The following is a 57,671-nucleotide window of genomic DNA, read 5'->3' on the forward strand; positions in this document are numbered from 1 at the left end:
TGGCGGCCACCGCGCCGTAGCGTTTTTGCGCAGCATCGAATTTTTGCTCGGCGTTGCTGCTGCCGAAACAATCGGTGAAGTTCTCTTCGCAGGTCAGATAAGTGCCCCACGGCGTCTTGCCGTTGGCGCAGTTCTGGAAGGTGCCGAGGACTTGCTTGCCGTGCGGGTCGGCGCTGGTTTTCAACAATTCGTGACCGGCCGCCGGGCCGCTAAAACGCAGGGGCGAGTTACCGTGGATGCGCCGGTTGTAGCGCGAGCCCTGGACGAATTGCCACTGGCCGTTCTTGCGCTGCACTTCGATCACCGTCACGCCTTCGCAGGCCAAGGCCTTGCGCACTTCTTCGGCCGATTGCGGCATGCCGCCGTGGGCGTAGAGGTAGCGGTAGTTGGTGTATTCGTTGTTGATCGCCATCAGTGCCCGGTCTTTTTCACCAGGAAACTCGAACAGGCTCATGCCGTCGTTGTTGTCGCCGAACTGCAGTTCCTGATGCTCGGCGCTGCCGTTGCCGCTCGGGTCGAACGCCGGGCCGTTCTTCTGCAACGGCTGGCCCCAGCTGATCAACACCGAGGATTTGTAGCCCGGCGGCAAGGTAATGGCGTCGGTCGTGGCGGCGGCGATGCTGTCGAAACCCAGCAGTTTGCTTGAACCAGCGCTGACACTCGCGGCCAGCACGCTGCGGCTCAGCAGGTTGCCACCGAGGAACATCGCCGCACCGCAGAGGGCGCCGGCGCTGATGAAACCGCGACGGCTGAGGCCGACCATTTTTTCCAGGTCGGTGGATTGGTGTTCTTCTAATAGGCTCACATCAGGCTCCCTGCGGGTTTTTGCAGTCACCTTAATGAGCGTTAGTGAAGGTTTTGTTTCAGAGCGGTGTACCAAGCAGGACGTTGGACGGCGCGAATTGCACCAGCACCGTTTGGTCGACGCCAAGGCCAGAGGTCCTCAAATGCAGCGGCTCGGCCAGGGCGCACAGCGTCTGGCCGTTGGGCAGGCTGATACGCACTTCGCTGGGGCCGTCTTCGGCGTCGAGGATTTCCTCGATTGTGCCCGTCAGGCAATTGTTGCCAGGTGTTGCAGCTTGATCGACGGCGAGCAATTCCAGCCATCCGGCCTTGATCAGGGCGACGACTTCGGTGCCGGTTTGAAGCTCCAGGCGAAGAGTGCTGTCGTGGGTGATCTGCGCATCGATGCTCAAGCCTTCGGCCAGTTCCAGACGAATGTTGTCGTTACGGCCCTGGGATTCGATTGCTGCGACTTTGCCGTGCAATTGATTGCGCGCGCTGGTGCGCAGCATCAGGCGACCGAGCAGTTCGAGGTCGCTGGCATCTTCGGCGGCTTCCAGCACCTGTGCCTGCAACACTTGCAGCTTCTGATACAGGCGCAACACCCGTTGACCCTCTTCGGACAACTTGGCGCCACCGCCGCCCTTACCGCCAACGCTGCGCTCCACCAGCGGCTTTTGCGCGAGGTTGTTCAGTTCATCGATAGCGTCCCATGCCGCCTTGTAACTCAGGCCCGCGCTTTTCGCGGCGCGGGTGATCGAGCCTTGTTCGGCGATGTGTTGCAGCAGGGCAATGCGCTGCGGACGGCGGACGATGTGCTGGGACAATAAAGTAGGCAGGGACATGGCGAGTGCTTTGGGCGGTGGCAATGGGGACGACGTTGGCGGCTTGGGGCTCGGGAGTCAAGTCAGTCGCCAAACCGCCCAGTTGAACTCAGTCCCTGTGGGAGCGGGCTTGCTCGCGAAAGCGATCTGTCAGTCACATCGATGCTGGATGTGCCGCCGTCTTCGCGAGCAAGCCCGCTCCCACAGGGTCAAGCGGTGTCGCCGGGTTTTGGTGTGCGGGCCAGGCAGTAGACGTCTACTCGGGCGGCACCGGCGTCCATCAACAACCGCGCGAGGGTTTGCGCGGTCGCACCCGTGGTCAGCACGTCGTCGATCAGGGCCAGATGACGGCCCGTGACACACGCACCGGGTGCGAGGGCGAAGGCATTACGCAGGTTTCGCCTGCGGGCTTCGGCCTTCAGTTCCTGTTGCGCACTGGTGTCCTGAATCCTCAGCAACAGTGTTTCGTCGCAAGGAATGTCCAAGTATTCACTGAGCCAACGCGCAAGCATCGCCGCTTGATTGAAACCTCGCTGACGCAGGCGTTTGGTCGCCAGCGGCACCGGGATCAGCAGGTCGGGTCGCTCCAGATCTTCATCGAAGCGATGTTGCAGGAACTGCGCGAGAAGTTCGCCGAGCAGGTGGCCAAACGGCCACTTCGCGTTGTGCTTGAAACGGGTGATCAGCGCGTCCACCGGAAAGCTGTAGGTCCAAGGCGCCGCGACTCGCTCAAAGGCCGGTGGTTGTTGCAGACATTGGCCGCACGTGAGGCCGGACGCAGGCAGCGGCAGGGCGCAGGTCTGGCAGTGATCGCCGAGCCAGGGCAGCTCGGTTTCGCAGGCTGTACAGATTGGCGTTATGTCATCGGCGGGCTCTGAACAGAGCAAACAGAGTTGTTTGTTTTTTAACCAGATGTAAACCGGTCCTTCGTATCGTGGTTGACAGCGCATCGCTCTTCCTTAAATATGCCGAACATCCGTGTCGCGCCTGTGGGTATTCCATTCCCCGGTCGCTTGCCAAGCATAAATCAAGGAAACGCCCATGAGCGCCAGCACCTCTGCAACCCTGCGTCATGACTGGTCTTTGGCCGAAGTCAAAGCACTCTTCGTTCAGCCATTCAACGACCTGTTGTTCCAGGCGCAGACCGTGCACCGCGCGCATTTCGACGCCAACCGGGTCCAGGTTTCCACGCTGCTGTCGATCAAAACCGGCGCTTGCCCGGAAGATTGCAAATATTGTCCGCAGTCCGGTCACTACAACACCGGCCTGGAAAAAGAAAAACTGATGGAAGTGCAGAAGGTCCTCGAAGAGGCCGCTCGCGCCAAGGCCATCGGTTCGACCCGTTTCTGCATGGGCGCGGCGTGGAAACATCCGTCGGCCAAAGACATGCCGTACGTGCTGGAGATGGTCAAGGGCGTTAAAGCCATGGGCCTGGAAACCTGCATGACCCTCGGTCGCCTCGACCAGGACCAGACCGTTGCGCTGGCCGACGCAGGCCTCGATTACTACAACCACAACCTTGATACGTCGCCGGAGTTCTACGGCAGCATCATCACAACCCGCACCTACGGCGAGCGTCTGCAAACCCTGGCCTACGTGCGTGAATCGGGGATGAAGATCTGCTCCGGCGGCATCCTCGGCATGGGCGAGTCCCTCGACGACCGCGCCAACCTGCTGATCCAGCTGGCCAACCTGCCGGAGCATCCGGAGTCGGTGCCGATCAACATGCTGGTGAAAGTCGCTGGTACGCCGCTGGAAAACGCCGATGACATCGACCCGTTCGACTTCATCCGCATGCTCGCCGTCGCGCGCATCCTGATGCCGCAATCCCACGTACGCCTGTCCGCCGGCCGCGAAGCGATGAACGAACAAATGCAGGCCTTGGCGTTCTTTGCCGGCGCCAACTCGATTTTCTACGGCGACAAATTGCTGACCACCGCCAACCCACAGGCCGACAAGGACATGCAACTGTTCTCACGCTTGGGCATCCTGCCGGAAGCTCGTGAAGAGCATGCGGACGAAGTGCACCAGGCCGCTATCGAGCAGGCGTTGGTTGAGCAGAAGAGCAGCGAGCAGTTCTATAACGCTGCTGTCTGACCCGACACAAATCCAATGTGGGAGCGGGCTTGCTCGCGAATGCGGAGTTTCAGTCACCACCCATGTTGGATGTGACGGCCCCTTCGCGAGCAAGCCCGCTCCCACATTGGGATTGGGTGCATACCCATATTGATCTTCGAGGCCTGCATGTCTTTCGATCTCGCCGCACGCCTTGCTGCCCGTCGTGCTGACAATCTCTATCGCCAGCGTCCGCTGCTGGAAAGCCCCCAAGGCCCGGAAGTGGTGGTCGATGGCCAGCCGTTGCTCGCGTTTTGCAACAACGACTACCTGGGCCTGGCCAATCACCCGCAAGTGATCGAAGCCTGGCGCGCTGGTGCAGCGCGTTGGGGCGTCGGCGGCGGGGCTTCGCATTTGGTCATCGGCCACAGCACCCCGCATCACGAGTTGGAAGAGGCGCTGGCCGATCTCACCGGTCGCCCACGCGCGTTGCTGTTTACCACCGGTTACATGGCCAACCTTGGCGCAGTCACCGCGTTGGTCGGGCAGGGCGATACGGTGCTGGAGGACCGGCTCAATCACGCGTCGCTGCTGGATGCCGGGTTGTTGTCCGGTGCGCGCTTCAATCGTTATCTGCACAACGACGCGACCAGTCTGGCCAAGCGTCTGGAAAAGGCCACCGGCAATACGCTGGTGGTCACCGACGGCGTGTTCAGCATGGACGGCGATATCGCCGACCTGCCGGCGCTGGCGCGAGAAGCCAAGGCCAAAGGCGCGTGGCTGATGGTCGACGATGCGCACGGTTTTGGTCCGCTGGGCGCCAATGGTGGCGGGATCGTCGAACATTTTGGTTTGAGCCAGGAGGACGTGCCGGTGTTGGTCGGCACCCTCGGCAAAGCGTTCGGTACGGCCGGGGCGTTTGTGGCGGGTAGCGAAGAGCTGATCGAGAGCCTGATCCAGTTTGCGCGTCCCTACATCTACACCACCAGCCAGCCACCGGCGCTGGCCTGCGCGACGCTGAAAAGTCTCGAATTACTGCGCAGCGAGCATTGGCGACGCGAGCACCTTAATGTGCTGATCCGTCAATTTCGTCGCGGTGCCGAGCAGATCGGCCTGGAACTCATGGACAGCTTCACACCGATCCAGCCGATCATGATCGGCGATGCCGGCCGCGCGGTGCGACTCTCGCAGATGCTGCGCGAGCGTGGCTTGATGGTCACTGCGATCCGTCCACCCACCGTGCCGGCCGGCAGTGCTCGCCTGCGGGTGACCCTGACCGCTGCCCACAGCGAAGCGCAGGTGCAGCTATTGTTAAATGGACTTGCCGATTGTTTTGCACAACTGGGACCGGAGCCAAGCCATGCGTAATCGACTGATTCTGCTGCCCGGTTGGGGCCTCGGGATTTCGCCGCTGGAGCCATTGGCCGCAGCCTTGCAGGGTCTGGATGAACACCTGCGGGTCGAGATCGAGCCGTTGCCGGAACTGGAGTCGGGCGAGCTGCAAGAGTGGCTCGATGAGCTGGATTCGACCGTGCCTCAGGATACCTGGCTCGGTGGCTGGTCATTGGGCGGCATGCTCGCGTCCGAGTTGGCGGCGCGGCGCGGTGATCGCTGCTGCGGCTTGCTGACCCTGGCGAGCAATCCTTCGTTTGTCGCCCATGAGCAATGGCCGAGCGCGATGCCCGGTGAGACCTTCGATGCGTTTCTGGCAGGTTGCAACGCCGATCCACGCATGACCTTGAAACGCTTTTCTCTGCTCTGCGCCCAGGGTGCCGAAGACCCACGCGGACTTTCGCGATTGTTGCTCGGTGGCGCGCCGCACGCGTCGGCGCAAGTCTTGATGAGCGGCCTGGAAGTCCTCGCGCAACTGGATACCCGGCAAGCGCTGCAGGCGTTTCGGGGTCCGCAACTGCATCTGTTCGCCGGCCTCGACGGGCTGGTCCCGGCCGAAGCGGCGGGAGACTTGCTGGCGTTGTTGCCGGATGTCGAAATCGGCCTGATCGAACAGGCCAGCCACGCGTTTCTTCTGGAAGACCCCCACGGTGTGGCGGGGGCGATCCAGGCCTTTTTGCATGAGTCCGGTGATGACTGATTTATCCCTTCCCAACCTACCCGCAGGCTTGCCCGACAAGCGTCAGGTGGCAGCGTCCTTTTCCCGCGCGGCGGCCAGCTACGACAGCGTGGCTGAATTGCAACGGGATGTTGGCAGCGAGTTGTTGCGTCGGTTGCCCGATGAGTTTGTACCCGGTCGCTGGCTGGACTTGGGCTGCGGCACCGGTTATTTCAGCCGTGCACTGGGTGAGCGTTTTCCGGCGAGTCACGGTATTGCGCTGGATATCGCCGAAGGCATGCTCAATCACGCCCGACCATTGGGTGGCGCCACACACTTTATCGCTGGCGATGCCGAGCGGTTGCCGTTGCAGGATTCAACCTGTGACCTGATCTTTTCCAGCCTCGCGGTGCAGTGGTGTTCGAACTTCGCCTCGGTGCTCAGTGAAGCGAATCGGGCATTAAAACCGGGCGGTATTTTTGCGTTTGCTAGTCTGTGTGTCGGCACGCTGTACGAATTGCGTGACAGCTGGCGTCAGGTGGATGGCATGGTGCACGTCAACCGCTTCCGCGAGTTCGAGACTTATCAACAGCTGTGCGCGGCCAGTGGATTGCAGGTCATCAGCCTGCAAACCTGCCCACATGTGCTGCATTACCCGGATGTGCGCAGCCTGACCCATGAGCTCAAGGCGTTGGGCGCGCATAACCTGAACCCTGGTCGGCCGGGCGGTTTGACCGGCAGGGCGCGGATCCTCGGCCTGGTCGAGGCGTATGAACAGTTTCGTCAGGCACAGGGACTGCCGGCGACTTATCAAGTGGTTTATGCCGTGTTGGAGAAACCCTTATGAGCGCAGCCTATTTCATCACCGGTACTGACACTGATGTCGGCAAAACCACCGTTGCTGCAGGTTTGCTGCATGCCGCGCGGTCGGCAGGGTTAAGCACCGCGGCGGGCAAACCCGTGGCTTCCGGCTGTGAGGTGACCCCTAAAGGATTGCGCAACGCCGACGCCTTGGCGTTGTTGGCGGAATGTTCGGTGCCGCTGACGTATGCACAGGTCAATCCAGTGGCGTTCGAACCAGCGATCGCCCCGCATTTGGCGGCGCGGGAGGCGGGCATCGCTTTGACGGTGCAGTCCTTGTTAACGCCGATGCGCGAGATCCTGGATATGAATGCGGACTTCACGCTGATCGAAGGGGCGGGCGGTTGGCGCGTGCCGTTGGCGGATCAGGATAATTTGTCGGACCTGGCGATCGCACTGGATCTGCCGGTGATTCTGGTGGTCGGTGTGCGCTTGGGTTGTATCAATCATGCGCTGTTGACGGCTGAAGCTATTGCTAACGATGGTCTGCAGTTGGCTGGATGGGTGGCCAACATCATCGAGCCGAAGACCTCGCGTCTGGAGGAGAACCTTGCCACGCTGGCCGAGCGGATACCCGCGCCGTGCCTGGGCCGGGTGCCGAAACTCAAGTCGGTGACGGCGGAGGCGGTGGCCGAGCATCTGCAGCTGGATCTGCTCGATTAATGTTTTTGCCTATGACGCGGCACTGTGCCATTAGTGTTTTTGTCGGGTGTTTTGCTGGCGTGTCTGCTTCAATGGCCGCTGTTGTTCCTTTATCAGGACGAGTTCTCCCATGGAAATCTCAGGAAGCACCGCTTTTTATGCCGGTCTGAGCACTATTCAGACAGGGCAGAACCGTGTCGATCAGGCCGCCGGCCAGATTGCCAACACCACCATTGAGCGTTCGCAGACCAGCCAGTCTTCCGAATCTCAGGTTGATCGCCTGCGTTCGGTGGACCGCAGCCAGGAATCTGACCTGGCCAGCAACATGGTCGAGATGTCCCAAGGCAAGTTTCAGGTCGAGCTGGGCGCGAAAGTCGCCAAGGCTTCCGATGAAATGCTCGGGACGTTGATTGATACCTACGCTTGATCGATAGCTGAACTCGCTACTCCAACGCCGCGAATCTTCGCGGCGTTTTTCTGCGTAAGTCCTTCTCCCTCAACTAATCTTTCCTGCATGGCCTGTTGCCTTTTCGACGGCGGCGCGCGGCTGCGTGGCCGTTGTGCACACGCGATGATGACGAACGGCAAAAGATCGGCGCTTGACAAGATTTGGTCGTAAACGTATGTTTCAAACAACTGTTTGACCGCCACAACAAATCAACGCGGTCGTTCATTCCCGGTTACATCAGCAGAGGTTTATCGCTATGCCTGACTACAAGGCCCCCTTGCGTGATATTCGCTTCGTTCGTGACGAACTGCTCGGCTACGAAGCGCACTATCAGAGCCTTCCGGCTTGTGCAGACGCAACTCCGGACATGGTTGACGCCATTCTCGAAGAAGGCGCCAAGTTTTGTGAGCAGGTACTGGCTCCGCTGAACCGCGTGGGTGACACCGAAGGCTGCACCTGGAGCGAGTCCGGCGTTAAAACCCCCACTGGTTTCAAAGAAGCCTACAAACAATTCGTCGAAGGCGGCTGGCCAAGCCTGGCTCACGACGTAGAGCACGGTGGCCAAGGCCTGCCGGAGTCTCTGGGTCTGGCCGTCAGCGAAATGGTTGGCGAAGCCAACTGGTCGTGGGGCATGTACCCAGGCCTGTCCCATGGCGCGATGAACACCATTTCCGAGCACGGTACGCCTGAGCAGCAAGAGGCTTACCTGACCAAACTGGTTTCCGGCGAATGGACCGGCACCATGTGCCTGACCGAACCGCACTGCGGCACCGACCTGGGCATGTTGCGCACCAAGGCCGAACCTCAGGCCGACGGTTCCTACAAAGTCTCCGGCACCAAGATCTTCATCTCGGCCGGTGAACACGACATGGCCGACAACATCGTCCACATCGTACTGGCTCGCCTGCCGGACGCACCGGCTGGCACCAAAGGCATCTCGCTGTTTATCGTTCCCAAGTTCATGCCGAACGCTGACGGTTCGATCGGCACTCGTAACGCTGTGACCTGCGGTTCCCTGGAACACAAGATGGGCATCCACGGCAACGCCACTTGCGTGATGAACTTCGACGGGGCCACCGGTTTCCTGATCGGCCCGGCGAACAAAGGCCTGAACTGCATGTTCACCTTTATGAACACCGCTCGCCTGGGCACCGCGCTGCAAGGCCTGGCCCACGCCGAAATCGGCTTCCAGGGCGGCCTGAAATACGCTCGTGATCGTCTGCAAATGCGCTCGCTGACTGGCCCGAAAGCGCCGGAAAAAGCCGCTGACCCGATCATCGTGCATCCAGACGTACGTCGCATGCTGTTGACCATGAAGGCGTTCGCCGAAGGCAACCGCGCGATGGTTTACTTCACTGCCAAGCAGGTCGACATCGTCAAATACGGCGTGGACGAAGAAGAGAAGAAGAAAGCCGACGCACTGCTGGCCTTCATGACTCCAATCGCCAAAGCCTTCATGACTGAAGTCGGCTTCGAATCCGCTAACCACGGCGTACAAATCTACGGCGGCCACGGCTTCATCGCCGAGTGGGGCATGGAGCAGAACGTTCGCGACAGCCGCATTTCGATGCTGTACGAAGGCACTACCGGTATCCAGGCACTCGACCTGCTGGGCCGTAAAGTGTTGATGACCCAAGGCGAGGCCCTGAAAGGCTTCACCAAGATCGTCCACAAGTTCTGCCAGACCAACGAAGGCAACGAAGCGGTCAAAGAGTTTGTCGAGCCATTGGCTGCGCTTAACAAAGAGTGGGGCGAACTGACCATGAAGGTCGGCATGGCTGCCATGAAAGATCGCGAAGAAGTCGGCGCGGCCTCCGTGGACTACCTGATGTACTCCGGTTACGCCTGCCTGGCCTACTTCTGGGCTGACATGGCGCGCCTGGCTGCCGAGAAACTGGCTGCCGGCACCACCGAAACGGCGTTCTACACCGCCAAGCTGCAGACTGCGCGCTTCTACTTCCAGCGCATCCTGCCGCGTACCCGCACTCACGTAGTGACCATGCTGTCGGGCGCCAACAACCTGATGGACATGAAAGAAGAAGACTTCGCACTGGGCTACTAAGCCTTAGCGCTGTCCTTCAAAGGCCGCTGTTCCTTCGGGAGCAGCGGCTTTTTTTTTGCCTGGAATTCGAGCCCCCATTGTTGGGACCCAATCCCCGGTTTTGATGCCCCGGAATAATCGTATTGGCCGGGTAAAGCCAGACAGGCCGGGCCTTCAGCGTACTGGCAGATTAATTGCAAAACCCCTGGAAACAATAAATCGAATCAACCATGTCGTCAGGGTGAAACACATGAACATCGTCCGAATAGTTGGTTTGGCCTGCCTGTTCGTGCTGCCCGTCCAGAGCATTCTGGCTGCGACAGCGCCCGAGATTGATGTTCCCGCCCCTGAGATCCCCACCCTGCAATCACTGCGCGGCATGACGCCTCCCGATCCATCGGGAACCGAAGGCGGACGCAAGGTCGACTTGATGACTGACTATGTCCTCAACCGCTCGGCGGCGATCCTGCTAGGCAAAGCATTGTTCTGGGACATGGAGATCGGCAGCGATGGTTCGACCGCTTGTGCGTCCTGCCACTTTCACGCGGGGGTCGATCACCGGATCACCAACCAGATCAACCCCGGCCAGGCGCACACCAATGCCAACGTGGCTTCGATCTTCAACAAACCGTTCGTAGCGTCCGATATCCCGGCTGACGTGGCTTCCTATTTGACCAAATCCGGAGGCAAGGGCGGCCCGAACTACACGCTGAAGAAAACCGACTTCCCAACCCACGTGCTGGCCGATCCGCTGGACCGCAATTCGCCGATCCTTTATTCCACCGACGACGTGATCGGCTCCCAGGGCGTATTCGACGCCAACTTCGTCAAGCCGCATCAACCGCGTTTCGACAAGTGCACGCAACAACCGGACGGCATTTTCCAGGTCGGCGGCATCAACGTGCGTCGCAGTACCGGGCGCAACGCGCCGACGGTGATCAACGCCGCGTTCAACGTGCGAAATTTCTGGGATGGCCGTGCGAACAACGTGTTCAACGGCTTCTCGCCGTTCGGCAATCGCGACCCGGATGCCGGGATTTTCGTCACCGGCGATCGCGGAGGCGTGGCGACCAAAGTGCGGCTGGCACTCAAGGATGCGTCTGCGGCGTCGCAAGCCGTGGGCCCTCCCGGCAGTCCGGTGGAAATGTCCTGTGGCGGGCGCACCTTTGCGGATATTGGCCGACGCATGCTCGACACCTTGATGCTCAAGCAACAGCGGATTTCCTCAACCGATTCGGTGCTGGCCTCGGTTTCCGGCGCGCGTCGGCCGACTTACCGTGAGCTGATCAAGGCTGCATTCCAGCCACGGCTGTGGAATGCCACGCAACAGGTTTTGCTGGGCGATGCGCCGTACACCCAGATGGAGGCCAACTTCCCGCTGTTCTTCGGGCTGGCGATTCAGATGTATGAATCGACGCTGATCTCGGACCAAGCCCCGCTGGATGCCTACTTGCAGGGTAATCAGCAGGCAATGAATGCCCAGCAGGTCCAAGGCATGAACCTGTTCCTCGGCAAGGGCAAATGCATCGCTTGTCACGGCGGCGCGGAGCTGACCAACGCCGGCAGCCGCTTGCTGTTCCATCCGCGTGAGCGCATCGAACGCATGTTGATGGCTGACAACCTCACCACGCTCTACGACAACGGCTTCTACAACACCGGTGTGCGTCCGACCTCGGAAGACCTGGCGCTCGGCGGTTCCGACGCGTGGGGCAATCCGTTGTCCTTCACCCGTGAGTACAACACCCTGTTGCAGGGCGGCAACGTGCCTGACCCGCTGGATGTCGATGTCTGCACCTTCGAAACACCGTTGAGTGCCGCATTGCCCTGCGACGCAACGCTCAAGCCCAATGTCGGTTTCCGCGATGCGGTCGATGGCGCCTTCAAGACGCCGACGCTGCGCAACATCGCGCTGACCGGGCCGTATTTCCACAACGGCAGCCGCGCGACGCTGAAACAGGTAATGGAGTTCTACAACCGCGGTGGCGACCGGCGCGGTGAGGATGCGAGCAACACCAGCGGCTTCGAACATCCGTCGGCGAATCAGCACAACGCCTCGAACCTTGATCCGGACATGACCTCGCTGAACCTGACCCCCGATGAGGTGGATGCGCTGGTGAAATTCATGGAAGTCGGGCTGACCGATCCACGTGTTGCCTGGGAGCAGGCACCGTTTGATCACCCGTCGCTGGTCATCCCGCAAGGCCATGTGGGTGACGAAAACGCGGTGACGGCACGGCCCGTCAGTCCGAAGATTTCGACCCGGCAGGCGCTCGATGCCCCGATTGCGCTCAAACCGATCGGAGCAGAAGGTCGCAGTGTCAGCGAGGGGCCGTTGCAGGCGTTCTATAACGATCTTTGAGTGGTCGCACTGATGCTGCTGTAAGAATGCAATTCTGTGGCGAGGGGGCTCGCCCCCGTTCGGCTGCGAAGCAGTCGCAAACCTACAAACACTGCGTAACTGAAAAAATGCGGGGGCTCTTCGCGCCACAACGGGAGCAAGCCCCCTCGCCACAGGTTTCGCTCCCATTAAAAAACCTCGGTTACTCCCTCAGAAACTCAGCATTTCTGCCGTTAAAGAGACGTTCACGTGACCTGCGTCACATTTCGTGTGCTTAATCGTGCGCTTTGCAGGCACAATGCCATCAATTGCTATGCCGGGTCGGAGCTTTACCCTTGCCGCGTTCTTCCGCTGTACGTTTCAGTCACTTTTTGCCCTCATTACTGCTATTGCTCGCTGGGCTTTCGGCTGCGTACATCAAGGATCTCAACGTCTTCTTCACCTCGCTGTTCAACGTGCTGCCAACCCTGGTGCTGTTGCTCGGCGGCGCGTACTGCGCGGTGTATCGACGCCAGCGCGAACTGTTTCTGATGGTCACCGTGTACATCGCCTACTTCCTGCTTGACACCCAGACCGACTATTACCGCGACAACGGCAAGGTTCGCGAAGACGCGGCGGTAGTTTTTCATCTCTGCTGTCTGCTGCTGCCGTTGTTGTTCGGCCTGTTCGCGGCGTGGCAGGAGCGCACCCATCTGTTCCAGGACATGGTCGCGCGCTTTGCCGTGTTGCTGGCGTTCGGCAGCGTGGCGCTGGGCGTTGAGCAAAGTTACCCACAGGCGCTGCTGATGTGGCTGTCGGAGATCCGCTGGCCTGCATTGCACGGCGCGTGGATGAGCCTGATCCAGTTGTCCTACCCGGTGTTTATCGCCTCGTTTGTACTGCTGGCCTGGCAATACTGGCGCAACCCGAGGCCCTTGCACGCCGCGCAACTGGTGGGTCTGCTGGGACTGTTCTGGATGTTGCCGAAGACCTTCATCCTGCCGTTTACCCTGAACATCATGTGCAGCCAGGTGATGCTGATGATTGCCGCGGCCGTTGCCCATGAAGCCTATCAAATGGCCTTCCGCGACGAACTCACTGGTCTGCCGGGCCGCCGCGCATTGAACGAACGCATGCAGCGACTGGGGCGCAATTACGTGCTGGCCATGAGCGACGTCGATCACTTCAAGAAATTCAACGACACCCACGGCCACGACGTCGGCGATCAGGTGCTGCGACTGGTCGCCAGCAAACTGTCGAAAATCAGCGGTGGTGGTAGGGCGTATCGCTATGGTGGCGAGGAATTCGCCCTGGTATTCGCGGGCAAGACGCTTGAAGAGTGCATGCCGCACCTGGAAGTCATCCGCGAATCGATTGCCTCCTACAACATTCAACTGCGCAACCCGGATCGTCCGCAAGACGATCAGCAAGGTCGCCAGCGACGTGCCGGTTCCGCTGCCTCCAGCGTGTCGGTCACGGTCAGCATCGGCGTCGCCGAGCGCCTGGAACAGCGCACGCCGGAACAAGTGCTCAAGTCCGCCGACGAGGCGCTCTATAGCGCCAAGGGCGCCGGGCGTAACTGCGTGGTTGCGTTCGGTCAAAACCGTCGTGGCGCAGTGCGCATGGACGGCGCTGCGGGTTGAGTGATGATGGCGCATTCAGCGTCTGGACTGTGATTGTGAGGCGTGGGACACGGCAGTAGGTTTGAGCAATCTGCTGCCGGAGAAACGACCATGCCTGAGTACAAAGCTCCCCTGCGCGACATGCGCTTCCTGATCGACCACGTCTTCGACTTTCACGGCAACTACGCCGCGCTGGGCGCCACCGATGCCAGCCCGGACATGGTCAGTGCGATCCTCGAAGAAGGCGCGAAATTCTGTGAGAACGTTCTCTCACCGCTGAATCGCAGCGGCGACGAAGAGGGCTGCCATTTCGACAATGGCGTGGTGACAACGCCTACAGGCTTCAAGCAAGCCTTCGCACAATACGTGGAGGGCGGCTGGCATGGCCTGGCGGCTGATCCGGTGTATGGCGGCCAGGGTCTGCCTCTTTCGCTGGGACTGGTCATCAGCGAGATGATCGCTTCCAGCAACACCTCCTGGGGCATGTACCCCGGTTTGACCCACGGTGCGATGTCGGCGATTCACGCCCACGGCACCGAAGCGCAAAAACAGACCTACCTGAGCAAGCTCACCGCCGGCCAATGGACAGGCACCATGTGCCTGACCGAAGCCCATTGCGGCACTGACCTGGGCATCATCAAGACCCGCGCCGTGCCCCAGGCTGACGGCAGCTACGCGATCTCCGGCAGCAAGATTTTCATCTCCGCCGGCGAACACGACATGAGCGACAACATCATTCATTTGGTGCTGGCCAAACTGCCGGATGCACCGGCCGGGACCAAGGGCATTTCGCTGTTTATCGTGCCTAAATTCCTGCCCGATGCCGAAGGTGAGGCGGGCGAGCGCAATGGCGTTTCCTGCGGCTCCATCGAACACAAAATGGGCATCAAGGCCTCGGCCACCTGCGTGCTCAATTTTGATGACGCCAAGGGCTTCCTGATCGGTGAAGCCAACAAAGGCCTGAACTGTATGTTCACCATGATGAACCATGCGCGCCTGGGTACCGGCATGCAGGGTTTGTGTCTGGGCGAGGCGAGCTTCCAGGGCGCGATCAAATACGCTAACGATCGTTTGCAAATGCGTTCGCTGACCGGACCTAAAGCCCCGGAAAAAGTCGCCGACCCGATCATCGTACATCCGGATGTACGGCGGATGTTGCTGACCATGAAAGCCTTCAACGAAGGCAATCGGGCGCTGACCTATTTCACCGCGCAGTTGTTGGATGTCGCGCATTTGAGTGCAGATGCAACGGCGCGTCAGGACGCCGAGGACTTGCTGGCGTTTCTGACACCGATCTGCAAAGCGTTCATGACCGACACCGGGCTGGAAGTGACCAACCACGGCATGCAGGTGTTTGGCGGCCACGGTTTCATCCGCGAGTGGGGCATGGAGCAGTTGGTACGTGACTGCCGGATTGCGCCGATCTACGAGGGCACCAACGGCATTCAGGCGCTGGATCTGCTGGGGCGCAAAGTGCTTGGCAGCCAAGGCAAACTGTTGCGTGGCTTTACTAAAATCGTTCACAAGTTCTGCGCTGCCAACGCCGAGCATCCGCAACTCGGCAGCTTCGTCGCTCAGCTCAATGGTTTGAATCAGCAGTGGGGCGAGGTGACCACCAAGATCGGCATGGCCGCGATGAAAAATCCGGACGAAGTCGGCGCGGCGTCGGTGGATTACCTGATGTACAGCGGTTACATCATCCTCGGCTATTTGTGGCTGCGCATGGCGTTGGTGGCTCAGGCGCAACTCGACGACGGCAGCGGCGATGCCGATTATTGCCAGGGAAAATTGGCGACCTGCGAGTTTTATTTCAAGCGATTGCTGCCACGCACCGCCGCTCATCGTGCGGCGATCGAGGCGGGGAGTGATTGCTTGATGAAGTTGCCGGCGGGGTTGTTTGCGCTTTAATCGTATTTAAGAGCTTCGCGGGCAAGCCTCGCTCCTACAGGTTGGCGGTGTTTTCGAAAACGCCTTGGACCTGTAGGAGCGAGCGGTGCGACGATTCGACTTGCCCGCGAATGCGTTTTACCAGATACACGCCAATGACTAAACATTACAAATCAGTCATGAGCTGACCCTATGTGTCGTAAAAGTTGTTGGGTTACACTCGAACCCAACGAAAACACCATTCCCACGAATCACCCGTTTAGATCCTGCGAGGTTTGCCATGGCTGACTACAAAGCGCCCCTGCGCGATATGCGCTTCGTCCTCAATGAAGTTTTCGAGGTCGCCAAACTCTGGGCCGAGTTGCCGGCGCTGGCGGATACCGTCGATGCCGAAACCGTCGAAGCCATTCTTGAAGAGGCCGGCAAGGTCACCAGCAAAAGCATCGCGCCCCTGAGCCGTGCAGCTGACGAAGAAGGTTGCCATTGGGCGGACGGTGCCGTCACCACGCCGGCAGGTTTCCCACAGGCTTATCAGACTTATGCTGAAGGTGGTTGGGTCGGCGTCGGTGGCGATCCGGCCTACGGCGGCATGGGCATGCCCAAGGCTGTTTCGGCCCAGGTCGAAGAAATGGTCAACTCCGCGAGCCTGTCGTTTGGCCTGTACCCGATGCTGACCGCCGGCGCTTGCCTCTCGATCAATGCCCACGCCAGCGACGAACTGAAAGCCGCGTACCTGCCGAACATGTACGCCGGCGTTTGGGCCGGCTCCATGTGCCTGACCGAGCCTCACGCCGGCACAGACCTGGGGATCATCCGCACCAAGGCCGAACCTCAGGCCGACGGTTCCTACAAAGTCAGCGGCACCAAGATCTTCATCACCGGCGGTGAACACGACCTGACCGAGAACATTATCCATCTGGTGCTGGCTAAGCTGCCGGACGCCCCAGCGGGGCCGAAAGGCATTTCGCTGTTCCTGGTGCCGAAGTTCATGGTCAATGCCGATGGCAGCCTGGGCGCGCGCAACCCGGCGAACTGCGGTTCGATCGAACACAAAATGGGCATCCAGGCGTCCGCGACCTGCGTGATGAACTTCGACGAAGCCGTGGGTTACCTGGTCGGCGAGCCGAACAAAGGCCTGGCGGCGATGTTCACCATGATGAACTACGAGCGTCTGGGCGTCGGTATCCAGGGCCTGGCCACTGGCGAGCGCTCGTACCAGAACGCCGTCGAATACGCGCGCGATCGTCTGCAAAGCCGTTCGCCGACCGGCGCGCAGAACAAAGACAAAGTCGCTGACCCGATCATCGTCCATCCGGACGTGCGTCGCATGTTGCTGACCATGAAAGCCTCAAACGAGGGCGGCCGTGCCTTCTCGACATACGTGGCGATGCAACTCGACACCGCCAAGTTCAGCGAAGACGCGACCACCCGCAAGCGTGCGGAAGATCTGGTGGCGCTGCTGACGCCAGTGGCCAAGGCATTCCTGACTGACCTGGGGCTGGAAACCACCGTCCACGGTCAGCAAGTGTTCGGCGGCCACGGTTACATCCGTGAGTGGGGCCAGGAGCAACTGGTGCGCGACGTGCGCATCACCCAGATCTACGAAGGCACCAACGGCATTCAGGCGCTGGACCTTGTAGGACGCAAGATCGTTGGCAGCGGCGGGGCGTTCTACAACCTGTTCGCCGACGAAATTCGTCACTTCACGGCAACGGCCAGTGCTGACCTGGCGGAATTCACCAAGCCGTTGAATGACGCGGTGACCACCCTCGATGAGCTGACTTCGTGGCTGCTGGACCGGGCGAAAAACAACCCGAATGAAATCGGCGCGGCTTCGGTCGAATATCTGCAAGTATTTGGATACGTTTCCTACGCCTACATGTGGGCATTGATGGCCAAAGCAGCCTTTGGCAAAGAAGCGCAGGACGATTTCTACGCAAGCAAACTCGGTACGGCGCGGTTCTATTTCGCCCGTCTGCTGCCGCGTATTCACTCGTTGAGCGCATCGGTGAAGGCCGGTAGTGAGTCGCTGTTCCTGCTGGACGCATCGCAGTTCTGACCCGTCAACGTTATGTAAGCATTCTCTTACATGACGTACTGCTGTTTTCCCATATGCGCGGATTGGATCCAGAGCTAATCTACTTCACATGGACGTCGCGCAGGAAGCGCAAAGCAACAACACGGACACGTAGGATTCTGCCAGGATGGCGGAGTGAAATGGATGTCAGGGAAACAGTCTGCAAAGCCCCGCTTCGGCGGGGTTTTCTTTTGCCTGCAGAAAAGTGATCAAGGCATTGTTACCGGGCCTTTCAAACGCTCATCGGGTCCATTCAGCACTTCTTCCAGCAATGTCTGCAACAAGGCCAGCGAGGCCTGTTGTCGCTGCACATCTCGACACACCAAGCCTACTTTGAGCGGCACGCGCGGCTCGGTCAGCGGTTTCCACAGCAGTTCATAGTTACCATGCGCCTGTTGCGAGCGCCCCGGCAGGACCGTAGCCAATCGGGTATGAGGCAGACTGTCGAGAATCCCTGCCATGTTATTCAGTTCGGCCTGCACCTGCGGGCGTCGGCCCAGGCCGGCCAGTTGCGCTTGCCAGATTTGCCGCAGCTGAAACTCTTCGCCCAACAGCAACATCGGCAACTCCGCCGCCTGACTCATGGAGACTTTCTTGAATTCGCGCAGCGGATGATCCGCCGGGATGACAAGAGTCAGTTCATCTTCGTACAACATCACGCCATGCAGCCCCGGCTGACGAGGTGGCAGGTAGCTGATGCCGATGTCCAGAGAACCGTTGAGCAAGCGTCGCTCGATTTCCATACCGGTGAGCTCATAGATCTGCACCACCAAATGCGGCTGCGCCTTGCGCACTCGTTCGAGCATCTGCGGCACCAGGCTGGTGTGAACCGTCTGCAAAACCCCGATAGCCAACGTGCGCAGCGCCTGGCCCTTGAAGTTACCCAGCGCTTCGCGTGCCCGTTGCAGACCGTCAAGCAGAGGTAATGCGTGGTTGTACAGCGTGTGCGCCGCCAACGTTGGCAGCAGGCGTTTGCTGCTGCGTTCGAACAGGCTCACATCAAGGTTCTGTTCGAGGTGCCGGATCTGTTGTGACAACGCGGGTTGGGAGATCGAAAGTCGCTCGGCGGCCCGGCCCACATGGCCTTCTTCGTAGACCGCGACGAAATAACGCAGTTGCTTGAAATCCATAAGTAACACTTATCGAAAATGCTGTGAAATCGAAATGGCTCAGTGCCGTGCCTGAGCCTAGTCTAACCGCATTCACAAGGCTTACAGGGCCGGAAAGCGCGATGAATACCGATTACCGTGTTGGTGTTTACATAGGAAAGACAAAAAATCTCAAACGAGGCTTTTTGTGATGAATCTGTTCAGTTTGCGGCGTAATCCACCCAGTCTTGATGACTTGGTGATGGATGCTTCATTGCCGGCGTGCAGTGACAATCTTTCCAGTGAGTGCCTGATGCCCAGCGTCGAGCGGCCCCAGCAGATTTTTGTCCGAGGCCAGGGCTCGTGGTTGTGGGACAGCGATGACCGCGCTTATCTGGATTTTTCACAGGGTGGCGGGGCCAATAGCCTCGGGCACAGCCCGTCGGTGCTGGTTAACGCGATCTCGGATCAGGCCCGGGCACTGATCAATCCTGGTTTCGGCCTGCATAACCGTGGCTTGCTAAACCTCGCTGAACGCCTCTGTGCCAGCACCGGCAGCGACCAGGCGTACCTGCTCAATAGTGGCAGCGAAGCCTGCGACACGGCGATCAAACTGGCTCGCAAATGGGGCCAACTGCATCGCGGCGGGGCTTCGCGGATCATCGTGGCCAACAAGGGTTGTCATGGTCGTAGTCTCGGGACGATTTCGGCGTCGGACAGTTCGACGCTGATCAACCGATTCGAACCGCAGTTGCCGGGCTTCAGTCACGTCCCGTTCAACGACCTTCCCGCCTTGCATGCAGCCGTGGACGCGCAAACCGTCGCCATCATGCTCGAGCCGATCCAGAGCGAAGCCGGGGTGATCCCGGCCGACGAGCACTACCTCAAGGGCGTCGAGCGCTTGTGTCGTGAACTGGGCATCCTGCTGATCCTCGACGAAGTCCAAACCGGGATCGGTCGCTGCGGCAGCTTGCTCGCGGAACAATCCTACGGCGTGCGCGCCGATATCGTCGTCCTCGGCAAAGGCCTGGGTGGTGGCGTGCCGCTGGCCGCGTTGCTGGCCCGGGGTAAAGCCTGCTGCTTCGACATCGGCGAAATGACCGGCACCCATCACGGCAATGCACTGATGACCGCTGCTGGCCTGGCCGTTCTCGATAGCGTGCAGGACAAAGGCTTTCTTGAGCATGTGCAGCAAACCGGTCAGTACCTTGGCGAAGGCCTCGGGCGACTGGCCCATCGTTACGATCACGGTGAACTGCGCGGACAAGGGCTGCTCTGGGGGCTGACCTTGTCCGACGATTCAGCAGAAGCGGTAGTCAAAGCCGCATTCCACGAAGGCTTGCTGCTCAACGCCCCGCAACCCGACTGCCTGCGCTTTACCCCGGCCCTCACCGTCAGCAAAGCCAACATCGACGAAATGCTCCTGCGCCTGGCCCGAGCGTTTTCCCGAGTACGCACCGCGCAACTGCAATGCCGCAAAGGGATTGCCGTCTGATCAGAACCGTCCTACATGAATCCCCGAACCGTCTCGCGGTAATAACGCATCGCCCCATGCCTGATTCTTTTGGCGTGGGGCGTTTTTTTGTCTCTGCGTTTTGCCAGAGGGCATTTGGTGCTTGAGAGATGGCTGGATCGATGGCTTTTTAGGAAGGGACGGGTAAAAAACGCAATAGCACGAACTACGCGGGACTTACCGATGTGCAAGTTCAGCGTTTGCTGGATACGAAAGAATTCGTGGAGATAGCTCATGAGTAAAAAATACAAAAGTGAAGTTTTTGAATCAATACACGAATCAGCCAGTGCCTTATTCGCCATTGGCGCAATCAGCAAAGCGACAATGCGCGAATTCGATGAGTCCTGCCTGGCAAAAGTGCCCGACGCAATCCCAGCGGAACAGATCAAGGCGCTTCGCGAAAGCAATAACGTCAGCCAGCCGGTATTTGCGCGTTATCTGAACACCAGTGCCTCGACGGTCAAGCAATGGGAAGCGGGGGATAAGCACCCGAGCGGTATGGCGCTGAAGTTGTTGAGCATCGTTCAGAAATACGGTCTTGAGATACTAGCCTGAAGATCTGCACTGAACCCTGACGAACGGCACAGGTCGATTGGTTGTATGGCTCGTGCGAGCCATCATCAATCAGGAGCTGACCCATGGACTTTATTCGAATCATCATTGCCATTCTGTTGCCGCCCCTGGGTGTGTTTCTGCAAGTCGGTTTCGCCGGGGCGTTCTGGCTGAATATTCTGCTGACGTTGTGCGGTTACATTCCGGGGATCGTGCATGCGGTGTATATCATTGCCAAGCGCTGAGGTTCGCGGCGCCAGGTAGATCGCTTTCGCGGGCAAGCCTCGCTCCTACAAGGGAATTGCGTCCACCGCAGATCCAATGTGGGAGCGGGCTTGCTCGCGAATGAGGCGCCGCAACTTCTGTTCTGATTGCAGTCTTCAGTCCGCCAATTCCATCACCCGCCGATAAAACAACCACTCCTGCTCCAGCGCATGCGCCTGGTTACTCGCCTTGCGAAACCCATGACGCTCGTCCGCGTAATAATGGGCCTCAACCAGAATGCCGTTGTCCTCCAGCGCCGTGACCATGTCGCGGGTTTGCTGCGGCACCACCACTGCGTCCAGCTCGCCTTGAAAGAAGATCACCGGCACCGAGATGTTGCTCGCGTGCAATAGCGGCGTGCGTGCGGCGTAACGCTCGGCATCCTGCTCCGGATCGCCGATCAACCAGTCCAGATAGTCGCCTTCAAATTTGTGCGTGGCTCTGGCCAGTGCAACCGGATCACTGACGCCATACAGGCTGGCCCCGGCGCGGAAGACCTTGTGAAAGGCCAGTGCGCAAAGCGTTGTGTAGCCACCAGCGCTGCCACCGCGAATGAAGGCTTTGTCACCGTCGATCAGGCCACGTTCGGCGAGGTAAGTGACCACCGCGCAAGCATCTTCCACATCTACGTCGCCCCAGCTCAAGTGCAGCGCCTGGCGATAATCCCGACCGTAGCCGCTGCTGCCGCGATAGTTGAGGTCGGCCACGGCAAAGCCCCGTTGCGCCCAATACTGGATGCGCGGGTCGAGCATCGGGTAGCAGGCCGAGGTCGGGCCGCCGTGGATGAACACCACCAGCGGCGGTTTCGCCGCACCGGTCATCGCCGGGTAGAAGAAGCCGTGGGCTTCGCCCGAACCACTGGGGTAGCGAAGAGTTTGCGGGCGACTGATTTGTTCGGCGGGCAGCGGTGCGATACCGCCGGCCAGAATCTTGACTTGCCGCGTATTGCGGTCGATGGCAATTACTGCCGAGGAACTGACCGGCGAGCCTGCGATGCAGTAAATAAACTGTTCATCCAGCGCGAGACTCCGGAAACGGCTGTAGTCCCCGGTGAAATCCTCAGGTGTGCCGCCGCAAAGACCCAGTCGGCCAAACCCACCTTCAGTCCAGCTCGCCAGATAACGATCGTCACCAAGCGGCAACCACGTGCTGCCACCGAGTTGCCATGGCGCGGGACCGTGATCGGCCGCAGCGCTGGCCAGTGGGCTCAGTCCCTCGGCGGATTCCACCCACGGCTGCCAAAAGCCGCCGCGATCCGTCAGGCAATACAAGCGACCACGCTCATCGAAACGAGGTTGTTGCAGCGATTCTTGAACCCCATCACCCGCCACGCAGCGAGGCTTGCCGAAACTCCCCGAGACTTGGCGCTCGGCAACCATCAAACGGGTCGCGGTCCAAGGCTGATCTGGCCGGCTCCACTCGATCCAGGCCAGGCGTCGAGCGTCCGGACTGAGCGTTGGCGCCGCGTAAAAATCCGCACCTTCCGCCAGCAAATGCCGGGTGCCGTCCACCAGGTCAATGGCCACCAACCGATGCTGATCCTGGTTTTCTTCAACCGCCAATACCTGACCATTAGCAAACTGCAGATCACCGTAACGGCAGTCACTCGACGTCAGCACTTCAGGCGTCTCACCCTTCAGCGATTTTCGATACAGCTGCTGGTCCGCCTCGTTGACGAAAACAATCCCGTCATCCGTCAGACAAAACGCTCCGCCGCCATATTCGTACACGCGGCTGCGCGCACTGAACCCCGGCGGCGTCAGGCATGTGGCCTGACCATCGCGCCAGTGCCAGATCCGGCAAGCGGCGTCCTCGGGACGGTATTCGTTCCAGAACAGGCCATGACGACCGGCCAGCAGCTCGGCAAAGTCGATGCCGGCCGCGACGGCCTTGATGGCGCTGAAGGGTTCAGCTTTTGGCGATGAGGCGTGAGTTTCGTTCATTGCGAAAGGCCAATTGTTCGATGGTTTGGGTCGCGTGCTCGGCTTCTTCGCGGGCCTTTAGAATCACGCCGTGATGTTCCGATTTGCTGCACACAGGGTCGGCATTGCTGGCGTCGCCGGTGAGCATGAACGCCTGGCAGCGACAGCCACCGAAGTCCTTCTCTTTTTCATCGCAGGAGCGGCACGGCTCGGGCATCCAGTCGTAACCGCGAAAGCGGTTGAAGCCAAACGAGTCGTACCAGATGTGCTGCATGCTGTGGTCGCGCACATTGGGAAACTGTACCGGCATCTGTCGGGCACCGTGACAGGGCAGGGCGGTTCCGTCCGGCGTGACTGTCAGAAAAATACTGCCCCAGCCATTCATGCAGGCTTTCGGGCGTTCTTCGTAGTAGTCCGGTGTCACAAAAATCAACTTGCACGGATGCCCTTCGGCTTCCAGTTTGGCGCGGTATTCATTGGTCACACGTTCGGCGTTGACCAGTTGTTCCTTGGTCGGCAACAGGCCGACACGATTGAGCTGCGCCCAACCGTAAAACTGGCATGTCGCGAGTTCGACAAAGTCCGCTTCAAGGGCGATACACAGCTCGATAATCCGGTCGATCTTGTCGATATTGTGCCGATGGGTCACGAAGTTCAGCACCATCGGATAACCGTGGGCCTTCACTGCGCGGGCCATTTCCAGCTTCTGGGCGAAGGCTTTTTTCGAGCCGGCCAGCAGGTTATTCACCTGTTCGTCGCTGGCTTGGAAACTGATCTGGATATGGTCCAGGCCAGCCTTCTTGAAGTCGCTGATTTTTTGTTCGGTGAGGCCGATGCCGGAGGTGATCAGGTTGGTGTAGAAACCCAGCTTGCGCGCCTCTGCAATCAGCTCGGCGAGGTCCTGGCGCACCAGCGGTTCGCCGCCGGAGAAGCCCAACTGCGCCGCGCCCATCTCCCGCGCTTCGCGGAACACCTTGATCCACTGCTCGGTGCTGAGTTCTTTGCCTTGCTCGGCGAAATCCAGCGGATTGGAGCAGTACGGGCATTGCAGCGGGCAGCGATAGGTCAGCTCGGCCAGCAGCCACAGCGGCAGGCCGATTTCCGGTTTTGGCGGTAACTTGTCCGACACAGAATCAGGCAAGTTCGATCCAGTGCTGAGCACGGGCGACCTCCATGAATTGCTCGATGTCTTCAGCGAGCTCCGGCACGCTGGGGAACTGCGCATCGAGTGCGGCGATGATTGCCGTGACATCTCGCTCGCCATCGATCAAACCGCCGATCAGCGCGGCGCTTTCATTGAGTTTAATCATGCCTTCCGGGTACAGCAGCACGTGTCCTTTTTGCGCCGGTTCGTACTGGAAGCGGTAGCCGGTACGCCAGGTTGGGGTCTTGCTGCGATCGAAACTCATAAGGTGATTCCTTTATGCCAGACCCGTTGCTCGGTCACGCTGTGATACGGCGGGCGATTCAGCTCGTAGGCCATGGTCATGGCATCGAGCATGCTCCAAAGAATATCCAGTTTGAACTGGAGAATTTCCAGCATGCGCTCTTGGCCTTCCCGCGTCGTGTAGTGCTGCAAGGTGATCGCCAGTCCGTGCTCGACATCGCGACGGGCCTGACCCAGACGCGTGCGGAAATACTCGTAACCGGTTGGGTCGATCCACGGGTAATGCTGCGGCCAACTGTCGAGGCGCGATTGGTGGATCTGCGGTGCGAACAGTTCGGTCAGCGAGCTGCTGGCGGCTTCCTGCCAACTGGCCCGACGGGCGAAATTGACGTAGGCGTCCACGGCGAAACGCACGCCGGGCAGCACTAGTTCCTGGGAGCGCAACTGATCCGGATCGAGGCCAACGGCTTGGCCCAGACGCAACCAGGCTTCGATGCCGCCGTCTTCGCCAGGGGCGCCGTCATGGTCCAGCAAACGCTGAATCCACTCGCGACGGATCTCGCGGTCCGGGCAGTTGGCGAGGATCGCGGCGTCTTTCAGGGGGATGTTCACCTGATAGTAGAAGCGGTTGGCGACCCAGCCCTGGATTTGCTCGCGAGTCGCCCGGCCTTCGTACATCGCCACGTGGTACGGGTGGTAGATGTGGTAATAGGCGCCTTTGGCGCGCAGAGCGGCTTCGAACTCGGTGGAGGACATTGCGGTGTCAGTCATTTCGGTTCTCCGGGTACGACCGGTTAATTCGTTGGTGTCTGATCTGAAGCCTTCGCGGGCAAGCCTCGCTCCTACATGGGAATGCGTTCCAAGTGTAGGAGCGAGGCTTGCCCGCGAAGAGGCCATTAGCTACAACACAATACCCATGCCGTCATACGCTACCTCAACATTGCGCCGAACCAGCTCCGCCCGCTCCGGCGAATTCTCATCGAGAATCGGGTTGGTGTTGTTGATGTGGATAAGTACTTTGCGCTGCTCGGGCAGTTGTTCCAGCACTTCCAGCATGCCGCCGGGGCCGTTCTGCGCCAGATGGCCCATCTCCCGACCGGTGCGGGTGCCGACGCCACGGCGCTGCATTTCATCGTCATCCCACATCGTGCCGTCCACCAGAAGGCAATCGCTGCTGGCCATGATCTCCAGCAACGGTGCGTCGACTTTGCCCAAGCCCGGTGCGTAAAACAGTTTACCGCCGGTGCTCAGATCTTCGACGATCAGGCCGATGTTGTCGCCCGGGTGCGGGTCGAAGCGGTGTGGCGAATAGGGAGGGGCGGCGCTGCGCAATGGCAGCGGAGTGAAACGCAGGTTCGGGCAGGCCGGGATGCTGAAACTCTGGTCGAGTTCGATGCGGTTCCAGTTCAGCCCACCGTTCCAGTGAGTCAGCATGGTGAACAGCGGAAAACCGGTGCTCAGGTCTTCGTGGACCATGTCGGTGCACCAGACTTGATGCGGGCAACCTTCACGCAGGCTGAGCAGACCGGTGGTGTGGTCGATCTGGCTGTCCATCAGGATGATCGCGCTGATGCCGGTGTCGCGCAGGGCGCGGCCCGGTTGCATCGGGGTGAAGCTCTGGAGTTGGGCGCGGATGTCCGGCGAAGCGTTGCACAGCACCCAGTTCACGCCATCATCGGAAATCGCGATGGAAGATTGGGTACGCGCCTTGGCATTCAGGCTGCCGTCGCGAAAGCCTGCGCAGTTCACGCAGTTGCAATTCCACTGCGGGAAACCACCGCCGGCGGCGGAACCTAGAATCTGGACAAACATGGCCGCTCCATCATTTTGAACGCTGAAAATAAAAACGCCCCGGCAGACCGAGGCGCTGTACGACAAGACAAACTTAGCGGCTTGCGAAGTACATGGTGACTTCAAAGCCGATACGCAGGTCGGTGTAAGCAGGTTTGGACCAGGACATAAGAGTGCTCCTTTCAGGTGGATGGGACAGTTGAGACCTATACATATAGTCCACCTCCAGCCGGAGATGTTCAGATAGTTAGGTGGCTATGTTACTCAAAATTACAGAGCCGTTGCCCGTGAAACTTTGAGAAAGCTAATTGCAGCCTCGGTAATGATCATTTCGCCCCTTGCCAAGGCGCACCCGGACAAGCCTCGCTGGCCAGGCCGCGCCAGCCACCTTCGGCGTTGTTCAGCCGTTGCGCGGCGGCGAGCAGTACCTGGCGGTCGATCTTTAAAATTGCTTCAGGAAGTTGCGTCAGGTAATCCGACGAGTGGCCGGCGAGTTTGGCCTGCCAGAGCAGTTCGGCGGCCTGGACGTTGGGCAGGGCGTGGTTGTCGAATTGATCAGCGAGGGCTTGTCGCTGTGCCAGGTACGTCGCGTCGTCGAGGCCTTGAATCAGATCGCCCAGTTCGTTGAGGAAGTGCTGGATGTGTTCCAGCAGATCCGCGGCGGCAACGCTCGGGGATTGCACGCCAAACAGCAACCCGGTCTGGCCGTTTATCTGGCGTAGTCCGCTGAACACCGCATAACCCAGTTGCAGCTCGACCCGCAGGCGCTGGTAGAACGGTGTCTGGATTAAATGGGCGAGCAGGCGCCACTCAGCCTCGTCGGAGATTTCCTGAGTGGCGGTCGGACAGAACAGCAGCAGCGCGTGTTCGCTAGAGCCGGTGTCGACGGTGTTCCACACATGCTGTGAGTTGATTGAGGGCGGCGGTGTCAGTTGATTGTCCGCAACACCGGGGATACGACTCAGCGCTACACCCATGGCCGCTTGGGTCTGGGCGGACAGGCCGATTGCCAGGCCATCCCAACCGGCATTCGACCAGAGCTGTGGCAGGTCGGCTGAAACGGCGGAGTTTTCTAGACAACGCTCAGGCAGCACTTTGAGTAGCTGCCGAATCGGTATCAATGCAGGGCTTTTCGGTTCTGTTTGTGGGAAATCAGCATCAATCTTTGTCAGAGCGGTCAGCGCGTGTTCGAGGACAGTCGGCATTGGCTCTTGCAGACCGGTCATCTTCAGCAGCCATTCATTGCCCGCTGCGCTGAAGGAAAAGTCCACACCGGCCTGACGAGCATCTTCGCGCAATGGCTGGAGATGGTTTTCCAGGCTCGATTGCAGCCGGCTATCCGGCGCCGAATCCAGGCGCCAGCGCAGATAAATCGCGCCTTCATCGGTGTTGCCCGGCAGCGCGGTGCTGAATTGCATTGACGAGCGTTCACGACGACCGCGCGATCGATCCTGGGCAAACGTGCGCAGGCCACGGTGGGCGCTGGTCTGGCCACGAATCAATCCGGCATTGGCGGCGGGCGCCTCGGAACGCAAAAACGGGTTGGGTGCCGGCAATTGCCATTCGCCGCTGAAGTTATCCACAGCGCCGATTTGTTTCAGGATGTCCTTGAGGGCAGCGACACCTTGTTCGGATAGCTCGGTTCCGAGTTGTTCGGTGTCTCGCTGAGCCAATTGCAAAGCGCCGCTGACTTGCTGTTGGCGTTGCAACAGGGCTGCGTACTCTTCGCGTAAACCGCTCCAGTTTTGTTGGGCGGCAAAGAACTCCAGCCAATCCATCAGTTGCTCACGGATGGCGGCAGGCGTTGCGTTGGCGAGCAACTTGAATTCGATGTGCAACAAGGTTTGCCCGGCGAACTGATACAGCGGCGCGGCTTTCAGGCTGCCTGCCAGTCCGCGTTTTTGCAGCTTATCCAACAAGCCACCGGGTTTCGCGGCGTTCAACCAATGGCACAAGAACGCCAACGCTTCAGGAGACGACTCTGGGAGCGCTTCGAACGTGAACAGCAGATCCAGGCGCGATTCGCTGACCTGTTGATAACTATTGTCGGAAGAATCCATTAACGCTGTGGGAATTGCCTGAGGGGCTTTTTCAGCTATGGCAATAGCGGCGGAGAACGCCTCTGCCATCGTCCTGAGTTCATCAATGGTTTGCGGGCCCGCCAGGCTCAAGGTCATCTGCCCGGTCTGATAAAACCGCTGATAGAAGTCTTTCAACGCCTGCTGAAACTCAGGTTGCGGCACCGGCAGACTGTCGCGATTGCCGGCATGAAACGCCCGCAACGGGTGCGCCGCCGCTAACCCATTGAACAGCGCCAGTTGCTGTTGCGCTGCCGCATCCTGGGACCAGGCCACAAATTCGGCCTGCAAAACCTCCCGTTCCCGCAATTGATCGTCCAGATTCATACGCGGGTGAGCGAGCATGTCTGACAGACGCTCCAACCCACCGGCCAATGTCTGCGGCGGCAACTCAAAAAAGAAATCCGTGGTGCGCTCGCTGGTGCGTGCATTCACTTGCCCGCCGTGCCCCTGGACGTAAGCCATCAGCCCTTGGCCGGAAGGAAAACGCTCGGTGCCGAGAAATAGCAGATGCTCGATAAAATGCGCGAGGCCGGGCCACGCCAGAGGCACGTCATGACTGCCGGCAGCCACCCGCAACGCCGCAGCACTGCGCTTCAAATCGGGGGCATGGCGCAGCGTCACCCGCAGGCCGTTGGCCAGGGTTTCAGTGTGGGGGCGGGGATGATTCAGCGCAGGCATGAGCACTTCCAGTACAGAGAAGCGCTAATGCTAGCGGATAACAGGGACTCAGCGCTTGTTCAGCGCGCCGTAAAGCTCAGGCCTGCGGTCAATCAGGTAGCGATTGGCTGCGCGGGAATCGACCATCAACTGCCGATCCAGCTCGCCGACAATCAACGCTTCATCCAGACCAGCCTGGGCGATGCGGCTGCCATCGGGTGCGGCGATGCTGCTTTGGCCGCAATACTGGATCTCGCCTTCATGGCCGCAGTAGTTGGCGTAGGCCACATAGCACTGGTTTTCGAAGGCTCGGGCACGGACGGTGACGTCGGCGACGAAATCGAAGGGAATCATGTTCGCCGTCGGCACCAGGATCAGTTCGGCACCGGCCATGGCCAGGCGCCGAGCATTTTCCGGGAACTCCATGTCGTAGCAGATCAGGAAACCCAGCTTCCAGCCATTGAGCTCAACCAGCGGGAAATCATCCCCGCCAGCGCTGAACATCGAATGATCGAGATCACCGAACAGGTGCGTCTTGCGGTAGTTACACAGGCGTTCGCCATTCGCATCGATCAACTGCACCGAGTTGTAGATCTGGCCGTCTTCGGTGCGCTCGGGGTAGCCATACAGAATGGCGATCCCGGCAGTCTTGGCAATGCGCGCAATCTGCTGCGCCGATTCACCGTTATGCACCTCGGCGAGGACGCTGACCGCGTCGACGCCGATGTTGTAGCCGGTCAGGAACATCTCCGGCACCACCAGCAAATCGGCGCCTTTGGCTTCCAGCGCCAGTTGATGCAGGCGTTGCAGATTGCCGGCGACGTCCAGGGGCAGCGGTGGACATTGGTAAAGGGCTACGCGCATTTCGGATTCCTCTTACTCGGGCAGGGCGATCGGACCGATCTCGTTGAACACATCTCCTGGACCCGGGTTCTCGGCGTGAGTTTCACCGCCGAAGTGTTTCATGATGCCCCACACCGCGTTGAGCGAGGTCTGCACCGCGCCTTCAACCCACGCTGGCGTCCACGAAACGTCGTCGCCGGCGATGAAAATCCCGCGTTGCTCGGCCGGCATGTCGTCCTGCATAAAGTGCGCGTACATGCGCTGGTTATAGCGGTAATGGCCGGGCAGGGCGCCTTTGAAGGCACCGAGGAAGTGCGGGTCGGCTTCCCAGGACACGGTGATCGGGTCGCCGATGATCCGCGCGGCGATATCGACTTTCGGGTAGATCTTCTTCAACGAATCCAGCGCCAGCTTCACGCGTTTTTCCACCGGGTGCGGCAGCATTTTCAACGCGTCGCTCATCCACGAATACGACAGGCAAATCACGCCCGGCTTGTCGTCGCCGTTGTCGAACAGGTAAGTGCCGCGAGTCAGGCGATCGGTGAGGGTCATGCTCATCAGGTCGCGGCCGGTTTCCGGATCCTTGTCTTTCCAGAATGGGCGGTCGACCATCACGAAAGTTTTCGACGACTGCATGTAGCGGGTACGGTCGAGGGCCATCCACATCTTTTGCGAGAACAGGGTTTCGTCGCATTCGATCTGGGTGGTCAGCAGCCAACTCTGGCAGGTGGTCAGTACGGCGGCGTATTCGCGGGTGTCACCGTTGTTGTCGGTAACCGCAAAACGGCCGTCAGCGGCGTGGGCGATTTTTTTGACCCCGGAGCGCGGCGCGCCTCGGTGCAAAGACTTGAGACTGGTGCCTTCGGGCCAGTGCACGCAGCGTTCTGGCACATGGCGCCAGATGCCTTGCGGGACTTGTTCGACTCCACCGACGACCAAGTGCTGGTGATCGTCGCAGTTGGTCATCACTACCCGGAAAATTTCCAGCATCGAGTTCGGGAAGTCCGAATCCCAGCCGCCGGTGCCGAAGCCGACCTGACCGAACACTTCGCGGTGATGGAACGAGAGTTTGGCGAAGGCTTTGGAGGTCGCGACGAAGTCGTAGAAGGTGCGGTCGTCCCACAGCGGAACCAGGGTGTTCCACAATTCCTTGAGGCGCGGCACGTCACGGTCACGGATCGCTTGCTGGATATCGGCGAATTGCGAACCGGCTTCCAGTGCATCCGCCCAGGCGTCAGCCACTTCCTGGAACAGTGCAGGAAGATCCGCCAGTTTCTGTGCGTAATGGGTTTTGCCTTCGATGTCGATCACCGTGCTGCCCGACGCGGGCGTCAGCGGGTTCGGAAAAGGCTTGGTCTGCAGGCCGAGTTTGTCGACGTAGTGGTAGAACGCGGTAGACGACACCGGGAAGCGCATCCCGCCCAATTCGGCGACGATGCCATCGGTCCCGTTGAACGCCTGGGAGCGCAGGCGACCGCCCATCTTCGAGGCTTCGTAGACGACGGGTTTGAGGCCCAGCTTCATCAACTCGTAGGCCGCCACCAAACCGGCGATGCCTGCGCCGACGATCGCCACTTCGGCACCGTGATTATGCTCAGGAATGCTGCCCAGGCCGGCCGGGTGCTCGATCCAGTCGTCGAAAGCGAAAGGAAAGTCCGGGCCGAAAATGGTGACTGGTTTCTTACCGTCTGCAGGATGGCGATTGTTCTTGTTCATGGCTGACCTTGCTGGCGACCCGACGCAGGATGCGCGTCTGAGTATAGGAAAAGATGGCAGCCATTCTAGAGAGCGTAGAACACGTTAATAAGACGCAATGTGTCGTCGTTTTGCTATTTGATTGATCAATATGACGATCTGTTGCTACACACTGACCATTGTGGGAGCGGGCTTGCTCGCGAAGAGGGAGTATCAGTCACCGTTGCTGCTAGCTGACCCACCGCATTCGCGAGCAAGCCCGCTCCCACATGAGCAGTGTCTAAACCGGCTGCCCCCGATCAATCTTGCTACTCAGGATGATCGAAGTGGTGGTCTTCTCCACTCCGTCCACGCTGCCAATCTGATCCAGCAACTGATCCAGCTGCTCCGGTGACTCAGTACGCAACCACGCCACATAATCAAATTCGCCACTCACCGCACACAACTGCTGAACCTGAGCCATCGCACTCAATCGGCGCAACACTTCCTTGCCCGAGCGTGGCTGCACCGTTATCCCGACATACGCCTGCAAGCCGCCATCGACCAAACGCTGTCCGAGGCGCACGCCGTAACCGGTGATCACCTTGGCTTTTTCCAGCCGCGACAATCGCGAAGTTACTGTGGTGCGCGCGATACCCAGTTGCCGGGCGAGCATGGCTACGCTTTCCCGGGCGTTGATTTGCAAAGCCGCGATCAATTGGCGGTCGATTTCGTCGAGCACGGGTGGACGAGTGTCAGGCAAGGGGCTTCTCCAGCGGCATGCATCAATGGGCAGCATGTTACAGACACATCCCACACAGCGCTCGTGGCGGTTATTTAAGCCTGGTTTTGTACCGTTCAGAACATTTTGCCTGCGACAAATTGCCATAAGTAACTAGGTAGTACATCATTTCTCCCTTGTCACAAATGGGGAAAACTTCCGACATGAATAATTCTGGGGCTGCCGCCGGCAGCAAATGGTTGCTGTTGGGGCTGGGTGTCCTGATCGCGTTGATCGGGCTCGGCCTGGCAGGTGGCGGTGCTTACCTGGTGACGTTGGGCGGGAGCTGGTACTTCCTGCTGATGGGCCTGGCGATGCTGATTTGCGGGCTGATGATTGCCCGGCGCAAGCCGCAAGGTGCCTGGCTGTATGGCCTGGCGTTGATCCTGACGGCGATCTGGGCGGTGTGGGACAGCGGTTTCGAGTATTGGCCGCTGGTTTCGCGGGTACTGACGTTCGCCGTGATCGGCCTGGTTATCGCGCTGATTTATCCGACGCTGGTGCGCGCTTCCGGCGCCACGGCAGGGCGTGGCGCTTACGGCTTGGCCGGTATTCTGGGTGTCGGTGTAGTCGCCACGCTGGCCTACATGTTTGTGCCGACCCATGTGGTCAAGGCCAGCAGTGAACCTGCGGTAACACCGGTCGCGCCGGGCACCGAGCAGAAGGACTGGGCTCACTGGGGCAATACCACCGCCGGTAATCGCTTCGCCGCGCTGGACCAGATCAACAAAGGCAACATCGACAAGTTGCAGGTGGCCTGGACCTTCCACACCGGCGATATCCCGCAAAGCACCGGCGCTGGCGCTGAAGACCAGAACACCCCGTTGCAAATCGGTGACACGGTCTACACCTGCACCGCCTACGGAAAAGTCTTCGCCCTGGACGCCGACACTGGCACCCAGCGCTGGAAGTTCGATCCCCAAGGCACCGCGCCGAACTGGCAACGCTGCCGTGGCCTGGGGTACTCCGAAACCCCTGTGTCTGCGGATAACCAGCCAACCGCCTGTGCGAAACGTCTGTTTCTGCCGACCGGCGATGCGCGCCTGATCGCCATCAATGCCGACACCGGCAAGCCCTGCGAAGACTTCGGTGACAAAGGCACCGTCGACCTGAAAACCGACATGGGCGAAGTCAAACCCGGTTACTACCAGCAAACCTCGACCCCGCTGGTCGCCGGCAATGTGGTGATCGTCGGCGGTCGCGTGGCCGATAACTACTCCACCGGCGAACCGCCAGGCGTGGTGCGTGCCTACGACGTGCGCAGCGGCGAGCTGGTATGGGCGTGGGATCCGGGCAACCCGAACACGACCAAACGCCCTCCGGCTGGCGAAACCTACACCCGTGGTACGCCGAACGTGTGGTCGGCCATGTCCTACGACGCCAAACTCGGTCTGGTCTACCTGCCCACCGGCAACGCCACCCCGGACTTCTTCGGCGGCCAACGCACGTCCTTCGATGACAAGTGGAACTCGTCCATCGTCGCCATTGACGTGAAGACCGGTCAGGTGCGCTGGCACTTCCAGACCACTCACCACGATCTCTGGGACTTCGACCTGCCGGCGCAACCGCTGCTCTACGATGTGCCGGACGACAAGGGCGGCACCCAGCCAGCCTTGGCGCAAGTCACCAAACAGGGCGAGATCTTCCTGCTCAACCGCGAAACCGGTGTGCCGATAGCGCGGGTCGAAGAACGCCCGGTACCTCAAGGCAACGTACCCGGCGAACGCTACTCGCCGACCCAGCCGTTCTCGGTGGACATGCCGTCAATCGGCAACCAGACCCTGACCGAATCCGACATGTGGGGCGCCACGCCGTTCGACCAGTTGATGTGCCGCATCCAGTTCAAAGGCATGCGCCACGAAGGCGTCTACACGCCGCCGGGCCTTGATCGCGCGCTGCAATTCCCGGGCTCCCTGGGCGGCATGAACTGGGGCAGCGTCTCGGTCGATCCGAACACCAACTACATGTTCGTCAACGACATGCGCCTGGGCCTGGCCAACTACATGATCCCGCGCAACAAGATCGCCGCCGGGGCCAGCGGCATCGAAATGGGCGTCGTGCCGCAAGAGGGCACACCGTTCGGCGCCATGCGCGAACGCTTCCTCTCGGCCGCCGGCATCCCATGCCAGAAACCACCGTTTGGCACCATGTCCGCCATCGACCTCAAGACCCACAAACTGATGTGGCAGGTTCCGGTCGGCACCGTGCAAGACACCGGGCCGCTGGGGATTCGCATGCACTTGCAGATCCCGATCGGCATGCCGACCCTGGGCGCTTCGCTGGCAACTCAGTCGGGGCTGCTGTTCTTCGCCGGGACTCAGGATTTCTATCTGCGTGCTTTCGATACGGGCAACGGTAATGAGATCTGGAAGTCGCGTTTGCCGGTGGGCAGTCAGTCGGGGCCGATGACGTACGTCTCGCCGAAGACTGGTAAGCAATACATTTTGCTGACCGTGGGTGGCGCGCGGCAGTCGTCGGATCGGGGGGACTATGTGATTGCGTATGCGTTGCCCTGAGTAAGGGGGAATTGCAGGTAAGAAAAAGCCGCGTTTATACGCGGCTTTTTTACGTGTCCAGGTTTATGCGCATGCTTTGTGCCATTCACCTTCAAACTCGAGATTCAGTTTGTAGAGTTCGTGGTCCAGTTTGTTGATGGTATTGATAGCCGACATCAGATCCGCTTCGCCAGTTTTAGCCTCAAGATAAAGTCCCCGCAAATACCGATCGTTCACCATCGGGATTTTGTCGGTTTTTTCCCAGATGGCTACGGCCTGACTCGTCAGACCAACGATTTCAGCGAGGCTTTCTTGAGATAGCCCAAGTTCCTTTCTCAAAAATCTAAACTCAGCGCCTGTCAGCACCGAAGGTTTCCCGGCTATAGCCTTGCCTATTACATCATGTAGGCCTTTCACATCTGTGATGGCAACAGACTCGCCATAAGCGGTCTCTTTCACCACGAAGCCGTTGCTAAGCCATACGTTCGGCAGGCCGCTTTCTACGTAGTGGTACATATAATTCATCCCTTCTTTTGTATCGCGGTCACTATGACGAGAAATGTCCCGTCGTGATCAATGTCGATCGCGCCGACAATCTGGAGAGGTGACCCAGCTCTGAACCAGGAAATGGTAAATCTCCAGTCACCTCCAGGCTGCTGAAACGGCCCCTCGGTAATATGCCCTTTACCTAGACAGTCCATTACATCCGGCATGGTTACGCCCCGCTCAATCATCCGCGCCTTGGCGTGGGGAGAATAGAAGATGCGTGCCGATACCTGCGAAAGCTCGCGGATGATTTCAAGAGCTTTATTTTTAGGTAGTGGAAAGGGGAGAAGAGGGCTCATTAGTTTTCTATAGTATTTATAGGTTGAGCCATCCTAAAGTTCAAGGTTGGTTTGTCAATTTCACGTGTGTGTCAGCGGATGACATCATTTCATTGGCAAATCAATGTGGACACTTTTTGGACATTTCAGCTGCTTTTTAAGAAAAAAGTGCTTGGAATAACCAGTACGCCAGACACGAAAAAGCCGCGTAAATACGCGGCTTTTTTGTTTGGTGGGCCCAGTAGGACTCGAACCTACGACCAAGGGATTATGAGTCCCCTGCTCTAACCAACTGAGCTATAGGCCCTCAGTAGGCCGCGGATTATAGCGACGGTTTCTCGGCTGTGCTATCCGAAAAATCCGATACGGCTATACGAAGAAACGTCGCGGCGAATTCCTCGGGCGGTAATGGCAGGCTGACGATGTAGCCCTGGATCTGTTCGCAGCCTTCGGTGGCGAGGAATTCTTGCTGTGCCTGGGTTTCGACGCCCTCGGCGATGATGGTGAATTGCATGCTGCGGCCGAGGGCGATGATGGCTCGCACAATGGCCGCGTCGTGGGGATCGTCCGGCAGTCCGCGGACGAAAGACTGGTCGATTTTGAGGATGTCCAGCGGCAGGCGTTTGAGGTAGCTCAGGGATGAATAGCCGGTGCCGAAGTCGTCGATCGCCAATTGCACGCCCAGGCGTTTGAGTTGGTGCAGCACGGCCAGCGCTTCTTCAGCCTGGCTCATGATGAAGTTTTCGGTAATTTCCAGTTGCAGAAAACCGGGTTTGAGACGGTTGTCCTTGAGCAATTGTTCGATGCGACCAAGCAGGTTCGGTTGGCGCAGTTGCGCTCCGGCAAGGTTCACTGACAGCGGGCCGAGGCTTGTGTAGAGCTGATTCCATTCGAACATCTGCCGGCACGCGGTCTCGAGCACCCAGTCGCCGATCTGCAGGATCATGCCGTTTTCTTCGGCCAGGGGAATGAAATGTTCCGGCGGGACATCGCCGAAAGTCGGGTGACGCCAGCGAATGAGTGCTTCGGCGCCGACCAGCCGATGATCGTCGAGGCTGATTTTCGGTTGATAGAAAAGGTGCAGCTCATTGCGCTCGATGGCGCGGCGCAGTTCGTGTTCCAGCGCCACGCGTTCGCTGGCTTGGGCGGTGAGGTCGCGGGTGTAGCTCTCGACCCGGTTGCGGCCCTTGGCCTTGGAGCGGTACATCGCCGCATCGGCGTTTTTGACCAGGGTTGCAACGTCGCAGCCGTCCTTGGGGTACAGGCTGGAACCGATGCTGGCGCTGATGAAAAACTCGTGCTCGCCAGCCTGGAATGGCGCCGAAAAGCAATTGAGCAGTTTGGTGGCGATGTGATCGGCATCGGTGGCTTGCTGCAGGCCAGGTAGCAGGATGATGAACTCGTCGCCACCGAGGCGCGCCACGGTGTCGATGTCCCGCAGTTGCTCTTTCAGGCGTACGGCGATGCCCTTGAGCAGCAGATCGCCGACCGGGTGACCAAGACTGTCATTAATGTGCTTGAAGCGGTCCAGGTCGAGAAACAGCACTGCACCCTGGCCACCGTTTTCCTGCTGGTTGTTAAGCGCAGTCAGCAGTCGGCTTTCGAACAGTGTGCGGTTCGGCAGACCGGTGAGCGGATCGTGGTGGGCCTGATAGTCGAGCTTGGCCTGGGCGTGCTTGAGGCTGGAGATATCGGCGAACACGGCGACAAAGTGGGTGATGAACTTGTCGCGGTTGCGCACGGCGCTGATGGTCAGCCAGCTCGGATAGAGCTCACCGTTTTTGCGCCGGTTGGAGATCTCGCCTTGCCAGTGTCCTTCATCGGTCAATTGATGCCACATCGCCGCATAGAACGCGCTGTCATGCAGGCCCGAGGCGAGCAAGCGAGGAGTGTGGCCCAGAGCTTCGCTCTCGCTGTAACCGGTGATTTCGGTAAACGCGCGGTTGACCGCGCTGATGTGCTGTTGGGTGTCGGTGATCAACACGCCTTCTGCGGTGCTCTCGAACACGGTGGCGGCCTGTTGCAGTTTTTCCTGCATCAAGTGCCGCTCGGTGATGTCCCGGGCGATGGTCAGCATGCAATCTTCATCGCCAATCGGCAGCGGACGGCTCGACACCTCGCAGAGGCGGATTTGCCCGTCATTGCGGCGAATATGGCAGGTGAAGTCCCGTACGAAGCCGTCCCGGTGCAGCAAATCGAGCATCTGTTTGCGTTCGTTCAGATTGACCCAGATGCCCAGGTCCAGCGCCGAACGATCCACTGACATCGCGCTGTTGAAGCCCGTAATGCGGCTGAAGCCCTCGTTGACCTCCAGTAGCAGGCCATCACTCTGCCGGGACAGCAGCAAGCCGTCAGGCGAGGCGTGGAAGGCTTTGGCGAACTTCTCCTCGGAAGTTTGCAGCTGTTGTTGGGTTTCCTTGAGCTGACTGATGTCGCGCACCACCACGACCAGAGCGGGCGTGGTGTCGAGATCGAACGGCTCGGCGGAAATCAGGCCGGTAAACACCTGGCCGTTGTTGCGGCGAAAGGGCATTTCCAGATTGCGGATACTGCCGGCCTGCAACCGCTGCAGCAAACCTGGGCCGACCCCTGGAATTCCCCAGATATTCAAATCGGTGGCGGTCTGGCCGATGACGTCCACGGCTTTGAGCCCGATCTGTTCTTCAAACGCTTCGTTGACCTCCAGCAGGCAGCCATCGGAAAGCCGCGCAATCACCAGGATGTCCGGGCATTGCTGGAACACCGAGGCGAATTTCTGTTCCGACAGGCGCAATGCCTCTTCGGTGCGCTTGGCATCGCTGATGTCGATCATCAGCCCGCGCAGCACCGGCTCATGGCCGTGCTCGATCAGGCTGACGATATCGCGTACCCACAGACAGCGACCGTCGGCGGTGATGACTCGGTAATCGACGCTGTGATCGCGACCGGCCAGCACTTCGTGATCGCAAAAGGTCTGGGCGCGGGTCAGGTCGGCGGGGTGGATGATGTTGCGCCAGAATCCCGGGATCAGCCAATGGGACAGGGGATAGCCGAGCAGGTCTTCGGCGTGGGGCGACACGTAGCTGTAGGTGAAATCGCTGATTCGCGCTTCCCAGGCAATGGCGGACAGACTCTCCACCAGCCCGCGATAGTGGTATTCGCTGCTACGCAGTTCCTGCTCCAGATCGATCCGTCGAGCAATTTCCGAACTCAGTCGGCGGTTAATCCGGATGACCATTGCCAGAACGATCATCAGCAACAGCAGGCCCGGCAAGCCGTAAACCAGCAAGTCGGACCAGAAAGTCCGATGATCGAGGACGTTACCCACCCAATGCTCTTGGATGGTGCTGATTTCACTCGAACTCATGTCCGCCAGGACTTTGTCGATGATGCCGACGAGCATTTTGTTTTTCTGCGGCACTGCCATCGCCAATTGATAGCGATAGGGCGTCTCGCCGCTGACATAGAGCCCGTCGAGCTTGAGCTGACGCAGGCTCCAGACGCTGGAGGCCAGATCGCCGACCACGGCATCCACTTCATCGGTGGCCAACGCCTGCAACGCCGAGCTGACGTTGGGCATCGCCACCAGATTCAGGTCCGGGTGATGGGTGCGCAACAGTTCATGGGGCGCATAGTTTTCCACCACGGCGATTTTCAGGCCGTACAGGTCCTCGATTTTGCGCGGCTGGGCACCGCCGACATGGGCGAGGATGACAATCGGAAAATCCAGGTAGGGGCGGGTGAATGACAGGTAGGTCTGGCGTTCTGGCGTCGACATGATGCCCGGCAGCAAATCCAGCTTGCCCTGTTTGACCTGTTCCAGGACCACCGTCCAGCTCACCGGCTCGATGGGCGTGAGCTTGATATCCAGGCGTTGGCGGATCACGTTTATATAATCCGCAGCCAGGCCCTGATAACGGTTCTGCTCGTCGCGGAACTCGAAGGGTGGCCAAGACGCATCGACGCCCAGACGCGAGTCCGGGTGAGCCGCCAGCCAGCTACGTTCTTCGTCGGTGAGAGTCAGCGCGCCAGCCGTTGCGGTCCAGGTCATCAGCGACAGCAAAAAAAGCACGGTCGACAATCTGGGCATAACGGTCTCGTTATGGCTCGGGGGGAATGTTTCGAGTGTAGACGGGCAATTCGGCGGGGGGGTATTGCGGGGGATTTTATCTGCAAAAAGCAAAACCCCCGGCCTGGGCCGGGGGTTCTGTGATCACTCGTCGAGGAAGGAGCGCAAATGCTCGCTTCTCGTCGGGTGGCGCAGCTTGCGCAGCGCCTTGGCTTCGATCTGACGAATCCGTTCACGGGTCACGTCGAACTGCTTACCAACCTCCTCGAGGGTGTGGTCGGTATTCATGTCGATACCGAAGCGCATGCGCAGAACCTTGGCTTCACGGGCAGTGAGGCCGGACAGAACTTCGCGAGTCGCTTCTTTAAGGCTCTCAACGGTAGCAACATCGATTGGCGACTGCATGGTCGAGTCTTCGATGAAGTCACCCAAATGGGAGTCTTCGTCATCACCGATCGGGGTTTCCATGGAGATCGGCTCTTTAGCGATCTTCAATACCTTGCGGATCTTGTCCTCAGGCATTTCCATGCGTTCGCCCAGCTCTTCCGGGGTCGGTTCGCGACCCATTTCCTGCAACATCTGCCGGGAAATACGGTTGAGCTTGTTGATCGTCTCGATCATGTGCACCGGAATACGGATGGTGCGGGCCTGGTCGGCGATCGAGCGAGTGATCGCCTGACGGATCCACCAGGTGGCATAAGTCGAGAATTTGTAACCGCGGCGGTATTCGAACTTGTCTACCGCTTTCATCAAACCGATGTTGCCTTCCTGGATCAGATCGAGGAATTGCAGGCCACGGTTGGTGTACTTCTTGGCGATGGAGATCACCAGACGCAAGTTCGCTTCAACCATCTCTTTCTTCGCGCGGCGGGCCTTGGCCTCACCGATCGACATGCGACGGTTGATGTCCTTGATCTCGGCAATCGTCAAACCGGTTTCGGTTTGCAGCGCGATCAGCTTTTGCTGGCAACGAATGATGTCCGGTTGCAGGCGACCAATGGCTTCGGCGTATTTGCCTTTGCCTCTAGCCAAGCCGTCGGACCAGCTTTCGTCGACTTCGTTGCCCGGGAACTGGCGCAGGAAATCGGCACGCGGCATGCGCGCATCACGAACACAGAGCTGCATGATCGCGCGCTCTTGCTGACGCAGACGATCCAGGGCACTGCGAACACGCTCGACCAGGCCTTCGAATTGCTTCGGCACCAGTTTGATCGGCATGAACAGCTCAGCCAGCAGCACCAGTTCGGCAATTGCCGCCTTGTTGCCACGACCGTGCTTCTTCAGCGCCTTGCGGGTGATTTCCATCTGATCGGAGACAGCGCCAAAACGCTGTGCTGCGATGACCGGATCCGGACCGCTTTCGGCTTCTTCTTCGTCGTCGGTGCTGGCTTCAGCTTCTTCGTCGTCGGTGTCGTCATCCGCTTTCACGGCTTTCGGATCGACAGGCGGCGGCACTTCGGCTGCAGGCGGCGCAATGCCGTCGTCCGGGTCGATATAACCGCTCAGGACGTCGGACAGGCGGCCACCTTCGGTGGTGACGCGAGTGTATTCGGACAGAATGTGGTCAACCGTGCCAGGGAAGTGCGCAATTGCGCCCATCACTTCACGGATGCCCTCTTCAATACGCTTGGCGATTTCAATTTCGCCTTCACGAGTGAGGAGCTCTACCGTACCCATTTCACGCATGTACATGCGCACTGGGTCGGTGGTGCGACCAATGTCGGTCTCGACCGCTGCCAACGCTGCTGCTGCCTCTTCGGCCGCGGCTTCGTCAGTATCGGCGTCGGCCAGCATAAGGGAATCCTTATCTGGCGCAACCTCGAATACGTTGATCCCCATGTCGTTGATCATGCGGATGATGTCTTCCACCTGTTCCGGATCTGAAATATCCTCCGGCAGGTGGTCGTTGACCTCCGCGTAAGTCAGGTAACCCTGCTCACGACCAAGTGTGATCAACTCTTTGATACGAGACTGCTGTTGCGCTTTTCCGGACATAACACCCTATCCACTGAAGGTCTTGGCGGGCAAAAAACAAGCCGAGGATTATACCTGAGCTATGACCTCACGCGCCAGTTGAGGTCGGGGTTGATACAGCCATATTGCGTTTTAATAGGTCGCGCATCTGATTTGCGATCTGATTTGCTTCCTCCGCGGTCAGTCCTGGCTGCCTTGCTTTTCTGATTAGTTCTTCCAGGCTATCCGTGTGTTGAGAGGCGGATAACCTAGTAATGGTGTCTAAAAACTGTTGTTCAAGGTTGTCACCGTCAATCAGCCATTCCTTTTCCGCTAATGCCTTGAGCAAACGCCCCTGTTCGGTCCCGTGCCAACGGGCCATTAGCTGAATTGAGTTTAGCTTAGGATTTTTTTGCACTGCTCCGATCAGGGCCACCAGCAACTGAGCGTAAGTGTTGCTCTCATTGGCGAAGTGGTCGGCGGTTTCTACCTTGCCGGCCAAGTCCGGGTGATGAATGAGCGTGCGCAATGCGATCAGTGTTGGTGCTTCGACGGCAATCGGCGTGCGCGGGGCACTCGGTTGATCACGATCACCGCCACGCTTGCCATTCTTGTCCCAGGGTTTCTTGTCCCACTTCTTGCCGCCGGCGCCGGGTTTCTTTGGCGTCCATTCCTGCTGCGGCGCGTACATGTCTTGCGCTTGAGGCTGACTGTAGTCGCTGTAGTCCGGCATGGCGTCGTAATCCATGCCCGGATCGTAGGTCGGCGGCGCGTCCTGAGGAGCGCTGTGCACCAGCTGGCTGACGGCTTCGCCAGTCAGGCCGGTGATTTCGGTCAAACGTTGACGCATCAGGATGCGCAGGTTGGCGCCCGGCACTTTATCGATCAGCGGTGCTGCGAGGGTGGCCATATGGGCCTTGCCTTCGAGCGAGCGCGGGTCTGATTCGGCGGTCAGTTGCTCAAAGAAATAATCGGCTAGCGGTTGTGCGTGCTGATTGATCCGCGCGCGGAAGGCATCTGTGCCTTCGGAGCGGACCAGCGTATCCGGGTCTTCGCCCTCGGGCAGGAACAGGAAGCGTGCACGCCGACCGTCCTGCAGGCACGGCAGCGCCGCTTCCAGTGCTCGCCATGCAGCGTTGCGGCCAGCCTGGTCGCCGTCGAAACAGAACAAAACATTGGGCACGACGCGAAACAGTCGCTTCAAGTGCTCTTCGCTGGTTGCGGTGCCCAGTGTCGCGACGGCATTGCGCAGGCCTTGCTGGGCGAGGGCGATGACGTCCATGTAGCCTTCGACGACGATAATTTCGTCGAGGTTGCGGTTGTTCTTGCGTGCTTCATAAAGGCCGTAGAGCTCCTGGCCTTTATGGAATACCGGGGTTTCCGGTGAGTTCAGGTATTTCGGTTTGTCGTCGCCCAGTACGCGGCCACCGAAGGCAATGATGCGCCCGCGGCTGTCGCGGATCGGGAACATCACGCGATCGCGAAAGCGGTCATAGCGTTTGCCGGTTTCGGCGTTCTCGATCAGCAGGCCGGCATCGACCATGGCTTTCTGTTGCAGGGTGTCGCTGCTCAAGTGCTTGAACAGATTGTCCCAGCCGGGCGGGGCGAAGCCGAGGCCGAAGTCCCGGGCGATTTCGCCCGTCAGGCCGCGGCCTTTCAAATAATCCACGGCAGCTTTGCGCGATGGGTGGCTTTTCAGCGCCTGCCGGTAAAAGTCGGCGGCGGCAGTGAGCAGCGGGTACAGCGGCGAATCGGTCGGCTGCCGCGGTTTGTGCGGTCGGCCGCTTTCTTCGCGGGGGATTTCCATGCCGGCGGCTTTGGCCAGTTCTTCGACGGCCTGGACGAAATCCAGGTTGTCGTGGTCCATCATGAAGCCGAGGGCGTTACCGCCAGCGCCGCAGCCGAAGCAGTAGTAGAACTGTTTGTCGGGGCTGACGCTGAAAGATGGGGTTTTCTCTTTGTGGAACGGGCAGCAGGCGGTGTAGTTCTTGCCGGCTTTTTTCATTTGCAGGCGCGAGCTGACCACATCGACGATGTCGGTGCGGTTCAGAAGGTCGTCAATGAAGCTCTGGGGAATTAGCCCGGCCATGGCGTTCTCGTCATCTGCGCTGAAACGGATCCAAAACGAACGGCGAACGAACGCGGGTCGTTGCTTGAGGCACACTTATATGTGGCTCGACCGGTGTCGTCTGCGTAATCGCTGTCGGGAAGTGTATCTGCCGAAAATCCACTGACGTTAGTACCATTCAGTATTCGACTATTTGAAAGTGTTGCGCTGAAAATCCGCTACGGCCAATTGATGGCCTCGGATAGCTCAATAAGCGGGCACGCAAGCAGGTGCCTTGGGCTGATCGTCGTAAGAGGAATCAGTGGGTGTGCTCGTCAGTAGCCTTGGAAGGCTCGTCAGAAAAGACGTGCACCGCTGGCAAAAGAGCCAGGTCTGACGCTGTGAAGCAGGTTTGTCCGAGTCGCATCTGCGGCGTAGACGGCGAAGCATCAAGCGTTTTACGCAAATGCCATAAGCCCGGCTGAGGGCCGGGCTTGGCAGAAGCTTGCTACGAACGTCTGTGTATTAGTACAGACGAACGGCGCGGCGCTGTTCGCGCTGTACTTTCTTGGCGTGACGCTTAACAGCGGCTGCTGCTTTGCGCTTACGCTCAGAAGTTGGCTTCTCGTAAAATTCGCGGCTACGAACTTCAGCCAGTACACCGGCTTTTTCGCAGGAGCGCTTGAAACGACGCAGAGCTACGTCGAAGGGTTCGTTCTCTTTTACTTTGACGGCTGGCATCCAGAGCTACCTTCATTCATTACCGGGGTCAACATCCTCGCGGCAAAAGAGCACTTGAAGACGTCGGTTTTTAAGGGTTGCGGATGTTAACTCCTCATCGACCGGAATGCAAAGCCTCTGATCGAAAACCGCTAGTCGGGGCATCCCATGGCGACTATTATGCGCGCCTTCGAATCTAGCCTAAACAAGGCGCAAACCCATGCTAGTACTGGGATTAGAAACCTCCTGCGACGAAACCGGTGTCGCATTATATGACAGTGAACGCGGCTTGCTGGCCGACGCGCTGTTCAGCCAGATCGACCTGCATCGCGCCTATGGCGGTGTGGTGCCGGAGCTGGCCTCGCGTGATCACGTAAAACGCATGCTGCCCTTGATTCGTCAGGTGTTGGCGGAAGCTGGCTGCGTGCCGACCGAGATCGACGCCATCGCTTATACCGCCGGCCCCGGCCTGGTCGGAGCGCTGCTGGTGGGGGCGTCCTGCGCCCAGGCGCTGGCCTTTGCCTGGGGCATTCCGGCCCTCGGCGTGCACCACATGGAAGGTCACTTGCTGGCGCCGATGCTGGAGCCGCAACCGCCGGAATTCCCGTTCGTCGCTTTGTTGGTGTCGGGCGGCCATACGCAGCTGGTTCAGGTCGACGGGATCGGTCAATACACGTTGTTGGGCGAGACCCTCGACGATGCTGCCGGTGAAGCGTTCGACAAGACCGCGAAGATGATGGGCCTCAATTATCCGGGTGGTCCGGAAATCGCGCGCCTGGCGGAGCAAGGGGTTGCAGGGCGTTTCACGTTCCCGCGTCCGATGTGCGACCGTCCGGGCCTGGCTTTCAGCTTCAGCGGCTTGAAAACCTTCGCCCTGAATACCTGGCAGCAATGCGTCAGCGCCGGGGACGACAGCGAGCAAGCCCGTTGCGACATCTCGCTGGCGTTCCAGCAAGCCGTGGTGGAGACTTTGACCATCAAGTGCAAGCGCGCCCTGAAAGCGGCCGGCATGAAGCGTCTGGTGATTGCTGGGGGCGTTAGCGCCAACAAGGCTTTGCGCACTTCACTGGAAAAAATGCTCGGTGACATGAAGGGCGACGTGTTTTATGCGCGTCCCGAGTTCTGCACCGATAACGGCGCGATGATTGCGTTTGCCGGTTGTCAGCGTTTGCAGGCAGGTCAGCATGAAAGCCTGGCGATCAGCGTGCAGGCGCGCTGGCCGATGGAGCAGTTGTCGGCGCTTTGATGGCGAGAGCGATGAGCGGCGCTCATGTGCGGTATTTAAAAATGCCGTTCGCGCCCTGCAAACAGGTCGCGTAGATTGCCGCGATGCCGCCAGACGATCAACGCCGTGAGCGCGCTCATGGGCAGCAATGCCGCCGGCTCTTGCCAGGCGAGCAATGGCAGGGTCAGCGGTGTAGCGATCAGCGCTGCCAGTGAGCTGGTGCGGGTCAGGTAGAACGTCAGCAGCCAGGCGCAAACCGCCAGCAAGGCAGCCGGCGGGTAAAGACCCAGCAACATGCCGGCCGCGGTGGCGACACCCTTGCCGCCGCGAAAGCGGAAGTAAATTGGGAACAGGTGGCCGATGACGGCATAAACGCCGATCCAGGCCTGTTCTTGTAGCGAAAGGCCGGCAACAGCGGCGATCAGTACGGGCAACAAGCCTTTGCACAGGTCGCCGAGCAAGGTGAGGACGGCGAGTTTCTTGCCGACCAGGCGCAACATGTTGGTGGCGCCGGCATTGCCCGAGCCACTCATTCGCGGATCCGGGTTACCGGTCAGGCGGCTGAGCAAAATGGCGAAGGACAGAGAGCCGAGCAGGTAGGCGAAGGTCGCCAATAACCAAAACATGCTAACTATTCCGGGCGAGGACGCCCTGATTCTAACGGCGCATTGCGCCCTTGTCGTGCAGCGGAGAAAAGTGCTTGGACAGAGTGTTTATCGAGGGCCTGGAAGTCGACACCGTGATTGGTGCCTACGACTGGGAACGAGGCATCCGCCAGTGTCTGCGACTGGACCTGAGCTTCGCCTGGGACAATCGCCCGGCAGCGGCTGGCGATGACCTGACCCTGGCGCTCGATTATGCGAGCGTTTCGTCGCGTATCCAGGCGTTCGCCGAGCAGGCGCAGTTCCAACTGGTCGAGACCTTTGCCGAGCGTTTGGTTGAAGTGTTGATGAGCGAATTCAAGATCACCTGGATGCGCCTCAAACTGACCAAGCCGGGCGCTGTGCCGGCGGCCACCGGTGGCGTGGGCGTGGAGATCGAGCGCGGATGTCGCTGACTCAGGTTTACCTCGGGCTCGGTAGCAATATCGAGCGCGAAGCCCATTTGCAGGCTGGCCTGGAAGCCCTGGCGGGTTTTCTGGTGGATATCCGCTGCTCGGCGGTGTTTGAAAGCCAGCCGGTGGGAATCAAGAGTGGTCCGTTCTTCAATTTCGTGGTGTCGGCGTTCACTGACCTGCCACTGGTGGAACTCGATCGCCGGCTGAAATTCATCGAGGCGGACAACGGCCGTTACGCGCCGGATCGCAAGGGTTTGCCCCTGGATATCGACGTGTTGTTGTTCGGTGATCTGGTGGGTAACTTCGATGGGTTGATCCTGCCCCGGGCAGAGATCCTGAAAAATGCCTTCGTGCTGTGGCCGTTGTCGCTGATTGCGCCGGACAGAGTGCATCCGGGCGTAGGCAAAAGCTTCGCGACCTTGTGGGCAGAAGCACAGATTGATCAGGTGTTGGCGCCGGTGGCGTTTGAGTGGCGCGGTGAGCAACTGACCCCTTCGAATTTGTTGTGAGGCTCAAGACGCCTTCGCGGGCAAGCCTCGCTCCTACAGGATTCGAGTCGTTTGCAAACGACACGCCCCCTGTAGGAGCGAGGCTTGCCCGCGAAGCTTTTCAGGCAGACGCCGATTCTTTATAGGCCTTCAACGCCTTAAGCCGCTCCCGCTTGATCGCCTCGCCCAGCTCCGGCCCTTTAAATCCCTTCTCCAGCAACGGCTGCACAGCGACACCTCGCGCCGCTGAAGCCGCCCCACGCAAATAATTCGCCTGTGGATAACTTCGTTGCTCCAGGCCCTTGCGCCCACGAGCATCCATCTCACACGCCGCAATAAACTCCTCAAACCGCTGCGGTCGCCGATAAACGTCGAAACTCTGCAGCAACTCCAGCAACGTCGACGGCTTCAGCTCCAGGGCTCGGTGTCCGTGAGTGTGATATTGGCCGACCAGCAATGCCAGTTCCTGACAATCCTTCGGTGCCTTGAACCGTTCGTTGACCACTTTGATCAGCTTCAGCCCCGTGTGCTCATGGGCTATGTGTCGAGGCCATTCCGCTTCCGGGGTCAGGCCTTTGCCCAAATCATGCAGCAAGCACGCCCAGCGCACTGTCAGCGGTTGTTTGTGCAGAGCCGCTTGTTCCAGCACGCTCAGGGTGTGCACGCCGGTATCGATTTCCGGATGATGCGCTTCCGGTTGCGGGACGCCGAACAGCGCGTCGACCTCTGGCATCAGCACCTTGAGAGCACCGCACGCGCGCAGCACCTCGATGAACACCTGTGGCTGATCCTCCATCAGGGCGCGGGAAATTTCCTTCCAGCTGCGTTCAGCGGTTAGCGCCTCCAGTTCGCCAGAATCGCTGAGCTGACGCATCAGCTCCAGCGTCTCCGGTGCGACGGTGAAACCAAGCGCTGCGTAGCGCGCGGCGAAGCGGGCAACACGCAGTACCCGGAGCGGATCTTCGGCGAACGCGGGGGAAACGTGACGAAGCAAGCGCGCTTCGAGATCGCGTTGGCCATGGTAAGGATCGGTCAGATTCTGTTGATCATCCTCGGCCATGGCGTTGATCGTCAGGTCGCGGCGGATCAAGTCTTCTTCGAGGGTAACTTCGGGGCTGGCGTGGAAGGTGAAGCCGCCGTAACCGCGTCCGCTTTTGCGTTCGGTCCGGGCGAGGGCGTATTCCTCACCGCTTTTTGGGTGAAGAAACACCGGGAAGTCCGAGCCCACCGGGCGAAAACCCTTGGCGAGCATTTCTTCGGTGGTGGCGCCTACCACGACCCAGTCGATATCGGTGACAGGCTTGCCCAGCAGGCGATCGCGTACGGCGCCGCCAACTTTATAAATCTGCATAAAAAACCTCCGTTAGCTCGACAGAATAACCGTTGCGTCGAACTTCCGGAGGCAGAAACCAAATCAAAGGTGAATGACAGCCAGGTCGAGCCGACCGTAATCCCCCTCGGCGTGTTCACTTCTGGGCGGTACGTGATGGACTTTCATCACCTGGTCGCCTTGCAGGGTTTCCAGATGAATGTCGAAGCCCCACAGCCGATGCAGGTGCTTGAGCACTTCCTCGGTGGATTCGCCCAGTGGTTTGCGGTCATGTTGCTGGTGACGCAAGGTCAATGAGCGGTCGCCACGTCGATCAATGCTGTAGATCTGCACGTTGGGTTCGCGATTGCCCAGGTTGTACTGGGCCGCCAGGGTTTCGCGGATGGTCCGGTAGCCGGGTTCATCGTGAATGGCGGGGACCAGCAAGTCGTCCTTCTGATCGTCATCGAGAATGCTGAACAGCTTCAGGTCACGGATCACCTGGGGCGACAGGTATTGCAGGATGAAACTCTCATCCTTGAAGCTGCTCATCGCGAATTTGATGGTCGACAACCAATCGGTGCCGGCGATTTCCGGGAACCAGCGGTAATCCTCTTCGGTCGGGTGTTCACACATGCGCCGGATGTCCCGGTACATGGCAAAACCCAAGGCGTAGGGGTTGATACCACTGTAGTAAGGGCTGTCGAAGCCCGGTTGCATCACCACACTGGTGTGGGACGTCAGGAACTCCATCATGAAGCCGTCTGTGACCAGGCCCTCGTCGTACAGGTCGTTCATCAGCGTGTAGTGCCAGAACGTCGCCCAACCTTCGTTCATCACCTGGGTCTGGCGTTGCGGGTAGAAATACTGGGCGATCTTGCGCACGATCCGCACGATTTCCCTCTGCCACGGCTCCAGCAGCGGCGCGTGTTTTTCGATGAAGTACAGGATGTTTTCCTGCGGTTCGGCGGGGAAACGTGCGTTGTCCTTGTCGCTGTACTTGTCCGCTCCTTTTGGAATGGTGCGCCACAGGTCGTTGATCTGTTTCTGCAGATGCTCTTCCCGATCCTTCTGCCGACGACGTTCTTCTTCGGCGGAAATCGGATACGGACGTTTGTAACGGTCAACGCCGTAGTTCATCAAGGCATGGCAGGAGTCGAGCAAGTCTTCCACCGCGTCGATGCCGTGGCGCTCTTCGCACTGCATGATGTACTGCTTGGCAAACACCAGGTAGTCGATGATCGAACTGGCGTCGGTCCAGGTGCGGAACAGGTAATTACCCTTGAAGAAGCTGTTGTGGCCATAGCAGGCATGCGCCACTACCAGCGCCTGCATGCAGATGGTGTTCTCTTCCATCAGGTAGGCGATGCACGGGTCCGAGTTGATGACGATCTCGTAGGCCAGGCCCATCTGCCCGCGGGTGTAGGATTTTTCGGTGCTAAGGAAGTGTTTACCGTAGGACCAATGGTGATAACCCAAGGGCATACCAACGGAGGCGTAGGCGTCCATCATCTGCTCGGCGGTGATCACTTCGATCTGGTTGGGGTACGTATCCAGGGCATAACGGGCCGCCAGGCGACTGATTTCCTTGTCGTAGGCCTGGATCAGCTCGAATGTCCATTCGGAGCCGGTGGAAATGGGTTGGCGCTTCTGCTCTTTGGCGGTCATGTCACTAACCTGCGCTGGAAGAGTTCACGGAAGACCGGGTAAATATCCCCGGCCGAGACCAGTTGCTGCTGGGCAAAAGTGTCAGAGAAGGCTTCGGCGATGCGTTCGTATTCGAACCACAATGCCTGATGTTCGCGTGGGGTGATCTCAACGTAAGTGTAGTACTGCACAAACGGCATGATCTGGTTGATCAGGATGTCGCGGCAGATCGGCGAGTCGTCATTCCAGTTGTCGCCGTCGGAAGCCTGGGCGGCGTAGATGTTCCACTCGTTGCTCGGATAACGCTCGGCCATGATCTCTTGCATCAGTTTCAAGGCGCTGGAAACGATGGTGCCGCCGGTTTCCCGTGAGTAGAAAAACTCTTCCTCGTCCACTTCGCGGGCGCTGGTGTGGTGGCGGATGAACACGACGTCGATCTTGTCGTAGTTACGCTTGAGAAACAGGTACAGCAAGATGAAGAAGCGCTTGGCGATGTCCTTGGTCGCCTGCGTCATCGAGCCGGATACGTCCATCAGGCAGAACATCACCGCTTTGGAGCTGGGGTTGGGCTGCTTGATGAGCAAGTTGTACTTGAGGTCGAAGGTGTCGAGGAACGGCACCCGGTGAATCCGCGCGCTGAGTTTCTCGATTTCCGCTTCGATTTCCTGGATATCGCCGAAATTGTCCGGCTCTTCCCGTTTTAGTCGAGCCAGTTCCTCTTTGGCGTCCCGCAACCGCGCACGGCTGCTGCCGGACAGGGCGATACGCCGGGCATGGGCTGAGCGCAGGGTGCGGATGATGTTGATCCGCGACGGGTTGCCCTCGTTGCTGATGCCGGCGCGAACCGTCTTGAAGGTGTCGGTGCCGGTCAGGTTGCGTTTGACCAGGTTCGGCAGTTCGAGGTCCTCGAACATGAATTCGAGGAATTCCTCCTGAGTGATCTGGAAGACAAACTCATCCATCCCTTCGCCAGAGTTGCCGGCCTTGCCGGGACCTCTGCCGCCACCACCTCCGGGTGGCCGGGCAATGTGCTCGCCGCTGGTGAATTCCTTGTTGCCCGGATGCACGACGGTTTGCTTGCCACCGCGGCCGTGGTGAAGCACCGGCTCGTCGATGTCGCGGCCGGGAATGCTGATTTGTTCGCCATGTTCCATATCGGTAATGGAACGCCGGCTGACCGCCTCTTCGACGGCCTTTTTGATGTGATCACGGTAGCGCCGCAGGAACCGCTGGCGGTTCACCGTGCTCTTGTTCTTGCCATTGAGACGTCGGTCGATCACATAGCTCATAGGGCCCTCCGGGCAGCTTCAAGTTGTGAGCTGCAAGCTGCAAGTAGAAGCAGTTGCCCGGATATCAGGGCTTACGCGCTTATATCTTGTCGCTTGCAGCTTGGAGCTTGTCGCTGCGTCACTGCGATTTCCGGACCCGTAGGTACCATTCGGAAAGAAGCCGTACCTGTTTGTCGGTGTAGCCGCGCTCGACCATCCTTGTGACGAAGTCGTTGTGCTTCTGTTGGTCCTCTTTGCTGGCCTTGGCATTGAAGCTGATGACCGGCAGCAGGTCCTCGGTGTTGGAGAACATTTTCTTCTCGATGACCACCCGCAGTTTTTCGTAGCTGAGCCAGGTCGGGTTCTTGCCGTTGTTGTTGGCCCGGGCGCGCAGTACGAAGTTGACGATTTCGTTGCGGAAATCCTTCGGATTGCTGATGCCGGCCGGTTTTTCGATTTTCTCCAGTTCTTCGTTCAGGGCTACGCGGTTGAGGATTTCGCCGGTTTCCGGGTCGCGGTATTCCTGGTCCTGAATCCAGAAGTCGGCGTACAGCACGTAGCGATCGAAGATGTTCTGGCCGTACTCGCTGTAAGACTCGAGGTAGGCGGTCTGGATTTCCTTGCCGATGAACTCGATATAACGCGGCGCCAGGTATTCCTTGAGGAAACGCAGGTAGCGTTCGCGGGTCTCGGCCTGGAATTGTTCCTGTTCGATCTGTTGTTCCAGCACGTAGAGCAGGTGCACCGGGTTGGCGGCGATTTCGTGCGGATCGAAGTTGAAGACCTTCGACAGGATCTTGAACGCGAACCGGGTCGACAGACCGTTCATGCCTTCATCCACGCCGGCGTTGTCGCGGTATTCCTGGATCGACTTGGCTTTCGGATCGGTGTCCTTGAGGTTCTCGCCGTCATACACGCGCATCTTGGAGTAGATGTTCGAGTTTTCCGGCTCTTTGAGGCGCGAGAGCACGGTGAACTGGGCGAGCATTTTCAGGGTGTCGGGCGCACAATGGGCCTTGGCCAGCGAGCTGTTGAACAGCAGTTTGTCGTAGATCTTCACTTCGTCACTGACCCGCAGGCAGTACGGCACTTTGACGATGTAGATCCGGTCGATGAACGCTTCGTTGTTCTTGTTGTTGCGGAAGGTGTGCCACTCCGATTCGTTGGAGTGAGCCAGCAGGATCCCGGTGAACGGAATCGCGCCCAGGCCTTCGGTACTGTTGTAGTTGCCTTCCTGTGTGGCGGTCAGCAATGGGTGCAGCACCTTGATTGGCGCCTTGAACATTTCGACGAATTCCATCAGGCCCTGGTTGGCCCGGCACAGAGCGCCCGAGTAGCTGTAGGCGTCGGCGTCGTTTTGCGGGAATTCTTCCAATTTGCGGATATCGACCTTACCCACCAGTGCCGAGATGTCCTGGTTGTTTTCATCTCCAGGTTCGGTCTTGGCCACGGCGATCTGGTTGAGGATCGACGGATAGAGTTTCACCACCCGGAACTGGCTGATGTCGCCGCCAAATTCGGCCAGGCGTTTGGTCGCCCATGGCGACATGATGGTGTTCACGTAGCGCCGTGGAATGCCGAAGTCTTCCTCGAGGATCGCGCCATCTTCAGTGGCGTTGAACAGACCCAGGGGGGATTCGAATACCGGGGAGCCCTTGATCGCGTAGAAGGGCACTTTCTCGATCAGCTGTTTGAGCTTCTCGGCCAGGGATGACTTGCCGCCGCCGACGGGGCCGAGCAGGTAGAGAATTTGTTTCTTCTCTTCCAGGCCTTGGGCTGCGTGGCGGAAATACGACACGATCTGGTCGATGCATTCTTCCATCCCGTGGAAGTCCTCAAAGGCCGGATAGCGGCGGATCACCTTATTGGAAAAGATTCGCGACAGTCTCGAGTTGGCCGAGGTGTCGAGCAGCTCCGGTTCTCCGATGGCCAGCAGCAAACGCTCGGCGGCGGAAACGTAGGCGCTGCGGTCCTTTTTACACAGCTCCAGATACTCTTGTAGTGAGAGTTCTTCCTGGCGTGTGGACTCGAAGCGTTGTTGGAAGTGGCTAAAGATACTCATGACGTCACCTCGCTCGATACGTGGAGCCGACGCCGGATCATTCAGTCGATGCTGGCAGCGACTGGATATGCAGTCGCTGTTTACCCCCCAGAACTCTTTCGGAGCTGACTCCCCCGAAAGCTACTCCCGATGACCCGCGCGCCGGTGTACCGGCTCTCCCCTGTTTTGGATGGCCTGCGCTTAAGGATAGTTGCTTATTCGGGAGGTAAAGGCGAGATACGTAATTAGTTGTGGCAGACCGTTCGTCTGCCACCGCGCGAGCCCACGGGGGCCGGGGCTTGCACGTTACAAAAAAATTATTCTGAGGTGCCTTGCGCAGTTTCCGCGGGATAAGTCGTGCGCCACAACTCAAAACCGCCATCCATGCTGTAGACGTCGGAGAAGCCCTGGCTGATCAGGTACGCGGCCGCGCTTTGGCTGGAGTTGCCGTGATAGCAGACCACAACCGTCGGTGCATCCAGGTCTGCGGCGCGGATGAAATCCGAGATGGAGACGTTGTCCAGATGCTTGGAGCCTGCGATGTGCAGCGCGGCGTAAGTTTGCGGATCGCGGACATCGACGACCACTGCGCCTTGTTCGCGCAGGGCCTGGGCCTGTTCTGGGGGGATACGTTTGAATTCGCTCATGGCGGGCTCCTGTGGCTCGGCTGAAAGCGCAGTCTAGCGCTGGGCGCTGGCTGACGTTTGTTCGGGAGTAAGTGGGGCGACTGACGGCTGGGCGTGGCCCTGTTCGTCGCATTTGCAACTGAGGCGCTCAAGGGTGTCGACGTTCATCAATGTCATGGCGCCGCCCCAGACACAACCGGTGTCGAGAGCGAAGATGCCGGGCTCGTCGCATTTACCTTCAAGGGCTGCCCAATGGCCGAAGATGATCTTCAGGCCTTTGGTCTTGCGCTCCTTGTACTTGAACCACGGGGCGTAACCCGGTGGCGCGGTGTCGGCGCCTTCCTTGCCCTTGAGGTCGAGCTTGCCTTCGCTGGTGCAGAAGCGCATGCGGGTGAAATAGTTGGTGATAACCCGCAGGCGTTCCACGCCGGTGAGGTCACTGTTCCACTTGGTCGGCTCGTTGCCGTACATGCCATCCAGATACGGCGCGAACAAGTTGTCGTCACGCAGGGCGGCTTCGACTTCGCCGGCGCACTTCAAGGCTTTGCGCAGCGACCATTGTGGCGGTATGCCGGCATGGACCAGGGCGATATCGCGCTGTTCGTCGTAGTGCATGAGTTTTTGCTGACGCAGCCACTCCAGCAGTTCCGCACGATCGGGCGCTTCGAGGATTTCGCGCAGGGTGTCGCTTTTCTTCAGGCGTTCGATGTTGTGCCCGGCCGCCAGCAAGTGCAGATCGTGGTTGCCGAGCACGCACACCAGCGATTCGCGGATGCTGTAGAGGAAGCGCAGGGTTTCCAGCGACTGCGGCCCGCGGTTGACCAAATCGCCCACGACCCAGAGTGTGTCTTTGGCAGGGTCGAAGGCTACTTGCTTGAGCAGGCATTGCAGCGGTTCGAGGCAGCCTTGCAGGTCGCCGACGGCATACGTCGCCATCAGTGCAGGGCTCCGGGCACCGCCAGGCGAAACGGCGCGATCACGGCATCGAAATGCTTGCCGTCGTCGGCGATCATTTCGTAGGTGCCTTGCATGGTGCCGACCCGTGTGGTCATCACCGTGCCGCTGCTGTAGGTGTGGTTTTCACCGGCCTGGATCAGCGGCTGCAAACCCACGACGCCAGCACCGCGAACCTCTTCCACATGACCGTCACCGTCGGTGATCACCCAGTGCCGCGACAACAGCTTGGCCGGTAGCTCGCCATTGTTGTGCACGGTGATGGTGTAGGCGAAGGCAAAGCGGTTGTGCTCGGGTTGCGATTGTTCTGCCAGATAGCGAGTGACGACGCTGACGTCGACCTGATAACGAGGATCGGACATGCAAGAGGCCTTAAAAACGATGCGAGACGCGGGGCGTAACTGATGGGATTCAGTCTAGGCCAAGTATCGGGTAGTAAACCAGACATCGCGTCTGGCGTCCTACCCGATCACGCTCATCGGTTGTCAGTCGGCGGCGGGCGCCTGCAAGACTTGTTCGCTGAGCTTGTCGGCCAGGCGCACGAAAGCGGCCAGGTCGAGCTGCTCGGGACGCAGGCTGCCATCGACGCCGGCGGCCTGGATCTCGTCGTTGCTCAGCAGCAATTTCAAGGTGTTGCGCAGGGTCTTGCGGCGCTGGTTGAAGGCTTCGCGCACGACGCGCTCCAGCAGCTTGTGGTCCTTGGCCGGGTGCGGCAGTACGTCGTGAGGTACCAGGCGGACGATGGCCGAGTCGACTTTCGGCGGCGGATTGAACGCCCCCGGACCGACGTTGAACAGGTGCTCGACCCGGCAATGGTACTGAACCATGATCGACAGGCGACCCCAGTCACCACCGCCAGGGCCCGCCGCCAGACGCTCGACCACTTCCTTTTGCAGCATGAAGTGCATGTCACGAATGATGCCGGCGTTGTTCAGCAGGTGAAAAATCAGCGGCGTGGAGATGTTGTACGGCAGGTTACCGACCACACGCAGGCTGTTCGGCGCGGCATTCAGGCTGTTGAAGTCGAACTTCAGCGCGTCACCCTGGTGCAGGTTGAAATTGTCCTTGCCGGCGAATTGCTGGTTGAGGATCGGGATCAGGTCCTTGTCCAGTTCAACCACGTCCAGTTGCGCGCCGCTGTTGAGCAGGCCTTGAGTCAATGCACCCTGGCCCGGGCCGATTTCCAGCAGGCGGTCTTCTGGCTTGGCGCGGATGGCGCGCAGGATGCGGTCGATAACGCCGGCATCGTGCAGGAAGTTCTGGCCAAAGCGTTTGCGCGCCTTGTGTTGGTAATGCTCGGTCATAAACGGGTCTCGGCCATCTGGTAGGCGGTTTCCAGGGCGACTTGCAGGCTGCCGGTGTCGATTTTGCCGCTACCGGCCAGGTCCAGGGCTGTGCCGTGGTCCACCGATGTGCGGATGATCGGCAAGCCGAGGGTCACGTTGACTGCCGCGCCGAAGCCTTTGTATTTCAGCACCGGCAGGCCCTGGTCGTGGTACATCGCCAGCACTGCGTCGCAGTGCTCCAGATATTTGGGGGTAAACAGAGTGTCGGCGGGCAGGGGGCCACGCAGGTCCATGCCTTCGCCGCGCAGACACTCTAAGGTGGGTTCAATGATGTCAATTTCTTCATGGCCCAAGTGTCCGCCTTCACCGGCGTGGGGGTTGAGCCCACAGACCAGGATGCGTGGCTGGGCGATGCCGAATTTTTCTTGCAGGTCGTTGTGCAGAATCCGCGTCACCCGTTCCAGACGCTCCGGCGTGATTGCATCGGCAATCTCGCGAAGGGGCAGGTGAGTGGTGACCAAGGCCACACGCAATCCGCGCGTGGCGAGCATCATCACCACTTGTGCGGTATGGGTCAGGTCGGCGAGAAATTCCGTGTGCCCGGAAAAGGCGATCCCGGATTCATTGATCACGCCCTTGTGAACCGGCGCGGTGATCATCCCGGCGAAATCCCCGTCCATGCAGCCTTGGCCGGCACGGGTCAAGGTTTCCAGGACGAACGCCGCATTGGCCTTGTCCAGTTGCCCGGCGGTGACCTTGGCGTTGAGCGGGGTATCCCAGACGTACAGGCTGTTGGCCGGTGCAGGAGCGTCCGGCCAATTGCCCGGGGTGACCGACAACAGGTCGACGACCACGCCCAGTTGCGCGGCCCGCTCGGTGAGCAGGTCGCGGCTGGTAATGGCAATCAGGGGGTGTGGCTGGGCTTGCGAGGCGAGCAGCAGGCACAGGTCAGGACCTATGCCGGCCGGTTCGCCGGGTGTCAGCGCGAAACGCTTGGGTTTCACTGCGCTGCCTGGTCTGCACCAGGGAGTTTGATCTCTACGTACGCTTCGTCACGGATCTGACGCAGCCAGGTTTGCAGCTCTTCGTCGTATTTGCGGTTACGCAGTACGGTCATCGCTTGCTGCTCACGGGCCTGGGTGGTGCTGTCAGTGGCGCGACGGCCAAGGACTTCCAGAACGTGCCAGCCATATTGGGTCTTGAACGGCTTGGACAGCTGACCTTGTGGGGTTCTGGCCATCACTTCGCGGAACTCAGGCACCAGCGCGTTCGGGTCGATCCAGTTCAGATCGCCGCCGTTGAGGGCGGAACCCGGATCTTCCGAGAAGCTTTTCGCCAGCTCGCCAAAATCTTCGCCCGCTTCAATACGGGTGTAGAGCGATTGAGCCAGGGCCTTGGTTTTTTCTTCGTCGCGAATCGGGCTTGGTTTGACCAGGATGTGACGTACATGCACTTCGTCACGCATCTGGGTCTCGCCGCCACGCTTCTCGAGGATCTTCAGAATAATGAAGCCGCCCGGGGTG

Annotated in this window: 49 protein-coding genes and 1 tRNA gene (2 of these 50 cut by a window edge); 18 read left to right on the forward strand and 32 right to left on the reverse strand. The window is 59.4% G+C overall.

Annotated features, from left to right (window positions below):
* The 3 genes from NK667_RS30190 to NK667_RS30200 form a co-directional block, all read right to left on the reverse strand.
* Positions 1-805, reverse strand: partial view of a PhoX family protein gene (locus NK667_RS30190; protein WP_054616849.1) — the 5' end (the start) only. 1,097 nt of this gene lie to the left of the window's left edge; only the first 805 of its 1,902 coding nucleotides appear in the window; the start codon lies at positions 803-805; its stop codon lies beyond the left edge, outside the window.
* 58 nt (positions 806-863) lie between these two features.
* The gene (locus NK667_RS30195; RefSeq protein WP_054616848.1) at positions 864-1,628 is read right to left on the reverse strand and encodes a TOBE domain-containing protein; all 765 of its coding nucleotides are present in this window, start codon (positions 1,626-1,628) and stop codon (positions 864-866) included.
* Positions 1,629-1,816: 188 nt separating this feature from the next.
* Entirely contained in the window at positions 1,817-2,557 is a 741-nt protein-coding gene (locus tag NK667_RS30200) for a ComF family protein (RefSeq protein WP_054616847.1), read from the reverse strand.
* Between the two features lie 91 nt (positions 2,558-2,648).
* Here NK667_RS30200 and bioB point away from each other — a divergent pair, with 91 nt between their 5' ends.
* The 11 genes from bioB (at position 2,649) to NK667_RS30255 (ending at position 17,589) form a co-directional block, all read left to right on the forward strand.
* Positions 2,649-3,704: a biotin synthase BioB gene (bioB, locus tag NK667_RS30205; RefSeq protein WP_054044178.1), complete on the forward strand. Its 1,056-nt coding sequence runs from the start codon at positions 2,649-2,651 to the stop codon at positions 3,702-3,704.
* A 147-nt stretch (positions 3,705-3,851) separates the two neighbouring features.
* On the forward strand, positions 3,852-5,030 hold the full coding sequence (bioF, locus tag NK667_RS30210; RefSeq protein ID WP_054044177.1) for an 8-amino-7-oxononanoate synthase: 1,179 nt from the start codon (positions 3,852-3,854) through the stop codon (positions 5,028-5,030).
* Positions 5,023-5,754, forward strand: a complete 732-nt coding sequence (locus tag NK667_RS30215) for an alpha/beta fold hydrolase (RefSeq protein WP_054044176.1) — start codon at positions 5,023-5,025, stop codon at positions 5,752-5,754. The genes bioF and NK667_RS30215 overlap by 8 nt, the downstream gene beginning before the upstream one ends.
* Positions 5,747-6,559 (forward strand): malonyl-ACP O-methyltransferase BioC, encoded by an 813-nt coding sequence (gene bioC / locus NK667_RS30220; RefSeq protein WP_054616846.1) that lies wholly within the window; start codon positions 5,747-5,749, stop codon positions 6,557-6,559. Before NK667_RS30215 ends, bioC begins: the two co-directional genes overlap by 8 nt.
* Positions 6,556-7,236 (forward strand): dethiobiotin synthase, encoded by a 681-nt coding sequence (bioD, locus tag NK667_RS30225; protein WP_054616845.1) that lies wholly within the window; start codon positions 6,556-6,558, stop codon positions 7,234-7,236. The genes bioC and bioD overlap by 4 nt, the downstream gene beginning before the upstream one ends.
* Before the next feature lie 109 nt (positions 7,237-7,345).
* Entirely contained in the window at positions 7,346-7,642 is a 297-nt protein-coding gene (locus tag NK667_RS30230) for a hypothetical protein (protein WP_054044173.1), read from the forward strand.
* Between the two features lie 277 nt (positions 7,643-7,919).
* Entirely contained in the window at positions 7,920-9,725 is a 1,806-nt protein-coding gene (locus tag NK667_RS30235) for a phenylacyl-CoA dehydrogenase (RefSeq protein ID WP_054044171.1), read from the forward strand.
* Between the two features lie 229 nt (positions 9,726-9,954).
* Positions 9,955-12,063, forward strand: coding sequence for a cytochrome-c peroxidase (locus NK667_RS30240; protein ID WP_054616843.1), 2,109 nt, complete (start codon positions 9,955-9,957; stop codon positions 12,061-12,063).
* A gap of 314 nt (positions 12,064-12,377) precedes the next feature.
* Positions 12,378-13,664 carry a GGDEF domain-containing protein gene (locus tag NK667_RS30245; RefSeq protein ID WP_054044169.1) on the forward strand — a complete coding sequence of 429 codons (1,287 nt, stop codon included), beginning with the start codon at positions 12,378-12,380 and terminating at the stop codon, positions 13,662-13,664.
* Between the two features lie 90 nt (positions 13,665-13,754).
* Entirely contained in the window at positions 13,755-15,551 is a 1,797-nt protein-coding gene (locus tag NK667_RS30250) for an acyl-CoA dehydrogenase C-terminal domain-containing protein (protein WP_054044168.1), read from the forward strand.
* Positions 15,552-15,810: 259 nt separating this feature from the next.
* Positions 15,811-17,589, forward strand: a complete 1,779-nt coding sequence (locus NK667_RS30255; protein WP_054616842.1) for an acyl-CoA dehydrogenase C-terminal domain-containing protein — start codon at positions 15,811-15,813, stop codon at positions 17,587-17,589.
* 227 nt (positions 17,590-17,816) lie between these two features.
* Here the strand turns inward: NK667_RS30255 and NK667_RS30260 are convergent, their stop codons facing one another.
* Positions 17,817-18,737 carry a LysR family transcriptional regulator gene (locus NK667_RS30260; RefSeq protein WP_054616841.1) on the reverse strand — a complete coding sequence of 307 codons (921 nt, stop codon included), beginning with the start codon at positions 18,735-18,737 and terminating at the stop codon, positions 17,817-17,819.
* A gap of 169 nt (positions 18,738-18,906) precedes the next feature.
* On the opposite strand from NK667_RS30260, the gene NK667_RS30265 reads away from it, so the two are divergent.
* The 3 genes from NK667_RS30265 (at position 18,907) to NK667_RS30275 (ending at position 21,005) form a co-directional block, all read left to right on the forward strand.
* Positions 18,907-20,190, forward strand: a complete 1,284-nt coding sequence (locus tag NK667_RS30265) for an aspartate aminotransferase family protein (RefSeq protein WP_054616840.1) — start codon at positions 18,907-18,909, stop codon at positions 20,188-20,190.
* Between the two features lie 252 nt (positions 20,191-20,442).
* A complete protein-coding gene (locus NK667_RS30270) occupies positions 20,443-20,763 on the forward strand; it encodes a helix-turn-helix domain-containing protein (RefSeq protein ID WP_054044164.1) in 321 nt (106 codons plus the stop codon).
* An 83-nt stretch (positions 20,764-20,846) separates the two neighbouring features.
* Complete coding sequence (locus NK667_RS30275; protein ID WP_007904205.1) at positions 20,847-21,005, forward strand: YqaE/Pmp3 family membrane protein; 159 nt, start codon at positions 20,847-20,849, stop codon at positions 21,003-21,005.
* Positions 21,006-21,140: 135 nt separating this feature from the next.
* On the opposite strand, the gene NK667_RS30280 is transcribed toward NK667_RS30275, so the two are convergent.
* From NK667_RS30280 to NK667_RS30325, 10 genes are all read right to left on the reverse strand, one after another.
* Positions 21,141-22,967 carry a S9 family peptidase gene (locus tag NK667_RS30280; protein WP_054616839.1) on the reverse strand — a complete coding sequence of 609 codons (1,827 nt, stop codon included), beginning with the start codon at positions 22,965-22,967 and terminating at the stop codon, positions 21,141-21,143.
* The gene (gene pqqE / locus NK667_RS30285) at positions 22,933-24,075 is read right to left on the reverse strand and encodes a pyrroloquinoline quinone biosynthesis protein PqqE (RefSeq protein WP_161807687.1); all 1,143 of its coding nucleotides are present in this window, start codon (positions 24,073-24,075) and stop codon (positions 22,933-22,935) included. Before pqqE ends, NK667_RS30280 begins: the two co-directional genes overlap by 35 nt.
* Before the next feature lie 4 nt (positions 24,076-24,079).
* Positions 24,080-24,355, reverse strand: coding sequence for a pyrroloquinoline quinone biosynthesis peptide chaperone PqqD (pqqD, locus tag NK667_RS30290; protein WP_054616837.1), 276 nt, complete (start codon positions 24,353-24,355; stop codon positions 24,080-24,082).
* Entirely contained in the window at positions 24,352-25,104 is a 753-nt protein-coding gene (gene pqqC / locus NK667_RS30295; RefSeq protein WP_054616836.1) for a pyrroloquinoline-quinone synthase PqqC, read from the reverse strand. The genes pqqD and pqqC overlap by 4 nt, the downstream gene beginning before the upstream one ends.
* Before the next feature lie 129 nt (positions 25,105-25,233).
* Positions 25,234-26,145: a pyrroloquinoline quinone biosynthesis protein PqqB gene (gene pqqB, locus NK667_RS30300; RefSeq protein WP_054044159.1), complete on the reverse strand. Its 912-nt coding sequence runs from the start codon at positions 26,143-26,145 to the stop codon at positions 25,234-25,236.
* A gap of 73 nt (positions 26,146-26,218) precedes the next feature.
* Positions 26,219-26,293 carry a pyrroloquinoline quinone precursor peptide PqqA gene (pqqA, locus tag NK667_RS30305; protein WP_009045898.1) on the reverse strand — a complete coding sequence of 25 codons (75 nt, stop codon included), beginning with the start codon at positions 26,291-26,293 and terminating at the stop codon, positions 26,219-26,221.
* Between the two features lie 157 nt (positions 26,294-26,450).
* Positions 26,451-28,883 carry a pyrroloquinoline quinone biosynthesis protein PqqF gene (pqqF, locus tag NK667_RS30310; protein ID WP_054616835.1) on the reverse strand — a complete coding sequence of 811 codons (2,433 nt, stop codon included), beginning with the start codon at positions 28,881-28,883 and terminating at the stop codon, positions 26,451-26,453.
* Positions 28,884-28,931: 48 nt separating this feature from the next.
* Entirely contained in the window at positions 28,932-29,726 is a 795-nt protein-coding gene (locus NK667_RS30315; protein WP_054044157.1) for a carbon-nitrogen hydrolase family protein, read from the reverse strand.
* 12 nt (positions 29,727-29,738) lie between these two features.
* Entirely contained in the window at positions 29,739-31,421 is a 1,683-nt protein-coding gene (locus NK667_RS30320) for a flavin monoamine oxidase family protein (protein WP_054044156.1), read from the reverse strand.
* A gap of 259 nt (positions 31,422-31,680) precedes the next feature.
* Positions 31,681-32,142: an Lrp/AsnC family transcriptional regulator gene (locus tag NK667_RS30325; protein WP_054044155.1), complete on the reverse strand. Its 462-nt coding sequence runs from the start codon at positions 32,140-32,142 to the stop codon at positions 31,681-31,683.
* Positions 32,143-32,324: 182 nt separating this feature from the next.
* On the opposite strand from NK667_RS30325, the gene NK667_RS30330 reads away from it, so the two are divergent.
* Complete coding sequence (locus tag NK667_RS30330; protein WP_054616834.1) at positions 32,325-34,676, forward strand: glucose/quinate/shikimate family membrane-bound PQQ-dependent dehydrogenase; 2,352 nt, start codon at positions 32,325-32,327, stop codon at positions 34,674-34,676.
* 63 nt (positions 34,677-34,739) lie between these two features.
* Here the strand turns inward: NK667_RS30330 and NK667_RS30335 are convergent, their stop codons facing one another.
* From NK667_RS30335 to rpsU, 7 genes are all read right to left on the reverse strand, one after another.
* On the reverse strand, positions 34,740-35,171 hold the full coding sequence (locus NK667_RS30335) for a helix-turn-helix domain-containing protein (protein WP_054617223.1): 432 nt from the start codon (positions 35,169-35,171) through the stop codon (positions 34,740-34,742).
* A 5-nt stretch (positions 35,172-35,176) separates the two neighbouring features.
* Positions 35,177-35,500: a DUF4258 domain-containing protein gene (locus NK667_RS30340; protein ID WP_054616833.1), complete on the reverse strand. Its 324-nt coding sequence runs from the start codon at positions 35,498-35,500 to the stop codon at positions 35,177-35,179.
* Between the two features lie 209 nt (positions 35,501-35,709).
* Positions 35,710-35,786: transfer RNA gene (locus tag NK667_RS30345), tRNA-Ile, on the reverse strand.
* 15 nt (positions 35,787-35,801) lie between these two features.
* Positions 35,802-39,548, reverse strand: coding sequence for a bifunctional diguanylate cyclase/phosphodiesterase (locus tag NK667_RS30350; RefSeq protein WP_054616832.1), 3,747 nt, complete (start codon positions 39,546-39,548; stop codon positions 35,802-35,804).
* Positions 39,549-39,671: 123 nt separating this feature from the next.
* Entirely contained in the window at positions 39,672-41,522 is a 1,851-nt protein-coding gene (gene rpoD / locus NK667_RS30355; protein ID WP_054616831.1) for an RNA polymerase sigma factor RpoD, read from the reverse strand.
* Between the two features lie 67 nt (positions 41,523-41,589).
* Complete coding sequence (dnaG, locus tag NK667_RS30360) at positions 41,590-43,569, reverse strand: DNA primase (protein ID WP_054044151.1); 1,980 nt, start codon at positions 43,567-43,569, stop codon at positions 41,590-41,592.
* Between the two features lie 483 nt (positions 43,570-44,052).
* Entirely contained in the window at positions 44,053-44,268 is a 216-nt protein-coding gene (rpsU, locus tag NK667_RS30365) for a 30S ribosomal protein S21 (protein ID WP_002551877.1), read from the reverse strand.
* A 199-nt stretch (positions 44,269-44,467) separates the two neighbouring features.
* Between rpsU and tsaD the strand changes: the two genes are divergently transcribed.
* Complete coding sequence (tsaD, locus tag NK667_RS30370; protein ID WP_054044149.1) at positions 44,468-45,493, forward strand: tRNA (adenosine(37)-N6)-threonylcarbamoyltransferase complex transferase subunit TsaD; 1,026 nt, start codon at positions 44,468-44,470, stop codon at positions 45,491-45,493.
* A gap of 35 nt (positions 45,494-45,528) precedes the next feature.
* Here tsaD and plsY read toward each other — a convergent pair whose 3' ends face one another.
* Positions 45,529-46,098: a glycerol-3-phosphate 1-O-acyltransferase PlsY gene (gene plsY, locus NK667_RS30375; protein WP_054044148.1), complete on the reverse strand. Its 570-nt coding sequence runs from the start codon at positions 46,096-46,098 to the stop codon at positions 45,529-45,531.
* Positions 46,099-46,172: 74 nt separating this feature from the next.
* On the opposite strand from plsY, the gene folB reads away from it, so the two are divergent.
* Positions 46,173-46,529 carry a dihydroneopterin aldolase gene (folB, locus tag NK667_RS30380; protein WP_008051601.1) on the forward strand — a complete coding sequence of 119 codons (357 nt, stop codon included), beginning with the start codon at positions 46,173-46,175 and terminating at the stop codon, positions 46,527-46,529.
* A complete protein-coding gene (gene folK, locus NK667_RS30385; RefSeq protein ID WP_054044147.1) occupies positions 46,520-47,038 on the forward strand; it encodes a 2-amino-4-hydroxy-6-hydroxymethyldihydropteridine diphosphokinase in 519 nt (172 codons plus the stop codon). Before folB ends, folK begins: the two co-directional genes overlap by 10 nt.
* A 100-nt stretch (positions 47,039-47,138) precedes the next feature.
* Here the strand turns inward: folK and NK667_RS30390 are convergent, their stop codons facing one another.
* The 10 genes from NK667_RS30390 to surA all read right to left on the reverse strand — a co-directional run.
* Positions 47,139-48,368, reverse strand: a complete 1,230-nt coding sequence (locus NK667_RS30390) for a multifunctional CCA addition/repair protein (protein WP_054616830.1) — start codon at positions 48,366-48,368, stop codon at positions 47,139-47,141.
* A 63-nt stretch (positions 48,369-48,431) separates the two neighbouring features.
* Positions 48,432-49,994, reverse strand: a complete 1,563-nt coding sequence (locus NK667_RS30395; protein WP_054044145.1) for a SpoVR family protein — start codon at positions 49,992-49,994, stop codon at positions 48,432-48,434.
* A complete protein-coding gene (locus NK667_RS30400) occupies positions 49,991-51,262 on the reverse strand; it encodes a YeaH/YhbH family protein (protein WP_054616829.1) in 1,272 nt (423 codons plus the stop codon). Before NK667_RS30400 ends, NK667_RS30395 begins: the two co-directional genes overlap by 4 nt.
* Before the next feature lie 118 nt (positions 51,263-51,380).
* Positions 51,381-53,303 (reverse strand): PrkA family serine protein kinase, encoded by a 1,923-nt coding sequence (locus tag NK667_RS30405; protein ID WP_054044143.1) that lies wholly within the window; start codon positions 53,301-53,303, stop codon positions 51,381-51,383.
* Between the two features lie 296 nt (positions 53,304-53,599).
* A complete protein-coding gene (glpE, locus tag NK667_RS30410; protein ID WP_054044142.1) occupies positions 53,600-53,929 on the reverse strand; it encodes a thiosulfate sulfurtransferase GlpE in 330 nt (109 codons plus the stop codon).
* Positions 53,930-53,962: 33 nt separating this feature from the next.
* Positions 53,963-54,844, reverse strand: coding sequence for a symmetrical bis(5'-nucleosyl)-tetraphosphatase (locus NK667_RS30415; protein WP_054616828.1), 882 nt, complete (start codon positions 54,842-54,844; stop codon positions 53,963-53,965).
* Positions 54,844-55,224: a Co2+/Mg2+ efflux protein ApaG gene (apaG, locus tag NK667_RS30420; protein WP_054044140.1), complete on the reverse strand. Its 381-nt coding sequence runs from the start codon at positions 55,222-55,224 to the stop codon at positions 54,844-54,846. The genes NK667_RS30415 and apaG overlap by 1 nt, the downstream gene beginning before the upstream one ends.
* 123 nt (positions 55,225-55,347) lie before the next feature.
* Complete coding sequence (rsmA, locus tag NK667_RS30425) at positions 55,348-56,166, reverse strand: 16S rRNA (adenine(1518)-N(6)/adenine(1519)-N(6))-dimethyltransferase RsmA (RefSeq protein WP_054616827.1); 819 nt, start codon at positions 56,164-56,166, stop codon at positions 55,348-55,350.
* Positions 56,163-57,152, reverse strand: coding sequence for a 4-hydroxythreonine-4-phosphate dehydrogenase PdxA (gene pdxA, locus NK667_RS30430; protein ID WP_054616826.1), 990 nt, complete (start codon positions 57,150-57,152; stop codon positions 56,163-56,165). Before pdxA ends, rsmA begins: the two co-directional genes overlap by 4 nt.
* On the reverse strand, positions 57,149-57,671 hold the final stretch of the coding sequence (gene surA / locus NK667_RS30435; protein WP_054616825.1) for a peptidylprolyl isomerase SurA. It continues 794 nt past the right edge of the window; the window shows 523 of its 1,317 coding nt (coding positions 795-1,317); its start codon lies beyond the right edge, outside the window; its stop codon occupies positions 57,149-57,151. Before surA ends, pdxA begins: the two co-directional genes overlap by 4 nt.

This window comes from Pseudomonas nunensis, assembly GCF_024296925.1.
In the GTDB taxonomy this organism is placed as follows: domain Bacteria; phylum Pseudomonadota; class Gammaproteobacteria; order Pseudomonadales; family Pseudomonadaceae; genus Aquipseudomonas; species Aquipseudomonas nunensis.

What these genes read in the sequence shown, in the direction of transcription:
- NK667_RS30275 (WP_007904205.1), top strand. Translation starts at nt 20,847, where the DNA reads ATGGACTTTATTCGAATCATCATTGCCATTCTGTTGCCGCCCCTGGGT.
- tsaD (WP_054044149.1), top strand. Translation starts at nt 44,468, where the DNA reads ATGCTAGTACTGGGATTAGAAACCTCCTGCGACGAAACCGGTGTCGCA.
- NK667_RS30235 (WP_054044171.1), top strand. Translation starts at nt 7,920, where the DNA reads ATGCCTGACTACAAGGCCCCCTTGCGTGATATTCGCTTCGTTCGTGAC.
- NK667_RS30395 (WP_054044145.1), bottom strand. Translation starts at nt 49,994, where the DNA reads ATGACCGCCAAAGAGCAGAAGCGCCAACCCATTTCCACCGGCTCCGAA.
- NK667_RS30280 (WP_054616839.1), bottom strand. Translation starts at nt 22,967, where the DNA reads ATGAACGAAACTCACGCCTCATCGCCAAAAGCTGAACCCTTCAGCGCC.
- apaG (WP_054044140.1), bottom strand. Translation starts at nt 55,224, where the DNA reads ATGTCCGATCCTCGTTATCAGGTCGACGTCAGCGTCGTCACTCGCTAT.
- NK667_RS30400 (WP_054616829.1), bottom strand. Translation starts at nt 51,262, where the DNA reads ATGAGCTATGTGATCGACCGACGTCTCAATGGCAAGAACAAGAGCACG.
- NK667_RS30415 (WP_054616828.1), bottom strand. Translation starts at nt 54,844, where the DNA reads ATGGCGACGTATGCCGTCGGCGACCTGCAAGGCTGCCTCGAACCGCTG.
- pqqB (WP_054044159.1), bottom strand. Translation starts at nt 26,145, where the DNA reads ATGTTTGTCCAGATTCTAGGTTCCGCCGCCGGCGGTGGTTTCCCGCAG.
- plsY (WP_054044148.1), bottom strand. Translation starts at nt 46,098, where the DNA reads ATGTTTTGGTTATTGGCGACCTTCGCCTACCTGCTCGGCTCTCTGTCC.
- bioC (WP_054616846.1), top strand. Translation starts at nt 5,747, where the DNA reads ATGACTGATTTATCCCTTCCCAACCTACCCGCAGGCTTGCCCGACAAG.
- NK667_RS30270 (WP_054044164.1), top strand. Translation starts at nt 20,443, where the DNA reads ATGAGTAAAAAATACAAAAGTGAAGTTTTTGAATCAATACACGAATCA.
- rsmA (WP_054616827.1), bottom strand. Translation starts at nt 56,166, where the DNA reads ATGACCGAGCATTACCAACACAAGGCGCGCAAACGCTTTGGCCAGAAC.
- rpsU (WP_002551877.1), bottom strand. Translation starts at nt 44,268, where the DNA reads ATGCCAGCCGTCAAAGTAAAAGAGAACGAACCCTTCGACGTAGCTCTG.
- NK667_RS30255 (WP_054616842.1), top strand. Translation starts at nt 15,811, where the DNA reads ATGGCTGACTACAAAGCGCCCCTGCGCGATATGCGCTTCGTCCTCAAT.
- folK (WP_054044147.1), top strand. Translation starts at nt 46,520, where the DNA reads ATGTCGCTGACTCAGGTTTACCTCGGGCTCGGTAGCAATATCGAGCGC.
- pqqC (WP_054616836.1), bottom strand. Translation starts at nt 25,104, where the DNA reads ATGACTGACACCGCAATGTCCTCCACCGAGTTCGAAGCCGCTCTGCGC.
- NK667_RS30195 (WP_054616848.1), bottom strand. Translation starts at nt 1,628, where the DNA reads ATGTCCCTGCCTACTTTATTGTCCCAGCACATCGTCCGCCGTCCGCAG.
- NK667_RS30200 (WP_054616847.1), bottom strand. Translation starts at nt 2,557, where the DNA reads ATGCGCTGTCAACCACGATACGAAGGACCGGTTTACATCTGGTTAAAA.
- NK667_RS30335 (WP_054617223.1), bottom strand. Translation starts at nt 35,171, where the DNA reads ATGTACCACTACGTAGAAAGCGGCCTGCCGAACGTATGGCTTAGCAAC.
- dnaG (WP_054044151.1), bottom strand. Translation starts at nt 43,569, where the DNA reads ATGGCCGGGCTAATTCCCCAGAGCTTCATTGACGACCTTCTGAACCGC.
- NK667_RS30260 (WP_054616841.1), bottom strand. Translation starts at nt 18,737, where the DNA reads ATGGATTTCAAGCAACTGCGTTATTTCGTCGCGGTCTACGAAGAAGGC.
- pqqD (WP_054616837.1), bottom strand. Translation starts at nt 24,355, where the DNA reads ATGAGTTTCGATCGCAGCAAGACCCCAACCTGGCGTACCGGCTACCGC.
- bioF (WP_054044177.1), top strand. Translation starts at nt 3,852, where the DNA reads ATGTCTTTCGATCTCGCCGCACGCCTTGCTGCCCGTCGTGCTGACAAT.
- bioB (WP_054044178.1), top strand. Translation starts at nt 2,649, where the DNA reads ATGAGCGCCAGCACCTCTGCAACCCTGCGTCATGACTGGTCTTTGGCC.
- NK667_RS30330 (WP_054616834.1), top strand. Translation starts at nt 32,325, where the DNA reads ATGAATAATTCTGGGGCTGCCGCCGGCAGCAAATGGTTGCTGTTGGGG.
- NK667_RS30215 (WP_054044176.1), top strand. Translation starts at nt 5,023, where the DNA reads ATGCGTAATCGACTGATTCTGCTGCCCGGTTGGGGCCTCGGGATTTCG.
- NK667_RS30390 (WP_054616830.1), bottom strand. Translation starts at nt 48,368, where the DNA reads ATGCAGATTTATAAAGTTGGCGGCGCCGTACGCGATCGCCTGCTGGGC.
- NK667_RS30250 (WP_054044168.1), top strand. Translation starts at nt 13,755, where the DNA reads ATGCCTGAGTACAAAGCTCCCCTGCGCGACATGCGCTTCCTGATCGAC.
- NK667_RS30340 (WP_054616833.1), bottom strand. Translation starts at nt 35,500, where the DNA reads ATGAGCCCTCTTCTCCCCTTTCCACTACCTAAAAATAAAGCTCTTGAA.
- NK667_RS30315 (WP_054044157.1), bottom strand. Translation starts at nt 29,726, where the DNA reads ATGCGCGTAGCCCTTTACCAATGTCCACCGCTGCCCCTGGACGTCGCC.
- pqqF (WP_054616835.1), bottom strand. Translation starts at nt 28,883, where the DNA reads ATGCCTGCGCTGAATCATCCCCGCCCCCACACTGAAACCCTGGCCAAC.
- bioD (WP_054616845.1), top strand. Translation starts at nt 6,556, where the DNA reads ATGAGCGCAGCCTATTTCATCACCGGTACTGACACTGATGTCGGCAAA.
- NK667_RS30230 (WP_054044173.1), top strand. Translation starts at nt 7,346, where the DNA reads ATGGAAATCTCAGGAAGCACCGCTTTTTATGCCGGTCTGAGCACTATT.
- glpE (WP_054044142.1), bottom strand. Translation starts at nt 53,929, where the DNA reads ATGAGCGAATTCAAACGTATCCCCCCAGAACAGGCCCAGGCCCTGCGC.
- NK667_RS30405 (WP_054044143.1), bottom strand. Translation starts at nt 53,303, where the DNA reads ATGAGTATCTTTAGCCACTTCCAACAACGCTTCGAGTCCACACGCCAG.
- NK667_RS30265 (WP_054616840.1), top strand. Translation starts at nt 18,907, where the DNA reads ATGAATCTGTTCAGTTTGCGGCGTAATCCACCCAGTCTTGATGACTTG.
- NK667_RS30350 (WP_054616832.1), bottom strand. Translation starts at nt 39,548, where the DNA reads ATGCCCAGATTGTCGACCGTGCTTTTTTTGCTGTCGCTGATGACCTGG.
- NK667_RS30320 (WP_054044156.1), bottom strand. Translation starts at nt 31,421, where the DNA reads ATGAACAAGAACAATCGCCATCCTGCAGACGGTAAGAAACCAGTCACC.
- rpoD (WP_054616831.1), bottom strand. Translation starts at nt 41,522, where the DNA reads ATGTCCGGAAAAGCGCAACAGCAGTCTCGTATCAAAGAGTTGATCACA.
- NK667_RS30240 (WP_054616843.1), top strand. Translation starts at nt 9,955, where the DNA reads ATGAACATCGTCCGAATAGTTGGTTTGGCCTGCCTGTTCGTGCTGCCC.